The 56,883-nt window shown below is 60.6% G+C and carries 57 protein-coding genes (2 of these 57 only partly in view); 40 read left to right on the forward strand and 17 right to left on the reverse strand.

The genetic code is table 11. The annotated features are described in order from the left end of the window. The 5 genes from WA367_RS15670 to glyS form a co-directional block, all read left to right on the forward strand. Positions 1-163: the final stretch of a polyprenyl synthetase family protein gene (locus WA367_RS15670; RefSeq protein ID WP_336057709.1), read on the forward strand. The gene continues 854 nt to the left of window position 1, outside the view; the window shows 163 of its 1,017 coding nt (coding positions 855-1,017); its start codon lies off the left edge, out of view; its stop codon occupies positions 161-163. A 129-nt stretch (positions 164-292) separates the two neighbouring features. Beyond that, positions 293-2,311: a tetratricopeptide repeat protein gene (locus tag WA367_RS15675; RefSeq protein WP_336057710.1), complete on the forward strand. Its 2,019-nt coding sequence runs from the start codon at positions 293-295 to the stop codon at positions 2,309-2,311. A 505-nt stretch (positions 2,312-2,816) separates the two neighbouring features. Beyond that, a complete protein-coding gene (locus WA367_RS15680; protein ID WP_036482043.1) occupies positions 2,817-3,740 on the forward strand; it encodes a glycine--tRNA ligase subunit alpha in 924 nt (307 codons plus the stop codon). Positions 3,741-3,835: 95 nt separating this feature from the next. After that, positions 3,836-4,213 carry a VOC family protein gene (locus tag WA367_RS15685; protein ID WP_336057711.1) on the forward strand — a complete coding sequence of 126 codons (378 nt, stop codon included), beginning with the start codon at positions 3,836-3,838 and terminating at the stop codon, positions 4,211-4,213. A gap of 129 nt (positions 4,214-4,342) precedes the next feature. After that, positions 4,343-6,499 (forward strand): glycine--tRNA ligase subunit beta, encoded by a 2,157-nt coding sequence (glyS, locus tag WA367_RS15690; protein ID WP_336057712.1) that lies wholly within the window; start codon positions 4,343-4,345, stop codon positions 6,497-6,499. A gap of 17 nt (positions 6,500-6,516) precedes the next feature. Here the strand turns inward: glyS and WA367_RS15695 are convergent, their stop codons facing one another. After that, entirely contained in the window at positions 6,517-6,960 is a 444-nt protein-coding gene (locus WA367_RS15695; RefSeq protein WP_336057713.1) for a hypothetical protein, read from the reverse strand. A 196-nt stretch (positions 6,961-7,156) separates the two neighbouring features. On the opposite strand from WA367_RS15695, the gene WA367_RS15700 reads away from it, so the two are divergent. The 4 genes from WA367_RS15700 to WA367_RS15715 all read left to right on the forward strand — a co-directional run bounded on the left by WA367_RS15700 (position 7,157) and on the right by WA367_RS15715 (position 11,082). Continuing rightward, positions 7,157-8,110 (forward strand): L-threonylcarbamoyladenylate synthase, encoded by a 954-nt coding sequence (locus WA367_RS15700; RefSeq protein ID WP_336057714.1) that lies wholly within the window; start codon positions 7,157-7,159, stop codon positions 8,108-8,110. Between the two features lie 20 nt (positions 8,111-8,130). After that, positions 8,131-9,561 carry an FAD-binding oxidoreductase gene (locus tag WA367_RS15705; protein ID WP_336057715.1) on the forward strand — a complete coding sequence of 477 codons (1,431 nt, stop codon included), beginning with the start codon at positions 8,131-8,133 and terminating at the stop codon, positions 9,559-9,561. A 20-nt stretch (positions 9,562-9,581) separates the two neighbouring features. Then, positions 9,582-10,316, forward strand: a complete 735-nt coding sequence (locus WA367_RS15710) for a maleate cis-trans isomerase family protein (RefSeq protein ID WP_336057716.1) — start codon at positions 9,582-9,584, stop codon at positions 10,314-10,316. Positions 10,317-10,518: 202 nt separating this feature from the next. Then, entirely contained in the window at positions 10,519-11,082 is a 564-nt protein-coding gene (locus tag WA367_RS15715) for a DUF6101 family protein (protein ID WP_336057717.1), read from the forward strand. Positions 11,083-11,338: 256 nt separating this feature from the next. On the opposite strand, the gene ubiA is transcribed toward WA367_RS15715, so the two are convergent. Continuing rightward, positions 11,339-12,322 carry a 4-hydroxybenzoate octaprenyltransferase gene (gene ubiA / locus WA367_RS15720; RefSeq protein WP_336057718.1) on the reverse strand — a complete coding sequence of 328 codons (984 nt, stop codon included), beginning with the start codon at positions 12,320-12,322 and terminating at the stop codon, positions 11,339-11,341. A 174-nt stretch (positions 12,323-12,496) separates the two neighbouring features. Between ubiA and purD the strand changes: the two genes are divergently transcribed. After that, a complete protein-coding gene (purD, locus tag WA367_RS15725; RefSeq protein ID WP_336057719.1) occupies positions 12,497-13,774 on the forward strand; it encodes a phosphoribosylamine--glycine ligase in 1,278 nt (425 codons plus the stop codon). Positions 13,775-13,776: 2 nt separating this feature from the next. Here the strand turns inward: purD and WA367_RS15730 are convergent, their stop codons facing one another. Further along, positions 13,777-14,709 (reverse strand): hypothetical protein, encoded by a 933-nt coding sequence (locus WA367_RS15730; protein WP_336057720.1) that lies wholly within the window; start codon positions 14,707-14,709, stop codon positions 13,777-13,779. 65 nt (positions 14,710-14,774) lie between these two features. Here WA367_RS15730 and WA367_RS15735 point away from each other — a divergent pair, with 65 nt between their 5' ends. The 3 genes from WA367_RS15735 to WA367_RS15745 all read left to right on the forward strand — a co-directional run bounded on the left by WA367_RS15735 (position 14,775) and on the right by WA367_RS15745 (position 18,457). Continuing rightward, positions 14,775-16,547, forward strand: coding sequence for an acyl-CoA dehydrogenase (locus WA367_RS15735; protein WP_336057721.1), 1,773 nt, complete (start codon positions 14,775-14,777; stop codon positions 16,545-16,547). Between the two features lie 16 nt (positions 16,548-16,563). Beyond that, positions 16,564-17,319 (forward strand): crotonase/enoyl-CoA hydratase family protein, encoded by a 756-nt coding sequence (locus WA367_RS15740; protein ID WP_336057722.1) that lies wholly within the window; start codon positions 16,564-16,566, stop codon positions 17,317-17,319. 103 nt (positions 17,320-17,422) lie between these two features. Beyond that, complete coding sequence (locus tag WA367_RS15745; protein ID WP_336057723.1) at positions 17,423-18,457, forward strand: PAS domain-containing protein; 1,035 nt, start codon at positions 17,423-17,425, stop codon at positions 18,455-18,457. A gap of 36 nt (positions 18,458-18,493) precedes the next feature. On the opposite strand, the gene pdxH is transcribed toward WA367_RS15745, so the two are convergent. Further along, complete coding sequence (gene pdxH, locus WA367_RS15750; RefSeq protein WP_336057724.1) at positions 18,494-19,087, reverse strand: pyridoxamine 5'-phosphate oxidase; 594 nt, start codon at positions 19,085-19,087, stop codon at positions 18,494-18,496. Between the two features lie 94 nt (positions 19,088-19,181). Here pdxH and WA367_RS15755 point away from each other — a divergent pair, with 94 nt between their 5' ends. The 4 genes from WA367_RS15755 to WA367_RS15770 all read left to right on the forward strand — a co-directional run bounded on the left by WA367_RS15755 (position 19,182) and on the right by WA367_RS15770 (position 22,209). After that, a complete protein-coding gene (locus WA367_RS15755; RefSeq protein WP_336057725.1) occupies positions 19,182-19,604 on the forward strand; it encodes an RT0821/Lpp0805 family surface protein in 423 nt (140 codons plus the stop codon). A 113-nt stretch (positions 19,605-19,717) separates the two neighbouring features. After that, on the forward strand, positions 19,718-20,653 hold the full coding sequence (locus tag WA367_RS15760; RefSeq protein ID WP_336057726.1) for a DnaJ C-terminal domain-containing protein: 936 nt from the start codon (positions 19,718-19,720) through the stop codon (positions 20,651-20,653). Between the two features lie 98 nt (positions 20,654-20,751). Beyond that, positions 20,752-21,573: an enoyl-ACP reductase FabI gene (gene fabI, locus WA367_RS15765; protein ID WP_336057727.1), complete on the forward strand. Its 822-nt coding sequence runs from the start codon at positions 20,752-20,754 to the stop codon at positions 21,571-21,573. A gap of 48 nt (positions 21,574-21,621) precedes the next feature. Continuing rightward, on the forward strand, positions 21,622-22,209 hold the full coding sequence (locus WA367_RS15770; protein ID WP_336057728.1) for a histidine phosphatase family protein: 588 nt from the start codon (positions 21,622-21,624) through the stop codon (positions 22,207-22,209). Positions 22,210-22,212: 3 nt separating this feature from the next. On the opposite strand, the gene WA367_RS15775 is transcribed toward WA367_RS15770, so the two are convergent. Then, the gene (locus tag WA367_RS15775; protein ID WP_336057729.1) at positions 22,213-22,464 is read right to left on the reverse strand and encodes a DUF1344 domain-containing protein; all 252 of its coding nucleotides are present in this window, start codon (positions 22,462-22,464) and stop codon (positions 22,213-22,215) included. A 156-nt stretch (positions 22,465-22,620) separates the two neighbouring features. Here WA367_RS15775 and aroC point away from each other — a divergent pair, with 156 nt between their 5' ends. The 7 genes from aroC to WA367_RS15810 all read left to right on the forward strand — a co-directional run bounded on the left by aroC (position 22,621) and on the right by WA367_RS15810 (position 30,062). Beyond that, a complete protein-coding gene (gene aroC / locus WA367_RS15780) occupies positions 22,621-23,718 on the forward strand; it encodes a chorismate synthase (RefSeq protein ID WP_336057730.1) in 1,098 nt (365 codons plus the stop codon). 12 nt (positions 23,719-23,730) lie between these two features. Beyond that, entirely contained in the window at positions 23,731-24,828 is a 1,098-nt protein-coding gene (ribB, locus tag WA367_RS15785; RefSeq protein ID WP_336057731.1) for a 3,4-dihydroxy-2-butanone-4-phosphate synthase, read from the forward strand. An 85-nt stretch (positions 24,829-24,913) separates the two neighbouring features. Continuing rightward, entirely contained in the window at positions 24,914-25,840 is a 927-nt protein-coding gene (locus WA367_RS15790) for a histone deacetylase family protein (RefSeq protein WP_336057732.1), read from the forward strand. Between the two features lie 5 nt (positions 25,841-25,845). After that, the gene (locus tag WA367_RS15795) at positions 25,846-26,106 is read left to right on the forward strand and encodes an exodeoxyribonuclease VII small subunit (protein WP_036481986.1); all 261 of its coding nucleotides are present in this window, start codon (positions 25,846-25,848) and stop codon (positions 26,104-26,106) included. Positions 26,107-26,143: 37 nt separating this feature from the next. Further along, the gene (gene dxs, locus WA367_RS15800) at positions 26,144-28,069 is read left to right on the forward strand and encodes a 1-deoxy-D-xylulose-5-phosphate synthase (protein ID WP_336057733.1); all 1,926 of its coding nucleotides are present in this window, start codon (positions 26,144-26,146) and stop codon (positions 28,067-28,069) included. Positions 28,070-28,089: 20 nt separating this feature from the next. Next, a complete protein-coding gene (locus WA367_RS15805) occupies positions 28,090-28,842 on the forward strand; it encodes a TlyA family RNA methyltransferase (protein WP_336057734.1) in 753 nt (250 codons plus the stop codon). Beyond that, complete coding sequence (locus WA367_RS15810; protein ID WP_336057735.1) at positions 28,839-30,062, forward strand: class I SAM-dependent RNA methyltransferase; 1,224 nt, start codon at positions 28,839-28,841, stop codon at positions 30,060-30,062. Before WA367_RS15805 ends, WA367_RS15810 begins: the two co-directional genes overlap by 4 nt. Positions 30,063-30,064: 2 nt before the next feature. On the opposite strand, the gene cobB is transcribed toward WA367_RS15810, so the two are convergent. From cobB to WA367_RS15825, 3 genes are all read right to left on the reverse strand, one after another. Then, positions 30,065-30,766 carry a Sir2 family NAD+-dependent deacetylase gene (cobB, locus tag WA367_RS15815; protein WP_336057736.1) on the reverse strand — a complete coding sequence of 234 codons (702 nt, stop codon included), beginning with the start codon at positions 30,764-30,766 and terminating at the stop codon, positions 30,065-30,067. After that, entirely contained in the window at positions 30,766-32,181 is a 1,416-nt protein-coding gene (gene tldD / locus WA367_RS15820) for a metalloprotease TldD (RefSeq protein WP_336057737.1), read from the reverse strand. Before tldD ends, cobB begins: the two co-directional genes overlap by 1 nt. Before the next feature lie 105 nt (positions 32,182-32,286). Then, positions 32,287-32,796: an invasion associated locus B family protein gene (locus WA367_RS15825; protein WP_336057738.1), complete on the reverse strand. Its 510-nt coding sequence runs from the start codon at positions 32,794-32,796 to the stop codon at positions 32,287-32,289. Between the two features lie 372 nt (positions 32,797-33,168). Here WA367_RS15825 and coxB point away from each other — a divergent pair, with 372 nt between their 5' ends. From coxB to WA367_RS15885, 12 genes are all read left to right on the forward strand, one after another. Further along, on the forward strand, positions 33,169-34,056 hold the full coding sequence (gene coxB, locus WA367_RS15830; RefSeq protein ID WP_336057900.1) for a cytochrome c oxidase subunit II: 888 nt from the start codon (positions 33,169-33,171) through the stop codon (positions 34,054-34,056). A 41-nt stretch (positions 34,057-34,097) separates the two neighbouring features. Next, positions 34,098-35,753 (forward strand): cytochrome c oxidase subunit I, encoded by a 1,656-nt coding sequence (gene ctaD, locus WA367_RS15835; RefSeq protein WP_036481966.1) that lies wholly within the window; start codon positions 34,098-34,100, stop codon positions 35,751-35,753. A 67-nt stretch (positions 35,754-35,820) separates the two neighbouring features. Beyond that, on the forward strand, positions 35,821-36,753 hold the full coding sequence (locus tag WA367_RS15840; protein WP_336057739.1) for a heme o synthase: 933 nt from the start codon (positions 35,821-35,823) through the stop codon (positions 36,751-36,753). A 4-nt stretch (positions 36,754-36,757) separates the two neighbouring features. Next, positions 36,758-36,916 (forward strand): hypothetical protein, encoded by a 159-nt coding sequence (locus WA367_RS15845; protein ID WP_336057740.1) that lies wholly within the window; start codon positions 36,758-36,760, stop codon positions 36,914-36,916. Between the two features lie 8 nt (positions 36,917-36,924). Further along, a complete protein-coding gene (locus tag WA367_RS15850) occupies positions 36,925-37,536 on the forward strand; it encodes a cytochrome c oxidase assembly protein (RefSeq protein ID WP_336057741.1) in 612 nt (203 codons plus the stop codon). 1 nt (position 37,537) lies between these two features. Further along, the gene (locus tag WA367_RS15855; RefSeq protein ID WP_336057742.1) at positions 37,538-38,422 is read left to right on the forward strand and encodes a cytochrome c oxidase subunit 3; all 885 of its coding nucleotides are present in this window, start codon (positions 37,538-37,540) and stop codon (positions 38,420-38,422) included. Between the two features lie 98 nt (positions 38,423-38,520). Next, a complete protein-coding gene (locus tag WA367_RS15860; protein WP_336057743.1) occupies positions 38,521-38,904 on the forward strand; it encodes a DUF983 domain-containing protein in 384 nt (127 codons plus the stop codon). Continuing rightward, the gene (locus tag WA367_RS15865; protein WP_336057744.1) at positions 38,905-39,639 is read left to right on the forward strand and encodes an SURF1 family protein; all 735 of its coding nucleotides are present in this window, start codon (positions 38,905-38,907) and stop codon (positions 39,637-39,639) included. Positions 39,640-39,693: 54 nt separating this feature from the next. After that, positions 39,694-40,704: a 4-hydroxy-3-methylbut-2-enyl diphosphate reductase gene (ispH, locus tag WA367_RS15870; protein ID WP_336057745.1), complete on the forward strand. Its 1,011-nt coding sequence runs from the start codon at positions 39,694-39,696 to the stop codon at positions 40,702-40,704. A 2-nt stretch (positions 40,705-40,706) separates the two neighbouring features. After that, positions 40,707-41,675: a homoserine kinase gene (locus tag WA367_RS15875; protein ID WP_336057746.1), complete on the forward strand. Its 969-nt coding sequence runs from the start codon at positions 40,707-40,709 to the stop codon at positions 41,673-41,675. Then, on the forward strand, positions 41,672-42,118 hold the full coding sequence (rnhA, locus tag WA367_RS15880; protein ID WP_336057747.1) for a ribonuclease HI: 447 nt from the start codon (positions 41,672-41,674) through the stop codon (positions 42,116-42,118). The genes WA367_RS15875 and rnhA overlap by 4 nt, the downstream gene beginning before the upstream one ends. Positions 42,119-42,201: 83 nt before the next feature. Beyond that, positions 42,202-43,374, forward strand: coding sequence for a hypothetical protein (locus tag WA367_RS15885; RefSeq protein WP_336057748.1), 1,173 nt, complete (start codon positions 42,202-42,204; stop codon positions 43,372-43,374). A 34-nt stretch (positions 43,375-43,408) separates the two neighbouring features. On the opposite strand, the gene WA367_RS15890 is transcribed toward WA367_RS15885, so the two are convergent. Then, positions 43,409-43,894 (reverse strand): peroxiredoxin, encoded by a 486-nt coding sequence (locus WA367_RS15890; protein ID WP_336057749.1) that lies wholly within the window; start codon positions 43,892-43,894, stop codon positions 43,409-43,411. Between the two features lie 59 nt (positions 43,895-43,953). Continuing rightward, the gene (locus tag WA367_RS15895; protein WP_336057750.1) at positions 43,954-44,745 is read right to left on the reverse strand and encodes a protein-disulfide reductase DsbD domain-containing protein; all 792 of its coding nucleotides are present in this window, start codon (positions 44,743-44,745) and stop codon (positions 43,954-43,956) included. Between the two features lie 149 nt (positions 44,746-44,894). Here WA367_RS15895 and WA367_RS15900 point away from each other — a divergent pair, with 149 nt between their 5' ends. After that, positions 44,895-45,503 (forward strand): YqgE/AlgH family protein, encoded by a 609-nt coding sequence (locus WA367_RS15900; RefSeq protein ID WP_336057751.1) that lies wholly within the window; start codon positions 44,895-44,897, stop codon positions 45,501-45,503. A 38-nt stretch (positions 45,504-45,541) separates the two neighbouring features. On the opposite strand, the gene WA367_RS15905 is transcribed toward WA367_RS15900, so the two are convergent. Genes WA367_RS15905 through thrC form a run of 4 tightly spaced genes read right to left on the reverse strand, consistent with a single transcriptional unit; the run spans position 45,542 to position 51,753 of the window. Further along, positions 45,542-48,373: an EAL domain-containing protein gene (locus WA367_RS15905; protein WP_336057752.1), complete on the reverse strand. Its 2,832-nt coding sequence runs from the start codon at positions 48,371-48,373 to the stop codon at positions 45,542-45,544. Between the two features lie 60 nt (positions 48,374-48,433). Beyond that, complete coding sequence (locus WA367_RS15910; protein WP_336057753.1) at positions 48,434-49,030, reverse strand: GNAT family N-acetyltransferase; 597 nt, start codon at positions 49,028-49,030, stop codon at positions 48,434-48,436. Positions 49,031-49,042: 12 nt separating this feature from the next. Beyond that, entirely contained in the window at positions 49,043-50,335 is a 1,293-nt protein-coding gene (locus tag WA367_RS15915; RefSeq protein ID WP_336057754.1) for a M16 family metallopeptidase, read from the reverse strand. A 14-nt stretch (positions 50,336-50,349) separates the two neighbouring features. Continuing rightward, positions 50,350-51,753, reverse strand: coding sequence for a threonine synthase (gene thrC / locus WA367_RS15920; RefSeq protein ID WP_336057755.1), 1,404 nt, complete (start codon positions 51,751-51,753; stop codon positions 50,350-50,352). A 138-nt stretch (positions 51,754-51,891) separates the two neighbouring features. On the opposite strand from thrC, the gene WA367_RS15925 reads away from it, so the two are divergent. Continuing rightward, positions 51,892-52,479: a hypothetical protein gene (locus WA367_RS15925; RefSeq protein WP_336057756.1), complete on the forward strand. Its 588-nt coding sequence runs from the start codon at positions 51,892-51,894 to the stop codon at positions 52,477-52,479. A gap of 54 nt (positions 52,480-52,533) precedes the next feature. On the opposite strand, the gene WA367_RS15930 is transcribed toward WA367_RS15925, so the two are convergent. After that, positions 52,534-53,223 (reverse strand): HAD family hydrolase, encoded by a 690-nt coding sequence (locus WA367_RS15930; protein ID WP_336057757.1) that lies wholly within the window; start codon positions 53,221-53,223, stop codon positions 52,534-52,536. Positions 53,224-53,480: 257 nt separating this feature from the next. Between WA367_RS15930 and WA367_RS15935 the strand changes: the two genes are divergently transcribed. Beyond that, positions 53,481-54,614 carry a site-specific DNA-methyltransferase gene (locus WA367_RS15935; RefSeq protein WP_336057758.1) on the forward strand — a complete coding sequence of 378 codons (1,134 nt, stop codon included), beginning with the start codon at positions 53,481-53,483 and terminating at the stop codon, positions 54,612-54,614. Positions 54,615-54,664: 50 nt separating this feature from the next. Here the strand turns inward: WA367_RS15935 and WA367_RS15940 are convergent, their stop codons facing one another. Then, a complete protein-coding gene (locus tag WA367_RS15940) occupies positions 54,665-55,276 on the reverse strand; it encodes an HAD family hydrolase (RefSeq protein ID WP_336057759.1) in 612 nt (203 codons plus the stop codon). Beyond that, entirely contained in the window at positions 55,273-56,388 is a 1,116-nt protein-coding gene (gene mutY, locus WA367_RS15945) for an A/G-specific adenine glycosylase (protein WP_336057760.1), read from the reverse strand. The genes WA367_RS15940 and mutY overlap by 4 nt, the downstream gene beginning before the upstream one ends. Positions 56,389-56,441: 53 nt before the next feature. On the opposite strand from mutY, the gene WA367_RS15950 reads away from it, so the two are divergent. After that, positions 56,442-56,883, forward strand: partial view of a DUF721 domain-containing protein gene (locus WA367_RS15950; protein WP_336057761.1) — the 5' portion only. 56 nt of this gene lie beyond the right edge of the window; only the first 442 of its 498 coding nucleotides appear in the window; its start codon is at positions 56,442-56,444; its stop codon lies off the right edge, out of view.

The raw sequence follows: 56,883 nt of genomic DNA on the forward strand, positions 1-56,883 counted from the left end.
GGCCATCGGCCTGATGTCGCGCCACAACGCCATTGCCGACACGATCAACCGCGCACGCCACTTCGGCGAAATCGCACGTGACGCATTGGCTCCGCTGGAAGACAGCGAGCGCAAGGAAGCGCTGTTCGAGGTCATCGACTTCTGTATCGCTCGCGTCGTCTAGCGCTGGCAGCCCTCGATCCGGCATTGATGCGCTATCGCAAAAAGGCCATCCTCTTGCCATAACAGTTGTTGCAATGACTGGACGGCTGTTCAAGCGGTTGCCCCTCGCGGGACATAGGGAAGGAACGATATGCGGCGTAGATTTGCGGGTCTGAAACTGGGTGCGGCACTTGGCGCGCTTCTTCTTGGTGCGACTTCCGGAGTGCTGGCGCAGGAGACCGCGGTGCCGGATACAAGCCAGGACGCGCCAATCACGATCCAGAGTTTTTCCGGTGCATTTCTTGCCGCACGCGCTGCCGAACTCGACGACAATCTCGACAAGGCCATTGAATTCTACAAACGCGCGCTTGCCTTCCAGCCTGATAACAAGACGCTTCAGCAAAGCCTGCTTCTGGCGCTGGTGGCCGATGGGCGGATGGAAGAAGCAATTCCCTATGCCGACCAGTTGAAGTCGGAACCGCAGGTCGAGCGCTTCTCACGCCTTCTGCTCGCGGCCGATACACTGAGCGAGGGCGACTATGTTGGCGCCGAACGCTGGTTGAAACTGGTGGTGGAAAGCGATCTTGATCGTCTCATCACCGGCACGATGACGGCATGGACCAAGCTTGGCCAGGGCGATCGTGATGCTGCGATCGAAGAACTCGAGAAGCTCGACGGACCGGATTGGTACCCGCTTTTCACCACCTATCACCGTGCCCTGATCGAAGCGCAGGCGGGCAATCACGACAAGGCCGATGCCGCATTTAATCGCGTGCTCAACGAGCTGACGCCGCGCTCCGTCGCCCCTTACACGCTGGGCCGGATTGCCGAATCCTATGCGCGCTACCTCGTCGGCCAGGGCCGCAATGACGATGCGCTGGAAGTGCTTGCCAAGGCTGAGGAAAATGGTGGCGGTGTCGCATCCGTCGGCATGCTTCGCGAAAAGATCGAGGCTGGCGATGAGATCGAAACGGCCATACCCAATGCTGCAGCCGGTGCGGCTGAAATTCTGTTGAACGTAGCGACCGAGCTTGCTGTGGGCGGTGGCGAAAGCTTCGTGCGTCTTTACCTCAACATCGCGCGGGCTGCCTTCCCCGACAACGATGCAGCCATCGTGCAGCTTGCGCAGGTTGCAGAGCGTCAGAGCCAGTCCCAGAAGGCCATCGATATCTACGAGGATATCGGCGAGGACTCGCTGTGGGCGCGCTTCGCCTCCTTCCAGATCGGCCTCAATCTCTCCGATCTTGGCAAGAAGGAAGAGGCCGTCAGCCATCTGAAGGACGTGCTGGAGCAGGACCCGTCGGATCTGCGCGCCTATCTCGCACTTGGTGGTGTCTATGCCAGTGAGAAGAATTTCGAAGCCGCGGCTAAGCTTTATGATCGCGCGGTAGAGCAGATCGATGAGCCGGAGCGCCAGCACTGGGCCATCTTCTATCAGCGCGGCATCGCCTATGAGCGCATCAAGCAGTGGGAAAAGGCCGAGCCGAATTTCCGTCAGGCGCTGGAGCTTTATCCCGATCATCCGCAGGTGTTGAATTATCTCGGCTATTCCTGGGTGGACCGCGGGGAAAATCTCACCGAAGCCATGGATCTCATCCGCCGCGCCGTGGAGCTGCGCCCGAGCGACGGCTACATCGTCGATTCGCTCGGTTGGGCGCACTACAAGCTCGGCGAGTTTGAAGAGGCGGTCGAGCATCTGGAACGCGCCGTTTCGCTTCGCCCTGACGATGCGGTTTTGAACGACCATCTGGGTGACGCCTATTGGCGCGTCGGGCGCAAGCTTGAAGCGCGCTATCAGTGGTCCCATGCACTTACCATGGAGCCTGAGCCCGAGCTGAAGGTCGAGGTCGAGCGCAAGCTGGAAGAGGGCCTGAAGGCGGACGAGCCACAAAAGGAAGCCAGTGCTGCTGGCGCCCTGGGCTCTGCGGATACGGCAACCGATGCCGCGTCAGGAAAAGTGCAATCTGCGCCCATGTCCGAAGCGCCAGAAGCAACGGTCGAGACCATCTACGTAGTTCAGCCCGGCGAAACCCTGCATTCGATCGCGACCAAGGTGCTTGGCGACGGCAAACGTTTCCGCGAGCTGCTGGAACTCAACCCCGCGCTCAAGGGCAACCCGAACCGCCTGACCGTTGGCCAGGAACTGAAACTGCCTGCCGAGGCAGAGTAACACTCACCCCAACGCAAGCCGCGCGGTTCACCCCCCTCTGTCCTGCCGGACATCTCCCCCACAAGGGGGGAGATTGACAGCGGGTATGGTAGCGCGTTGTCTAAAACGCGGGCGAGACATCACCCCAGCCAATCTCCCCACAAGGGGGGAGATGTCCGGCAGGACAGAGGGGGCGTGAAGGGGTGCTGCGTTCAAAGCTCAGTTCCTGAATTGAAAGAGTAGCGCCTACCTTCGTCAGAATCGGGATAAGCATTCCTCTCCGTTCGTCATCCTCGGGCCTGACCCGAGGATCCATGCCCGAACGGCCAGGCGACGGCGATGCTGCTTGTTTCCAGAGGATGACGAGAATGGCGAGGGCTTCTCAACCCTCCAGCATGCCCCGCTTCTTGACCTGTCGCGCGGCCCGCAATAGGACGGGCTGCCTTTTAGAATGAGGCGAGAAAGCCGCCTGCTTCACCAGCAGGCCAGCCGGAGAAGTGACGTGAACGCCAGCCCATTGCCGCACATGCATCCGACGCGCTCCTTTCAGGGGCTCATCCTGACCCTGCATGACTATTGGGCACGCCATGGCTGCGCGATCCTGCAGCCTTACGACATGGAAGTGGGCGCGGGCACGTTCCACCCGGCAACGACGCTGCGTTCGCTGGGGCCAAAACCTTGGAAGGCAGCCTATGTTCAGCCTTCGCGCCGTCCGAAGGATGGTCGCTATGGCGAAAACCCCAACCGCCTTCAGCATTACTACCAGTACCAGGTGATCCTGAAGCCCAATCCATCGAACCTGCAGGAGCTTTATCTCGGCTCGCTGGAGGCGATCGGCCTCGACATGGCCAAGCATGACGTGCGCTTCGTGGAAGACGACTGGGAAAGCCCGACGCTGGGTGCCTGGGGCCTTGGCTGGGAATGCTGGTGCGATGGCATGGAGGTTTCGCAGTTCACCTACTTCCAGCAGGTCTGCGGCATCGAATGTGCGCCGGTCTCGGGCGAACTGACCTACGGCCTGGAGCGTCTGGCGATGTATGTGCAGGGCGTAGACAATGTCTATGAGCTGAATTTCAACGGTCTGGAAGGCGAGGACAAGGTCACCTATGGCGATGTCTTCCTGCAGGCCGAGCAGGAATATTCCCGCTACAATTTCGAATATGCCGACACCGACAAGCTGTTCCAGCATTTCAAGGATGCCGAGGCCGAGTGCCGCGCGCTGCTTGAAGCCGGTTCACCGGATGCGCCGGGCGCGCTGCACAAATGTGTGCTGCCTGCCTATGACCAGGCAATCAAGGCATCGCACGTCTTCAACTTGCTTGATGCGCGCGGCGTGATCTCTGTCACCGAGCGTCAGAGCTACATCCTGCGCGTGCGCGATCTGGCAAAAGCCTGTGGCGAAGCCTTCCTGCTCACCGATGCAGGCGGGGCGAAGGCCGAAGCCGCCTGACATCTTTAGGACACGAAATCTCCATATTCTGGACATGCCTAACGGGCATCTCCAACGCGTTTTGATTTTCGCGTTTTGATAAAGGAGTATTTCCAATGCCTAAGCACGGAACTTTTGTCTGGAATGAACTGATGACCCACGACGTGAAGAAGGCGAAAGCCTTCTACGCGGACACGGTCGGCTGGTCCTTTGACTCCATGGACATGGGTGAGGGCACCTATCATGTTGCCAAGTCCGGCGACGACATGGCAGCAGGCTTCTTCGAGATGTCCGGCCCGGATTTCGAAAACGTACCTGACCATTGGATGCCTTATCTCGAGGTCGACGACATCGACGGGATGGCAAAGAAGGCAGAAGGCAAGGGTGCAACCATCATCCGCCAGCCTTTCGACATTCCCGGCGTCGGACGCATCGCCATCATCAAGGAGCCAACCGGCGCAGTGGTCGGCTGGATGACCTCCGAGAACCGCTAAGGCGCGGGTCTCCTGACAATATGCCGGCGCAAATTGCGCTGACAGCAAAGTCACGCCGGCTGAACGGGTGACAAGCACGGGCTGGCTTGCTATTGCCAGCCCACTTCTATTTTCAGCCAGAGCCTGACTATGCCCGATCTGCTTCTCGAACTTCGCTCGGAAGAAATCCCCGCTCGCATGCAGCGCAAGGCTGCGGGCGACCTCAGGAAGCTCGTCACCGACGCGCTGGTGGAGGCGGGGCTGACCTATGAGGGGGCACAGGAATATTGGACACCGCGTCGTCTGACGCTGGATCTTCGCGGCCTCACCGCCCGTTCCAAGGATGTGCGTGAAGAGCGCAAGGGCCCGCGCACCGATGCCCCCGAAAAGGCAATCGCTGGTTTCCTGCGCGGTGCAGGTCTTGAATCAGTCGATCAGGCACAGGTGCAGACCGACCCGAAAAAGGGTGATTTCTACGTCGCCGTGATCGAGAAGAAGGGCAGGGCAGCCGAGGACATCATTGCCGAGGTCATGCCCGGCATCATCCGCAATTTCCCCTGGCCCAAATCCATGCGCTGGGGCAAGGCCTCAAGCCAGCCCGGCAGCCTGCGTTGGGTGCGCCCGCTGCAGTCGATCCTGTGCACCTTCGGTCCGGAGACCGAGGTGCCGGTGGTGGTGGATTTCGAGGTCGACGGCATCCGCTCCGGCAATGTCACCTATGGTCACCGCTTCCACGCACCCGACGCCATCACCGTGCGCCGTTTCGACGATTATGTCGAAAAGCTCGAAGCCGCCAAGGTCGTGCTCGATGCCGAGCGCCGCAAGCGCATCATTCTCGATGACGCGCGCAATCTTGCTTTCGCGAACGGCCTTGAGCTGGTTGAGGATGAGGGGCTTCTGGAAGAGGTATCCGGCCTCGTGGAATGGCCGGTCGTGCTGCTCGGCACCTTCGAGGAAGAATATCTGCAGATCCCGCCGGAAGTCATCCGCCTGACCATCCGCGCCAACCAGAAATGCTTCGTCTGCCGCCCGCAGGGCGAGAGCGAGAAGCTTTCCAACACCTTCGTCATCACCTCCAATATCGAGGCGACCGACGGTGGCAAGACCATCGCCCACGGCAATGGCAAGGTCGTGCGCGCGCGTCTGTCCGATGCGCTCTATTTCTGGGAGACAGACCAGGCCGATCTGCCCGATCTTGACCGCTTGAAAGACTCTGCTGAAAAATTCGGCCTGGACCTGAACAAGCCGCTAGACCAGCGCATGGCGCGACTTGACCATCTGGGCGTCACCTTCCACGCCAAGCTCGGCACGCAAGGTCAGCGCGTGGCGCGCATCGCGGCACTGGCAAAGGAACTGGCCCCGCTGGTGGGGGCTGATCCTGAACTCGCCGTCCGCGCCGCGCATCTCGCCAAGGCCGACCTGCAGACCGAGGTCGTCGGCGAGTTCCCCGAGCTTCAGGGCGCCATCGGCCGCAAATATGCCGAGCTTCAGGGCGAGCACCCATCCGTCGCCGCGGCCATCGAGGAGCACTACAAGCCGCTCGGCCCCACCGATGTGGTGCCGACAGACCCGGTCGCGCTCGCCGTTGCACTGGCCGACAAGCTCGACATGCTCACCGGCTTCTGGGCCATCGACGAAAAGCCGACCGGCTCGAAGGATCCTTATGCACTGCGAAGAGCAGCGCTGGGCGTGATCCGGATCGTAGTGGAAAACAAGGTGGAGCTGAAGCTTTCGGAGAAAGCGGACGCAGACCTCCTCTCCTTCTTCCACGACCGCCTCAAGGTTTATCTCCGCGATCAGGGCGCGCGCCACGACCTCATCGACGCGGTGCTGGCGAGTGGCCAATCAAGCTCCCCCCTTGAGGGGGAGACTACGCCTTCCTCAAACGACGACCTCCTGCTCGTCGTGCGCCGCGTGGAGGCTCTGGGTGAGCTGCTTGAGACGGAAGAGGGCAAGAACCTCCTGGCGGGCACCAAGCGGGCCGCGAATATTCTGGCTGCGGAAGAGAAGAAGGGCACGCGCGTCGCCGACGAGATCGACACCGGCCTCCTGAGTGATGCCTCCGAACAGGCGCTTTATGCTGCGGTCACGCAGGCTGAGAAGGAAGCGGCCGAAGCGATTCAAAAACAGGACTATTCAGCCGCCATGCGCGCACTTGCGGCACTGCGTGAGCCGATTGATTCATTTTTCGAGAATGTTCTCGTAAATGACGAGAATGATTCGGTTCGCGCCAATCGCCTGGCCCTGCTCGACCGCATTCGCGTGGCAACCGGCAAGGTCGCCGATTTCTCGAAAATCGCAGGGTAGAATCGTTGCGGGCCGGTCTAGTCCGGCTCGCCCAATATCGGCCCCTCTGGCGGCGGACCGGGGTCCTGCTTTTCGTTGGAGCCCGCGTCCCCGTCCTTCTTTTGCGCCATGAGTGGCGTAGAAGATGCGGGATTGTCTGCTTCCGGGCGCATGGCAGCGAGGCCACCGGATATTCCGCCGCGGATCACCATCGTGTTCTTCGCCATGCGGCGCTTGTTCGCCTTCTTTTTTACCGGCACTTCCGCCACATCTTCAGCGGCGACGGGATCGCCAACCGCGACGATGGACGTGCTGATGCGCTTCGGACCGTTTTGGTCGCCAGGAGCAGCAATCGAGGCAGCAGCCTTTCCGGTAGCGTCAGCCGTGGCCGAGAAGGATGGCAGCCCCTCAGCCGTGCTTTCAAGGACAGTGATAGAGCCCGCCCCGGCACCAACGGTGCCAAGAAAGAGGGAGATGGTCATGATACCTGCAACTCGCATGGCGATCTCGCGCGTCTCGTTCCTGTCTGGAAGCCTCAATGAGGCAGTTCACACGCGCATTGGTAGCAGCATCGGATTAACAAAATGGTCACGCCTGTGGCGTGATCGCGAGTTCCGTCTGACCCTTGCCGGAACATGTTCTGCGCGCTAGGCAACAGGCGCGCATACGGAGTGAGAATTGGCCCGCATCATCGAGGAAGACGAAGCGCTTGACGAAGCCCTGCGCCTGGCGCGTGAGGGGCTGCCAATCGCAATCCCCACGGAGACCGTCTACGGCCTTGCAGCCGATGCCTGCAATGGCGAGGCGGTCGCGCGCATCTACGAGGTCAAGGGTAGGCCTCGCTTCAATCCGCTGATCGCCCATGTGGCGGATATGGAGATGGCCGAGCGCTTTGCTCAGTTTTCGCCCGCCGCCCGCTTGCTGGCCGACCATTTCTGGCCGGGGCCATTGACGCTCGTACTGCCCGCCCGCGCCGATGCGGGCCTGTCGCCACTCGTGATGGCTGGCCTGGACACCGTTGCTCTGCGCTGTCCCAAAGGCTTTGGCGCGCGCCTCATCAAGGCGCTCGGGCGTCCGCTTGCAGCCCCCAGTGCCAACAGCTCCGGCAAGGTCAGCGGAACCAGTGCGCAAGCCGTGGAGCGTGATCTGGGCGAGCGCATCGAACTCATAGTCGATGGTGGCGCCACACCTGTTGGCGTGGAATCCACCATTGTGAAGGTCGAGGACGACAACCTCGTCCTGCTGCGTCCCGGCGGAATTGCTGCCGAAGACATCGAGGCGGTCGCTGGCAGGCCACTTCAGCGCGGCGCAAAAGGCATACAGGCCCCCGGCATGATGGCCTCACACTATGCGCCCGATGCATCTGTCCGCCTGAATGTCAGCCATGTGGAGGCGGATGAGGCTCTGCTCGCCTTCGGGCCGGAGCGCGTCGAAGGGGCGGAGGGTGCGCGAGCCACGCTCAATCTCTCGCCATCGGGCGACCTACGCGAGGCAGCAAGCAATCTCTTTGCCCATCTTCTGGCGCTCGATGCGGCAGGTGGACGCGCAATCGCAGTGGAGCCGGTGCCGACGGAAGGCCTTGGCGAAGCCATCAATGACCGGCTGGCCCGCGCCGCCGCACCGAGACAATAATAAAAAGGGGGAGGGCGACAATGAATGGTAGCCCAAACAGGCTCCATGCGGAGCTTGAAAAGCGGTTCGTGGAAATCGTCGGCGAGAAATACGCGCTGCGCCTGAGCGAGGAGATTGAACCTTTCGTGACCGAGCCGCGCGGCCTCTTTGGCGGTGTGACATCACTCGTGCTTCGACCAGGTTCTGTGGAAGAAGTCAGCCGCATCCTTTCTCTTGCGACGGAAACCGGTACCCCGATCGTGCCCCAGGGCGGCAATACCGGCCTCGTGGGCGGTCAGATGCCCGACCAGTCGGGCGGCGAAGTCATACTGTCCCTATCCCGGCTGAACAGGATCCGTGAGATCGACCTGGAATCGAACACCGCCACGGTCGAAGCCGGTGTCATTCTGGAAGTGCTGCAAAAGGCCGCCGACGATCAGGATCGGCTTTTTCCGCTTGCACTTGCCTCGCAAGGCTCCTGCCAGATCGGCGGAAATCTGTCTTCAAACGCAGGCGGAATAGGCGCCCTGGCCTATGGCACTGCGCGCGATCTGTGTCTTGGCGTGGAAGTGGTTCTGCCAACCGGGGAAGTGCTGGATGATCTGCGCAAGCTGAAGAAGGACAATACTGGCTACGACCTGAAAAACCTGTTCGTCGGCGGAGAAGGCACGCTGGGTGTCATCACCGCGGCGGTCGTCAAGCTCTACCCGAAGCCACGCGGGCGCGTCATGGCCTGGGCCGGGCTTGCCTCGCCTGAAGACGCGCTGAAGCTCTTCCACCAGGCAGGCAGCGCTGCAGGTTCGGAGCTCACCGCCTTTGAACTGATGCACCGCCGCCCGCTCGACTTCGTGGTAGCGCATGTGCCGGGGGCCAAACCACCGCTTGAAGGCGAACACGAATGGCATGTGCTGATGGAGATCTCCTCTGGCCGCTCGGAAGAGGATGCTTCCGCAACCATGGAAACCGTGCTGGGCGCGGCCTTCGAGGCCGAACTTGTTGCCGATGCGATCATCGCGCAGAACGAAGGTCAGGCCGCCGAGCTACGCCACTTGCGCGAATCCATGTCGGAAGCACAAAAGCCTGAAGGCGGTTCGATCAAGCACGACATTTCCGTGCCGGTTGCGGCCATCCCGACCTTTATCGCCGAGGCCGAAGCGGCCATTCAGGAGGTGGTTCCCGGGTGCCGCCCCGTTTGTTTCGGACATATGGGAGACGGCAATCTGCACTATAATGTCACCCAGCCGGAAGGCATGGAAAAGGGCGCATATCTGGAGCATTATCGACCCATGAACGCCAAGGTACACGCCATCGTCCGGCGTCTGGGCGGCTCGTTCTCTGCCGAACATGGCATTGGTCGCTTGAAGCGCGACGAGCTTGTCGCCACCCAGCCACCGGTTGCGACCGAACTCATGCGCCGCATCAAGCGCGCTTTTGATCCAGCCGGCATCATGAATCCCGGCAAGGTCATCTGATTGCCCGAGAAAGGCCCCCAATGAACGCCCCAGCAAAGCCGGTAATCGGCACCATCCTTCTGGCGACCGACCTCGTCACTGAAAACGATATCCGCGCCATAGTGCCGCCCCATGTCACGGTCTGCGCCACCCGCGTGCCTTTCGAAAATCCCACATCACCCGAACAGCTGCGCCGCACGCTTCCCCATCTGGGCGAGGCCGCACGCTGGCTAGTGCCCGGCGTGGAACTGGGCGCGCTCTATTTCTCCTGCACGTCAGCAACCGTTGTGCTTGGCGAGGACAATGTGGCACGAGCAATCGGTGAAACGCGTCCGGAGGTGAAGCCGGTCACGCCGATCATGGCCGCCAAGCGTGCTTTCCGTGCGCTCGGTGCGAAGAAAATCGCGGTCATGACGCCCTATATCGCCTCCACCGCCAAAGCCATTGTGGATCATCTCGAAGAGCACGGCTTCGAGGTGCTCAACGCCCATGGCCTGAACATGGAAGACGACCGCGACATGGCACGCCTGCCGCCAGAACCCATCATCGAGGCCGCCGAAACCGCAATGGTGGAAGGTGCTGAAGCACTTTTCATCTCCTGCACTGCGCTTCCCGCAGCAACGCTAGTGCCGGAGATCGAAAGGCGGCTTGGCATGCCCGTGGTCACGTCAAATCTCGCGGGCCTCTGGATGTCCATGCGCCGCGCCGGTGTGACGGATCGGCTCGGCGAGAAGGGCAAACTGCTCGATCTCGACCTGCCGGAAGATGCTGTTTAACCAACGGATTACACCTCCTTCGCAACCGTTAAGGTGTATTACGCTTCGCTAACCAACTGTAACGTCAGCAAAATTTAACCGAAGTTCTTAAGGCGGAGGGTAAGAACCACCCGCTACAGTCCTTCCCATAACGAGGCCGCAAAAGTGGCCCGGAGAGATCGGCAAAGCCGGCTCTCAGGAGTAACAGGGAAGGCAATAGAATATGTCGACTGGTCTCAAGCCCGTCTGGGCCGGCCGCACCATGCGGCTCGACCCTTTCAGACTGCCCCAGGCAGTCTCTTACGCATCGCAGGACGATTTCGGGGAGGTGGCTTTCACTGTCGACCAGCGGGGCGTGCGCATGCGCCGCGTTCTGGACAAGAGCCAGCTGCCCGTTACCTTTGCCCTGCCGGCCCGCGCATTCCGCGGTGTGGCAGCGCGTGCCATCGAGCATGAGGACGGCGAAGTCACCGTCACGCTCGAACTCTACCATAACGACCCGATGCTCTGCGTGCCGCTTCTGGTGGCCGGAGATTTCGACGATGTAGCCGCCGACTGGCGCGCCTGGGCCGAAGCCTATGGCCTGCCCATGATGATGGTGGAAGCCGACGGTGTCGCCCGCACCTTGGAAGAATCGCTCGGTCACGTGAAAGCCCAGCGCCCGCAAGAGCGCCGCCAGGGCCGCCCCGTCCGCCACCGCCGCCCCCGCTTCCTCGCCCGCCGCAAACAGGGCACCCTGGGCCTGCGCCTGGTCGTCAACGGCAGCGAGCTGATCGCACGCGATTGATGGGGGCTGTGTGCCGGCGGGAATGATGCTGCCCGTCACACCCCCCTCTGTCCTGCCGGACATCTCCCCCTCAAGGGGGGAGATTGGCTGTCATTCCGCGCAATGAATTCTCAAATATACCGCGGCCATTGCCGCGATTGATCTCCCCCCTTGAGGGGGAGATGCCTGGCAAGGCAAAGGGGGGGGCTTGGCGCCAACCTCCATGAATATGACGACAGCCCTATTCCCTATTCCCTATTCACTACCAACCAATCTCTCAAAACTGCGGACTGATAACCGCCCAGACACCGCCGCCCAGTAATCCGAGGAAGATCAACAGCCCCACCATCGTGTTGGAGCGGAACAGGATGAGGCATTGGTCGGGATTGTCGATATCGAGCGTGCGGATCTGGCGGGCCATGTGGGCGCCGGCGGCGACGAGGCCTGCGAGTGCGGGCATGGGAACTGCGGCGAGCGCGAAGGCGACGGCCATGAAGAGCAGCGCGCCGCCATAAAGGCCGATCAGCCAGCGCTTGGTGTTCTCGCCGAAAAGCCGCGCGGTGGAGCGTACGCCGACAATGGCATCGTCTTCCTTGTCCTGATGCGCGTAGATCGTGTCATAGCCGATCACCCACAGGATCGAGCCGAAATAGAGAAGCAGCGGCGCGAGCGAGAGAGTGCCGAACGTCACCGCCCAGCCCATCAATGCGCCCCAGGAAAAGGCGAGGCCCAGGAAAAGCTGCGGCCAGTCCGTGAAGCGCTTGGCGAAGGGATAGATGGCGACGACACCGAGCGAGGCAATACCAAGCAGGATCGCGAAAGCATTGAACTGCAGAAGCACGATCAGTCCAACAAGCGCCTGCGCGAACAGAAAGGCCCAGGCCTGCTTGCGACTGACCTGACCGGAGGGCAGGGGGCGGGAGCGGGTGCGCTCCACCGCGTCATCGATATTCTGATCGACAAGATCGTTATAGGTGCAGCCCGCCCCACGCATGGCAATCGCGCCGATGACGAAAAGCGCGAGATGATAGGGTGAGGGCAGAACGTCGCCCAAAGCCGCACCGGCCTGGGCTCCGGCACTGGCCGCCATGGCCAGCGACCACAGGCAGGGCCATAGGAGTAGCTGCCAGCCGATCGGCCGGTCCCAGCGCGCAAGCTGCGCATAAGGCCACGCGCCGCGCGGCAGGAGCCGATAGACCCAATGACCCGAAGGTGCATCGGCCACGCGCCCGCGTGTCTCCCGGCTCTGGATCTTCTCCATGAATGACAACTCCCTGCAACAATCTGGCTGATGGAGTGGCAAGGCTGAGGCCCTGCGTCAAGCGCGATGGCCGTCAGCTGCGGCTAAACACTGGATGGCGACCCTCCTGCGCTTGACCTTTGGGCCAATCACCCATAGCCGTTCAGCCATGTGGACAAGCTATGGGGCCAGGCGATGATTGTGCTTTTGATCGGTTCGGGTGGGCGCGAACATGCGCTGGCATGGAAAATGGCGCAGTCCCCGCTGGTCGAGAAGCTTTTCGCAGCACCCGGCAATCCCGGCATCGCCGCCCATGGCGAATGCGTGCAGCTTGATCTGGCCGATCATCAGGCGGTCGTGAATTTCTGTCGTCTGCAGGGCGTGACTTTCGTGGTCGTCGGCCCGGAAGCGCCGCTGGTCGATGGTCTGGCAGGCAGTCTGCAGGATGCGGGGCTGGCCGTTTTCGGCCCCACCGCCGCTGCTGCCCGGCTTGAAGGCTCCAAGGGCTTCACCAAGGACCTCTGCGCGAAATATTCCATTCCCACCGCCGGCTATGGCCGCTTCACCGATGCCGCTTCCGCACGCGCCTATGTGGAGAAGATGGGCGCACCCATCGTGGTGAAGGCCGACGGTCTGGCGGCAGGCAAGGGAGTCACCATCGCCATGAGCAAGGATGAAGCCTATGCCGCCATCGACGACTGTTTCGCCGGTGCGTTCGGCGGTGCAGGCGCGGAAGTGGTGGTCGAGGAATTTCTGGAAGGCGAGGAAGCCAGCTTCTTCTGCCTGTGCGACGGCAAGACGGCCATCCCCTTCGGCACCGCGCAGGACCACAAGCGCGTGGGCGAGGGCGATACCGGACCCAATACGGGCGGCATGGGCGCCTATTCACCGGCTCCAGTCATGGATGAAGCCATGGTCGAGCGCACCATGCGCGAGATCATCGAACCCACCATGCGCGGCATGGCCGAAATGGGCGCGCCTTTCACCGGCGTCCTTTATGCGGGCCTCATGATCACGCGCGATGGCCCGAGCCTGATCGAGTACAATGTCCGCTTCGGTGATCCCGAATGCCAGGTGCTGATGCTGCGCCTGAAGGACGACATCGTGCCGATCCTGAAAGCCGCAGCCGACGGCGCGCTCGAAGGCATTACACCAAGCTGGCGGGACGACGCCGCCATGACCGTCGTCATGGCTGCACCCGGCTATCCGGCCTCGGCCGAAAAAGGCAGCGTGATCCGCGGTCTGGACGAGGCGTCAGAGCCGGCGGAAGTCGAAATCTTCCACGCAGGCACGGCCATGAAAGGCGGCGAACTCACCGCCAGTGGCGGCCGCGTCCTCAACGTCACCGCCCGCGGCAAGACCGTCACGGAAGCTGCCGCAAAAGCCTATGAAGCCGTGGACAAGGTCAACTGGCCCGAAGGCTTCTGCCGCCGCGATATTGGTTGGAGAGCGATTGAGCGCGAGCGGGGGTGAGGTTAATTTTTGGTCTTGAGATGGGTGTCCACTTTGAGCTGAAGATGATTACGGTCACTGAATCTTTTCGCAATAGTATTGTTCATCAGTTTGATAAGGGACTTCGCCTCCTTTAAGTCGTTGCTCGCGTAGCTATGCATGCTCACAAGGAGGTTGTTTAGGTTGTGAGAGCGATAGCGATACTCGTTGCGGGCGGCGGTCGGTATCGCTGTAGTGACGTGACCGTGATTAAATGTGCTAAATGGCAGCAAAAAACGTTCCATTTCATCCCGTAACTCGTTGTATCTTATAAATGATTTCTCTAGGGAGCCACACCTCTCCGAAAGTAGGAAGCACCTATTGATCACTTCGGCTGTTCCTGCATTTACGAACGCGGTGAAATCTTTCGCGTCGTAGGCTACGTTCGTCTCATTTTCTCCAGTATGGGTTTTTACGATCTGCCAAGGTTCAAAACCTCCGGGCGGATTAGAAACATCCTTTAGGGCGAGGGTAATAGTGTATATACGATTGGCAATTTGCATTGTGCTGACAAGGCAGGTGACAGCGCGGGCGTGCTCTTCTTCTTGACGCTCTACGTCATCGCGCTTGAAAACTTCATTAGATGTTTTTCGGGCGGTAGCGTACGAAATGACACCTCCAAGTGATGCTCCACCGAGACCAGCGAGTAGGGTCGCTACATTGGAGGTTGAGAAGAAACTCCCAATTGCTCCTTCCCACCGGTCCATAGCGCCTCCTGAGTAAATCGCTAATATGACGAATATTGTAAGCAGGTATACAAGACGTTCGACACGCCAATCTGCGAACATGGTTTCACCTCGAAACTGATACAAACAATCTGTAGTAGAATCTGTTCCGTGAAGGCAAGGTTTAGCGGTGAAGAAGACTACAGATAGTTTGACGTTTACGTAAAAAGAAATTATCCAGATTTCCACCATTCCCCGCTGGCCTCGGCAACTGTCTGCCGCTAGCGTTCGGGCGCTTGTTTCGGAGGAGATCTCGCATGTATCGCGCACCTGTCGATGAAATCGCTTTTACCCTCAATCACGTCACCGGCATGAAGCAGGCGCTGGAGGCCGGGCGCTATGGGGATCTGTCGGCCGATCTGGTCGATGCGATCCTGGCCGAAGCCGGGCGTTTTGCCGCCGAGGAGATCGTGCCGCTTGCGAAGATCGGCGACGAGCAGGGTGCGGTCTGGAAGGATGGTGAAGTCACCATGCCGAAGGGCTGGGGCGATCTCTACAAGGCCTGGTGCGAGGGCGGATGGAACGGGCTTGCAGCGCCCGAGGAACATGGCGGGCAGGGCCTGCCCATGACGCTGTTGGTCGCCACGCAGGAAATGTGGAATTCCGCCAGCATGGCCTTCGCGCTCTGCCCGACGCTGACGCAGGGTGCCATCGAGGCGGTTGAGGCTCATGCTTCCGAGGAGCTGAAGCGGATATATCTGGAAAAGCTCGTTTCCGGCGAGTGGAACGGCACCATGAACCTGACCGAGCCGCAGGCCGGTTCCGATCTCAATGCGCTGACCGCGCGGGCCGAGCGCCGCGAGGATGGCAGCTACCGCATTTTCGGCCAGAAGATCTTCATCACCTTCGGCGAGCACGACATGACGGACAATATCGTCCATCTGGTGCTGGCACGCCTGCCCGATGCGCCAAAGGGCACCAAGGGCATCTCGCTCTTCCTCGTGCCGAAATATCTGGTCAATGATGACGGCTCCATCGGCGCGCGCAACGATGTCTTCTGCGCTTCCATCGAGCACAAGCTTGGCATTCACGCGTCCCCCACCTGCACCATGATTTATGGTGACGGTCGTTTTGGCGAGGAAAAGGGGGCCATCGGCTGGCTGGTCGGTGAGGAAAATCGCGGTCTGGCCTGCATGTTCACCATGATGAACAATGCGCGTCTTGCCGTTGGCATGCAGGGCGTTGCAATTGCCGAAGCCGCCTATCAGCGCGCGCTGGCCTATGCGCAGGAGCGCCGTCAGGGACGCGCGCCGGGCGCTTCGAGCGACGGCATGAGCCCGATCGTCGAACATCCAGACGTCGCACGCATGCTTTTGACCATGAAGGCCATGACGCAGGCCTCGCGCGCAATCACCTATTCCTGCGCCCATGCCATCGACATGGCACGTCTGAGCGAAGGTGATGAGGCACGCCATTGGCAGGAACGCGCCAATCTGCTTACCCCGCTCGCAAAGGCCTTCCCCACCGATATCGGCGTTGAGGCCGCTTCGCTTGGCGTGCAGGTGCATGGCGGCATGGGCTTCATCGAGGAGACCGGTGCCGCTGTTCTTTACCGCGATGCGCGCATTGCGCCGATCTATGAAGGCACCAACGGCATTCAGGCCATCGACCTCGTCATGCGCAAGCTGCCTCAATCCGGCGGTGACCATGTGCGCGGCTTCATCAAGGAATTGCGCGAGACCGCAGAGCGCGTGCGTGGCGCGAACATGGCCGAGCTTGGCGATACCGGGAACCTGCTGATCGAAAGCCTCGACCATCTGCAGGAAACCACCGATTTCCTGATGAGCCAGACCGGCGAGGGTGCAATGGAGAAAGCGCTATCAGGCGCGACCCCATATCTGCGCCTCTTCGCGCTGGCCGCAGGTTCCACGATGCTTGCAGGCGGCGCGGTTTCTGCTTCGGATGCGAAGATGGCAAGCCTTACGCGTTATCTGGCCGAAAACCATCTGCGCGAGACCGCCGGTCTTCGACAGGCGGTGATCGATGGCGGCGAAAGCCTCAAGGCTGCCGCCAGCCTCTTTGCAGCTTGAAGTCGGGGAGAGCGTCTTGAGCGAATTCATCCAGATCGAGCGTCGCGGCGCGGTGCAGGTCATCCGCCTCAACCGTCCGGAAAAGAAGAACGCCATCACCCGCGACATGTATGCCGCCATGGCAGGCGCGCTGATTGAGGGCGATGGCGATGACACCGTGCGCTGCCACGTCATGCTCGGCGTGCCGGGCATCTTCTCCGCCGGCAACGACATGGGCGACTTCATGGCGGTCGCCACCGGTCAGGAAGGCGGCAACGAGGTCTTCGACTTCCTGTTGGCACTGGCACAGGCGAAGAAACCCATCGTCTCCGGGGCGGACGGCATTGCGGTGGGCATCGGTACGACGATCCATCTGCATTGCGACCTGACCTTCGCAACACCGCAGACGCAGTTCCACACGCCCTTCGTTGATCTGGGGCTTGTTCCCGAGGCTGGTTCGAGCCTCATCGCGCCTCAAAGCCTCGGCGCACAGCGCGCGTTCGCGCTGCTGGCGATGGGCGAGAAACTGCCGGCCGAAGAAGCGCAAGCCGCAGGCCTGATCTACAAGGTGGTGGACGCCGGCGCTCTCGAGAATGCGGTGTTCGAGGCGGCTGAACGTCTGGCGGCCAAGCCGCCGCAGGCACTGTCCATCGCCCGCGATCTGATCCGTGGCCCGCGGGATGCCGTTGTTGAGCGCATTAAGCAGGAAGGCGAGCATTTCAAGGCGCGGCTGAAGTCCGATGAAGCGCGACAGGCCTTCATGGCGTTCCTCAGCCGGTCACAGAAAAAATAACTTCTTGCCCTTGCGGCCTTGCCCGTTCGACAATAGGCACCACTTATAACACTTCTGCCGCCGTCCTTCAGGCGGCAGCGACTGCGCGCTTTGCGGGGACTAGGTGAACGAAATCGTCGAACGCTGGGTCACGGACGAGTCCATAGACCGTTATTCACTGGAACAGCTTCCGGTGTCGATCACCGTTGCCGATCCGCGGCAGCCGGACATGCCGCTCGTCTTCGTCAACGCCGCCTTCGAGCAGACCACCGGCTACAGCTCCGACGAGGTCATCGGTCGCAACTGCCGCTTTCTCCAGGGCGAGCGGAGCGACAAGACGTCCGTCGCGGCAATCCGCGCGGCCATCGAGGAAGGGCGTTCGATCGAAATCACGCTCCTCAACTATCGCAAGGACGGCACGACCTTCTGGAACGATCTCCATCTCGCACCTTTGCGTAATGCCAAGCAGGAGATCGTCTATTTTGTCGGCATACAGAAGCCGGTTGGTGATCCGAACGAAACCGCCAATTCGCTTGTCGCGGCCGACCTGAAGCTCCAGGAAATACAGCACCGGGTGAAAAACCACCTCGCCATGGTGGTCAGCCTTATCCGGATGCATGCGCACAACGCCCCACCGGAACTTGGCGGGCGGTTCGACAGTCTGTCGCAGCGGGTGGAAAGCCTGCAGCTTCTCTACGAGCAACTGACGGAGAAATCCTCCCGCAGGCATGTCTCCGACAACCGCATCCAACTCGACAGCTACCTGTCGAGCATTGTCGAGGCGACGGTGGAGCTTGATCCCGATCGTCGGATCAAGACCGATATCCATGTCGAGAAGGTCTATGTCTCGGTGGATCTGGCGACCCATCTGGGCATGCTGGTCTCAGAAATCGTCACCAACGCGCTGCAGCATGCCTTCGAGGGCCGCGAAAACGGTGTGATCGGTCTGCGCATTGGCAAGACGCCGGACGGTGCAGTGCGCATTGCAGTGTCTGATGATGGCGTGGGCCTGCCCGAAAATGTGCAATGGCCTTCGACCAAGAGCTTGGGCGGGCGCATCATCAAGTCGATGAGTGCCGCCCTTGGTGCCAGGACAGAAATCGTTCGCGATAACGGCACCACCTTCAAGATCATGGTGCCGCTGTCAGATGCGGACTAGGCGCCACGGCGCGGCCGATGGCAGCGTGTGATCGACTTACGGATAAAGCCGCGTCGTCTTCCAACTGTCACCTTCGCGTTCGAACAGCAGCCGGTCGTGCAGGCGGAATGGCTTGTCCATCCAGAATTCGATCTGCACCGGCTTGATGCGGAAGCCGGACCAGTGGTCGGGGCGTGGAATGTCGCCGATAGGGTAGCGCGCGGTGTATTCCGCGACGGCTTTCTCCAAGGCAAATCGACTTTCCAGCGGGCGCGACTGTTTGGAAGCCCAAGCGCCAATGCGGCTGCCGCGCGGACGCGTCGCATAATAGGCGTCGGCCTCCGCGTCGGTGACCTGCTCGACCAGGCCGCGCACGCGCACCTGACGGCGCAGGCTTTTCCAGTGAAAGCAGATCGCTGCCTTCGGGGTGGCAAGCAGTTCGCGCCCCTTGGCGCTTTCGAGATTCGTGTAGAAAACGAAGCCCTGCGTATCGAAGCCCTTCAGGAGCACCATGCGCACATCGGGCAGGCCGTCAGGATCAACGGTTGCAAGCGACATCGCATTCGGGTCGTTCGGCTCCGTCTCCTTTGCTTCGTCCAACCACTCGCCAAACAGCGCAAAAGGCTCAGTGCGCTCGGTGAAATCACCCATCGTTAACCAATTCCTTACCCTGTGGGTCCCTACTGGGATGAAGGCTTAAGAGCATGCCTATGGGGACATTTCAATCAAGGGGCTACTGAAGCTGATGATTGTGGCAGTGGCGAAGATGGGCATGCTGGCGGGGCTCGCTCTCCTGCTCGCCGCCTGCGTCGGCCCGGGCCGCGGTCTTGAAACCACGGCACGCTCCATCGATCGCGAACTGACGACTGGCACCATCGCACCGCAAAAGCCTGCCTTTCCGCATAACATGGCGGAAGACATTCCCTTCATGCTCTCTGCCCTTACAAATGTTGCAGAAGGTGGTTCGAGCGCGCAAAGCTTGAAATGGGAAAACGTGGAGACCGGTGCAAGAGGGGTTCTGACTGCATCCATCGCGACCAGCGAAACACCCTCCTGCCGCGCTGTCTCCACCACCCGCGAAAGCTTCGAAGGCATCAGCCTCTACCAGGGCGAAGCCTGCCGATTGCCGTCCGGAAGCTGGTTTCTGAAGCATCTGGAAAAGCTTTGAAACCTGTTGCTGCACTGGAATTTGCGCCGAAGAATGCGCATATAAGTGCGCGAAACCAAATGTAATTCCTGAAGAGGCGCAATATTCAGCGCCCGCGCTAGGCAAGACGAGGCATGAGAAACCCTTATGACGTGCTGGGCGTGTCCAAAGGCGCGTCCGAAAAAGAGATCAAGTCCGCGTTCCGCAAGCTCGCCAAGCAGTATCATCCCGACCAGCGTCCGGATGATCCCAAGGCGAAGGAGCGTTTCGCCGAGATTAGCCAGGCCTACGACATCATAGGCAACGAAAAGTCGCGCAAGGCTTTCGACAATGGTGAGATCGACGAAACCGGCAAGCCACGCTTCCACGGCTTCGAAGGTGGCGCGCATGGTGACCCGTTTGCCGGGTTCCGGCGCGGCGGCGGCCGTGGCCACAGCTCACATTTCGAGTTCCATGCGGGCGGTTCCGACGGCGCGGGCTTCGGTGGCGAAGATATTTTCAGCGAGATATTCGGCCAGGCATTTGGTGGCGGCGGGCGCACGCGCTCGACGCGCGGCAAGCAGCAACGGCCCGAAGGGATGGGCGACACGCATGTCGCGCTAGGTGTGACCATCGAGGAGATCGCGACGGCAGCCAAGGTCACCGCCCAGTTTCCCGATGGCCGCAAGCTGGCGGTGAAGCTTCCCCGCTATGTGGAAGACGGCCAGACCATCCGCCTCAAGGGGCAGGGCAGCGAAACGCCCTTCGGCCAGCGGGGGGATGCGCTTGTAAAGCTGCGCTTCAAGCCGCATCCGCGCTACCGCATTGAAGGTCGCGATCTTCATGTCGATCTGCCGGTCTCTCTCAAGGATGCGGTGCTCGGCGCAAAGGTTGCCGTCGAAACGCCGACGGGGAAGCTGGCCGTGCGCGTCCCCGAATGGTCGAGCTCCGACAAGACCTTACGCCTGAAGGGCAGGGGACTGCCGCTCAAGACGGGCGGTGAGGGCGACCTCTACGTGCATGTTCGCATCATGCTGCCCGAGGGTGGTGATCCCGAGCTCGAAGCGCTGTTCCGCCGCCAGGAGGCATGAAAAGAGCCTGTTGCGGCCTTCCGCGTGCCGTAGAAGCTTGATGCTTTTCCGGCTCTGTGCGATACGGCAGCGCCGTAACCGAGTTCGGAGAAGAGTCAATGGCAGGTGGCAATGGCCTGATGGCCGGCAAGCGGGGTCTCATCCTCGGCGTCGCAAACAATCGGTCGATCGCTTGGGGTATCGCCAAGGCATGCGCCAATGAAGGCGCGGAATTGGCGCTGACCTATCAGGGAGAGCCGCTGAAGAAGCGCGTAGAGCCTCTGGCAGACGAGCTTGGTGCGATCACGGTCGGGCATCTGGATGTTACCGATCAGGATTCCATGGATGCGGTGTTCGCCGAGATCGAGAAGCGCTGGGGCAAGCTCGATTTCCTCGTCCATGCCATCGCATTCTCTGACAAGAGCGAGTTGGACGGCCGCTATATCGAGACGTCGCGGGAGAACTTCCTGCGCTCGATGGATATCTCGGTCTATTCCTTCACTGAAATCGCCCGTCGTGCCGAACCGCTCATGAGTGATGGCGGCTCCATGCTGACGCTGACCTATTATGGTGCGGAAAAGGTCATGCCGCACTACAATGTCATGGGCGTTGCCAAGGCGGCGCTCGAAGCAAGCGTGCGATATCTCGCTGTTGATCTGGGCGGCAAGAATATTCGCGTCAATGCGATTTCGGCAGGTCCGATCAAGACGCTGGCTGCTTCCGGCATTGGCGACTTCCGCTACATTCTGCGCTGGAACGAGTACAACTCGCCGCTCAAGCGCGTTGTCACCACGGACGAAGTGGGCGATTCCGGCCTTTATTTCCTCTCGCATCTCTCGCGCGGTGTGACCGGCGAAGTGCTTCATGTCGACTCCGGCTACCATGTCGTCGGCATGAAAGCCGTCGATGCACCCGACATTTCCGTCGTCAAGGACGACTGATCCAAACTCGAACAGGCCGGGCCTGTGCCCGGCCATGGGGCGCAGGATTTGTTTCCGCTTACCTATATAGTCCGCCACGGTCAGACGGACTGGAATGTTGAAGGCCGGCTGCAGGGACAGGCCGACACGGATATCAACACGCTTGGCCGCCAGCAGGCAGATCGCAACGGCGCAAAGCTGCGCGAGCTGATCCAGCGGCCCGATGAGTTCGATTTCGTTGCAAGCCCGCTCAGGCGCACCTGTGAAACCATGGAACGCATTCGTTCCGGCATGGGACTGCCCGCCCGGGGTTACCGTACCGACCCGCTTTTGAAGGAAGTGCATTTCGGCGACTGGCAGGGTTTCACCCACGCCGAGCTGGAAGCAGCCAATCCCGGCTGCACCGAGGGGCGATCTTCAAACAAGTGGCGGTTCATGCCGCCAGGTCGCGATGCGGAGAGCTACGAGAAAATGTCCCTTCGAATGAAGACATTCCTCGACAAGCTCAACGGCCCAACTGTCTGCGTCACCCATGGCGGCATCATCCGCGCCGTCTTCCACCTGATCGGAGGATTGGACGGTGATGAAGCTGCTGCCATGGACGTGCCACAGGATCGGATCCTGCGGCTCTCGGATGGCAAGCTTGAATGGCTTTGAGCCTTATTCCGGTACGAAAAGATCGGTGATCTGCTTCGTGCCCTCGACCTCGGTGAAGGCGATCACGACCATGCTGCCGGCCTCGATGCTGGAAGCATCCATTTCTGCGGGTAGCTTGTAGGTCTGGCCGTCTTCAAGCGTGACGGTCATCTTCTCCGTGTCCACGCTCTGGACGATGCCGTCAGTGTCGGCAGCACTTGCCGGAAGGGCAAGGAAAGTGGCTAGAGCAAGAGCGAAAGCAAAAGCGCTACGCATTGTTCATCCTCTGTTGTCAAAGCCCGGCTTGTGCCGGTCGGTATCCAGTGTCACTAATCCCGCGCGATTGTGTCAAAAGTAGTTCCCTTCCAAGGTTTGACCATGGAAGGGAAGGCAAATACAAGCACGCGCAAGGCGGGCGCGGAGGAAGGGTTCATGTCGCACAACACGTTTGGTCATCTGTTTCGGGTCACCACCTGGGGCGAGAGCCATGGGCCGGCCATCGGCTGCGTCATCGACGGGTGCCCGCCCGGTATTGAATTCACTCAGGAAGAGATCCAGCAGGACCTTGATCGACGTCGCCCCGGTCAGTCGCGTTTCGTCACCCAGCGCCGTGAGCCCGATCAGGTGAAAATCCTGTCTGGCGTACTGCCGCAGGAAGACGGCACGCTTGTTACCACCGGCACGCCGATTTCGATGATGATCGAAAATGTCGATCAGCGCTCGAAAGACTATGGCGAGATCGCCAAGCGCTTTCGCCCCGGCCATGCTGACTACACCTATGATGTGAAATACGGCCTGCGCGATTATCGCGGCGGCGGGCGTTCCTCCGCGCGAGAAACGGCAACGCGTGTTGCCGCTGGTGCATTGGCGCGCAAGATCGTGCCCGGCATGAAGGTTCGCGCAGCACTTGTTGGCATGGGTGAAAAGGAAATCGACCGCGCCAACTGGGACTGGGATTTCATCGGCAGTGCCGAAAATCCCTTCTTCACGCCCGACCCCGCCTCCGTACCTGTCTTCACCGATTATCTTGACACGATCCGCAAGAACGGATCTTCCGTCGGTGCGGTGATCGAAGTCGTGGCCGAAGGCGTGCCGGCAGGTCTCGGTGCGCCGATCTATGCCAAGCTCGACCAGGAAATCACTGCCAATCTCATGTCCATCAACGCCGTGAAGGGTGTTGAGATCGGCAACGGCTTTGAGGCAGCCCGCATCACCGGCGAGGAGAATGCCGACGAAATGCGCATGGGCGACGACGGCAAGCCGGTTTTCCTGTCCAACAATGCAGGTGGTGTGCTGGGTGGCATCTCCACCGGCGAACCCATTGTCGCGCGCTTTGCCGTGAAGCCGACCTCGTCCATCCTGACCCCGCGCAAGTCCATCGACAAGGATGGCGCTGAGGTGGATGTGATGACCAAGGGGCGTCACGACCCCTGCGTGGGTATTCGCGCAGTACCGATCGCCGAAGCCATGGTCGCGTGCGCGATCGCCGACCATTATCTGCGCCATCGCGGCCAGACCGGCCGTATCTGAGGAATATTTCACATGGCATATGACCAGAAGAAGGTAGTCGAAGCGCTGCGCGCCTTTGAGCGTGGCGAGATCGTCGTCGTCATGGATGATGACGGGCGTGAAAACGAGGGCGACCTGATTGTAGCGGCCGTACATTGCACGCCTGAAAAGATGGCCTTCATCGTGCGCCACACTTCCGGCATTGTGTGCACGCCCATGCCGCGTGCGGAAGCACGCCGCCTGCAGCTGACGCCGATGGTTGCGGAAAATGATGCACCCCATCAGACCGCTTTCACCGTCAGTGTCGATTTCAAGCACGGCACCACAACCGGCATTTCCGCAGACGACCGTACGCTGACCGTGCGTAATCTTGCCAATCCCAATGTCGGCGTGGACGACTTCGTGCGCCCCGGCCACATTTTCCCGCTGGTTGCGCGTGAGGGCGGCGTTCTCATGCGCTCCGGCCACACGGAAGCTGCCGTTGACCTGTGCAAACTGGCAGGTCTTCCGCCCGTCGGTGTGATCTGCGAACTCGTCAATGACGACGGCACGGTCATGCGCGGCCCCGACGTGCAGGCGTTTGCGGAGAAGCATGAGCTGAAGCAGGTCACCGTTGCCGATCTCATCGCCTATCGCCAGCGCCAGGAAACGCTGGTGGAGCGCACCGACAGCTTCACGGTGGATACGCCGGCAGGTCAGGCCACCGGCCATGCCTACACGCTGCCCTGGGAAGCCATGCAGCATGTCGCCATAGTGTTTGGTGATATCCGCGACGGAGAGGATATTCCGGTGCGCCTGCATACGGAGAATGTCGTGGAAGATGTTTTCGGTCGCGAAGCGCGGCTGCAGAAGACCATGGAGCACATGGCCACCGAGGGCAGGGGCGTTCTCGTCTATCTGCGCGAGGGTTCTCTTGGTGTGGCTCACCAGCAGCGCCGGCCAATGGGCGGTGAGGCCGAAGCCCATCAGGAAGCCCTCCAGCGAGAGAGTGAATGGCGTGAAATTGGCCTTGGCGCGCAGATCCTCCGCGATCTCGGCATCAGCTCGATCAAGCTGATCGCATCGCGCGAGCGCCATTATGTGGGGCTGGAAGGTTTCGGCATCAGGATTTCCTCAACCGAGATCGTCTGACACGCCATCGCGCTGAACGATTACCAGCGGTGACTTTATGAGGAGGGGCGTGGTCAAACGCCCCTTCAGCGCATATATCGGTTGAATGGTCACACGCATCTTCACCCATTCCGACTGTCTGGAACACGACACCCCCCTCGGTCATCCCGAGCGGGCCGATCGCCTGCGGGCAATAGAGAAGGTGCTGTCTCACGACATCTTCGACCCGCTGGAACGCTTCGAGGCTCCACTCGCCGATGAGGATGCGATCCTGCTTGCCCATCCGCAGGAGTATCGCCAGCGCGTGAAGCAAGCGATTCCTGCCGAGGGGAGAGCGAAGATCGACGAGGATACGAGCGTCAGCCCGAGAAGCATGGACGCCGCACTCCGCGCGATAGGTGGCGCCACGGCGGCCGTTGACGCTGTTTTCAACAGGGAATGCGACAACGCCTTCGTGGCCACGCGACCGCCCGGTCATCACGCCGAAAAGAACCGGGCCATGGGCTTCTGCCTCTTCAACAATGCCGCCATCGCCGCGCGTCATGCGCAACAGCAGCATGGAGCAGAGCGCGTCGCCATCATCGATTGGGACGTGCATCACGGCAACGGCACCCAGGATATCTTCTGGGACGACCCGAGCGTGCTCTACTGCTCCACCCACGAAATGCCGCTTTATCCGGGCACCGGCGCGGAAAGCGAGACGGGTGCTGGCAATATCTGCAATGTGCCGCTCAGGCGCGGCGACGGCGGAGTGGCCTTCCGCGACGCGATGGATTCGGTGATCCTGCCGCGCCTGGTGCAGTTCTCGCCCGACCTCATCATCATTTCGGCGGGTTTTGATGCCCACTACCGGGACCCGCTCGCCGAACTTACATTTACCGAGGATGACTTCTCCTGGGCGACGGCAGAACTCATGGACAAGGCAGCACGCTTTTGCTCCAACCGGATTGTCAGCGTGCTGGAAGGCGGTTACGACCTTGAAGGACTGGCCCTGTCTGTCGCGGCCCATGTTGGCCGCCTGATGAAAGGATGAAGTGAATGGAAGCCGAAGCCGAAAACGCCAATGGCGACATCAAGGCGATGAGCTTTGAACAGGCGCTCGACGCGTTGGAAAGCATCGTCAACGATCTGGAACGCGGCGACGTGCCGCTGGAGCAGTCGATCCGCATCTATGAGCGCGGTGAAGCGTTGAAGGCCCATTGCGACCGCCTGCTGAAGGCTGCCGAAGACAAGGTGGAAAAGATCCGCCTGTCACGCGAGGGTCAGCCTGCCGGTGTGGAGCCGCTGGACCCGCAGTAAAGATTGTACGCCGCTCGCTAGAATGCGGGCGGCAGGAATGAAGGTTGAAAACGTGACCAAGCCAGAAACCCCGCTCCTCGACAAGGTGCGGCTGCCAGGTGATCTCAAGGGACTGAGCGAAGACGAGCTGGTGCAGCTTGCCAACGAGCTGCGCCTGGAGATGATCGACGCCGTCTCGCAGACAGGTGGTCACCTGGGGGCTGGTCTGGGTGTCGTGGAGCTGACCGTCGCACTCCATCACGTTTTCGATACGCCGGCCGATCGCATCATCTGGGATGTCGGCCATCAGGCCTATCCGCACAAGATCCTGACTGGCCGTCGCGACCGGATTCGCACGCTGCGCCAGGAAGGCGGTCTTTCCGGCTTCACCAAGCGCTCCGAGAGCGAATATGACCCGTTCGGTGCCGCGCATTCCTCCACCTCCATCTCCGCCGGTCTCGGCATGGCCGTGGCGCGCGATCTCCAGGGCGGCCGCAACAATGTCATCGCGGTCATCGGCGATGGCGCAATGTCCGCCGGCATGGCCTATGAGGCCATGAACAATGCGGGCGCACTGGATGCGCGGCTGATCGTCATTCTCAACGACAACGACATGTCGATCGCCCCGCCGCAAGGTGCGATGAGCGCCTATCTGGCGCGTCTGGCTTCCGGCCGCACCTATCAGGGCTTCCGCGACTTCGGAAAGAAGCTTTCCTCCTATCTCGGCAAGAATGTCGACCGCGCAATCACCCGCGCGGTGGAGCATGCGCGTGGCTATGTCACCGGGGGCACACTGTTTGAGGAAATGGGCTTCTTCCACATCGGTCCCATCGACGGACATAATATGGAGCACCTCGTTCCGGTGCTGAAAAATGTCCGTGACCACGGGCAGGGCCCGGTGCTGATCCATGTCGTGACCCAGAAAGGCAAGGGCTATCCGCCCGCAGAGGCTGCTGCCGACAAGTATCACGGCGTCTCGAAATTCGACGTCATCACGGGCGCGCAGGCCAAGGCACCTTCCAACGCCCCGGCTTATACTAAGGTCTTCGCGCAGGCACTGATGGAAGAAGCGCGCGAGGACGACAAAATTGTCGCCGTAACCGCTGCCATGCCTTCGGGCACGGGTCTGGACCTCTTCGGCAAGGAATTCCCTGAGCGCACATTTGATGTCGGCATAGCCGAGCAGCATGGCGTGACCTTTGCGGCAGGCATGGCGACCGAAGGCTACAAGCCGTTCTGCGCGATCTATTCCACATTCCTGCAACGCGCTTACGATCAGGTCGTGCATGATGTCGCGATACAGAACTTGCCTGTTCGCTTCGCCATCGACCGTGCGGGCTATGTGGGCGCGGATGGTGCGACCCATTGCGGCGCTTTCGACATTGCCTATCTTGCAAGCCTGCCGAACATGGTGGTCATGGCCCCGTCTGACGAGGCGGAGTTGAAGCATATGGTCGCGACTGCTGTCGCCCATGATACTGGCCCTATCGCCTTCCGCTATCCGCGTGGCAACGGCGTGGGCGTGGAAATGCCGGAGCGCGGCCAGAAGCTTGAGATCGGCAAGGGCCGCATCGTGAAGGAAGGCAACAAGATCGCCATCCTCTCATTGGGCACCCGCTTGGCCGACAGCCTCAAGGCTGCTGACGAGCTGGATGCGGCGGGTCTCTCCACCACGGTTGCCGATGCGCGTTTTGCAAAGCCGCTTGACGAGGCGCTTCTGCGCCAGCTTGCTGCCGATCATGAAGTTCTGGTCACCATTGAGGAAGGCTCGGTCGGCGGTTTCGGATCGCAGGTTCTGCATTTCCTGAGCAATGCAGGTCTGCTCGACCATGGCTTGAAAGTGCGTTCCATGGTTATGCCGGACGTGTTCATGGATCACGCCAAGCCGGAAAAGATGGTGGCGGACGCCGGACTGGATGCCAATGGTATCGTCAAAACCGTTTTTGCAGCGCTTGGGCGTCAGCAAACCGTAGCGCGCGCCTGACAGGCGGCGGGGGCGAAGTCATGAACGAGCCCGCACGACTGCGGCTTGACCAGTTGCTGGTCGAGCGGGGCTTCTTTGCAAGCCGCGCCCGCGCCCGCGATGCGGTGCTTCGCGGCACGGTTTTGGTTGAAGGCGAGGCAGCCGTGAAAGCAGGCCAATTGGTGGCTGCAACGGCCTCAGTATCGGTGGCTGACCCCGCCCAAGGCTATGTCTCGCGCGCTGCTCTCAAACTGCTTCACGGGCTCGACGCTTTCGAAATCGATCCCGCCGGCTGCATGGCCCTTGATGTAGGCGCATCCACCGGCGGCTTTACGCAGGTCCTGCTTGAGCGCGGTGCCCGCCATGTTTTGGCCATCGATGTAGGGCGCGATCAGCTTGCCGAAACACTGCGCGAGGATCGGCGCGTGACCTCCATCGAAGGGCTTAATGCGCGCGAACTTGAGCGGTCTCACCTGGGCAATCTGAAGATTGACCTCATCGTTTCCGATGTCAGCTTCATCTCGCTGAAACTGGCGCTACCGCCTGCCTTGGCGCTGGCCGAGCGCGGCGCGAAGGCCCTGCTGCTCGTCAAACCGCAATTCGAAGTGGGACGCGAAAAGATCGGTAAGGGCGGCATCCTGCGTGACCGCGAAGACGGGGTCCGTGTCGCCGACGATTTGAGGCTATGGCTCGATCAACAGCCGGGCTGGCGCGCAACCGGCCTTGTTCCGTCACCCATCGAGGGCGGTGATGGCAACCGCGAATTTTTGCTGAGTGGGTGCAAGGACCAATGACAAGACTGACCATTGAAAGCCTCGGCGCCCAGGGCGACGGTATCGCCAATACCCCATCCGGACCGGTCTTCGTGCCGCAGGCATTGCCCGGCGAAGAGGTGGAAGCCGAGATCGTGAAGGGCAGGGCACGCGCCGTGTCGGTCGTAACGCAAGCGCCCCAACGCGTGACACCTCCCTGCAAGCATTTTCATGACTGCGGTGGCTGCGTGATCCAGCATCTGGAGCGCTCCCCTTACGAGGAATGGAAGCGCCAGAAAGTCGTGCAGGCGCTGGGCAGCCGCGGTTTGCAGGCGCAGGTGGAGCCGCTCGTTTCCTGCCCAGCCCATGCCCGCCGCCGCGTGGCGCTGACCGCTCGCAAGATCGGCAACCGCACGCTGCTTGGTTACAACGCCCGCCAGTCGCACCATGTCGTTGATGTGGAAGAGTGTCCCATCGCGCGACCGGAAATTGTCTCGGCTCTGCCGCAACTGCGCGAGCTTGCCGCCATCCTGGCGGCCACGCCCAAACCCTTTCGCGTCGCGGTCACGGTTACCCAGACCGGGCTGGACATTGCCGTGGATGGTGCAGGCAAGGTCGCCGAGAGGGCTCGCCAGAAGGCGCTGACATTCAGTGTCGAGCAACGCTTTGCCCGTCTCGTGCTGGATGGCGAGGCGCTTGTCGAACGTCAGAAGCCTGTGCTTGCGGTGGGCAAGGCCGCTGTAATCGTTCCGCCTGCTGGCTTCACCCAGGCCGTTGCCGAGATCGAGCAGGTGATGGCTGAACTCGTCTGCGGGCATCTGGAAAGGTCCAAACATGCCGCAGATCTCTTCTCCGGCCTCGGCACTTTTGCGTTGCGGCTTGCCGAAAATCGACGCGTGCACGCGGTTGAAGGCGACGCTGCCTCGCTTGCCGCACTCGATGCTGCTGCACGGCAGACGCCGAGCTTGAAGCCGGTCACCGTCGAGAAGCGGGACCTTTTCCACCGCCCGCTTCTGGCAAAGGAACTCGACCAGTTCGACGGCGTCGTCTTCGATCCGCCGCGCGCCGGAGCGGAAGATCAGTGCCGACAGCTTGCGCGGGCGAAGGTGAAACGCATCGCAGCGGTCTCCTGCAACCCCGGCACGCTTGCCCGTGATCTGGCGGTGCTTGTGGAAGGCGGCTATCGCATCACGCGGGTGGTGCCGCTCGACCAGTTCCTGTGGTCGCCCCATGTAGAGGTTGTGGCGCTGCTGGAGCGATAGCCCTAGCGCCTCAGTAGTCCATCCACATAGCGCGGCACGACCTTTGTCGCTGGTCCATGGATCAGCTCGCCGAATTGGCGCATGCTTTGCGACGGCTCAAGATTGAGCTCCACCGTATGAGCGCCAGCACGTGCTGCTTCCTGCACGAATTGCGCGGCCGGATAGACATTGCCGCTGGTGCCGATGGAGAGAAAAAGGTCGCAGTCGCGCAAGGCGTCGTAGATGCGCTCCATGTGATAGGGCATCTCGCCGAACCAGACGACATCCGGGCGCATCGAGCCTTTCAGATGGCAACTGGGGCAGGGCGTGGCGGTTGACATGTCGCCCTCCCAGTCATGACGTTGGCCGCAATGGCTGCAAAGGGCGCGCTTCAGCTCGCCATGCATGTGGATGACATTCCGGCTGCCGCCGCGCTCGTGCAGATCGTCGATATTCTGCGTGACCAGCACAAGCCGTTCGCCATAGGCTTCTTCAAGGCGGGCGAGCGCCTTATGCGCGGCGTTCGGCTTCACCTTGGCCAGACCGGCGCGCCGCGCATTGTAGAAATCGTGCACAAGCTCGGGGTCGGCGTCGAAACCTTCAGGCGTGGCGACATCGCGATAGTCGTATTTCGACCAGATGCCATCCTTGTCGCGGAAGGTGTCGACGCCCGATTCGGCCGAGATGCCGGCACCGGTCAGTATGACGATCCGTTCGGGGCGCATCAGGCCTGCGTGCCACCAACTGTCATGCGGTCCATGCGCAGATGCGGCTGTCCGACGCCCACCGGCACGCCCTGTCCAGCCTTGCCGCACATGCCGATACCGGTGTCGAGCTTGGGATCATTGCCGACCATGGAGACGCGGTGCATGGCATCCGGTCCATTGCCGATCAGCATTGCGCCCTTGATGGGGTAGGACACCTTGCCGTCTTCGATCATGTAGGCTTCCGTGCAGCCAAAGACGAACTTGCCGGAGGTGATGTCCACCTGACCGCCACCGAAGGAAACGGCATAAATACCGTTCTTCACCGAAGCGATGATCTCTTCAGGGGTCTTGTCGCCGCCCGTCATATAGGTGTTGGTCATGCGCGGCATGGGTTCATGGGCGTAGGACTCGCGCCGGCCATTGCCGGTCGGCTTCATGCCCATCAGGCGCGCATTCTGCCGGTCCTGCATGTAGCCGACCAGCTTCCCGTCCTCGATCAGCACATTATAGGCAGACGGCGTGCCCTCGTCATCGATGGTCAGCGAGCCGCGGCGCTCGGCAATCGTGCCGTCATCGACGACCGTCACGCCCTTTGCTGCCACCTGCTGTCCCATAAGGCCCGCAAAGGCGGAAGTCTTCTTGCGGTTGAAGTCGCCTTCAAGCCCGTGGCCAACAGCCTCGTGAAGCATGACACCCGGCCAGCCATTGGCCAGAACGATGTCGAAAGTGCCTGCAGGCGCGGGTTTCGCGTCCAGATTGACCAGCGCCTGACGCAACGCCTCGCTGGCAGCAAACTGCCAATTGTCCTGCGCGATGAACTCGCCAAAGCTCGTGCGCCCACCCGCACCGTAGGACCCGGTTTCCTGCCGGTCGCCATCGCCGACAACCACGGAAACGTTGAAGCGCACGAGAGGACGAATGTCCTGCACCATCTCGCCATCGGCACGCATGATCTCCACATGCTGCCAGGAGGCGGCAAGCGAAGCCGTGACCTGGCGCACGCGCGGATCCCTGGCGCGCACCCACGCATCTATTTCTTCAAGAAGCCGCGCCTTCTGCTCGAAGCCCGGTGCCTCGATGGGATTCGCATCGCCATAAAGCTTGGTGTTGGTGCGTTGGGGCGCATCGGCCAGCGTGCCGGAATAGCCGCGCTTGACGGCTGAAACCGCCTCGGAAGCGCGCATGAGCGCCGCTTCGGACATGTCGCTCGAATGGGCATAGCCCGAAGTCTCGCCGGCAACCGCGCGCAGGCCAAAACCCTGATCCGTGTTGAAGCTCGCCGTCTTCAGCCGGCCATTGTCGAACATCAGCGCCTCGCCCTCGCGATATTCGAGGAAGAGTTCGCCATCATCCGCGCCTGAAATCGTGTTGGACACGATGCTTTTCAGCTTCTCGGGCGAACAGTCGAAGGCTTCGATCAATCTGCGGGGCATGAAATCTCCGGCGCTGCTTGGTTCACTTCGACCACATTTAAGGTGGAAGTCCGCCCGCTTCCAGAGGAAAGCGGACGCAGCACCGTCGCACAAGGAGGAGAGGCTCTAGTCGAGCGCGTCGAAGCCTTCGCCAAAGCCCTTGAGGTCAACGGGAATGCCGATGCCTTCCTCGGGCGTCTGGAAAACGATGAAGGTGGCCGCGGTGCCGTTGCGCAGCGTTTCGATCAGCGGCTCTTCCAGAATCACTTCCGCGTAACAGCCGTCCTGGAAACAGCGTACGAAATAGGCTCGGCCCATATCCTCGCCATCCACATGCAGCCCAAGCCCGTTGGGAAGCAGGACGCCGAGCGGCGCCAGAACGCGAAGGATTTCGGCCTTGTCGTCGGCAGTGCGCAGCACCACCACCGAAAGTCCAACCTCGGGCCGGTCTTCGGCGACCACATTCTGCATCATCGCGCATTGCTCGCTAGATGCGCCGGCTGGCGTGTCGCAAATGATGGACCATGCTCCATGGGTCGAGCGTACGGTCCCATTGCCCGCATTCTGTGCCGTCGCAGCTGGAATGCCCAGCGCCAGCGTGGCGATAACCGCAGCGGCTCGTGCAGCAAGTTTCATGAAGCTTGACCTCTTCCCTCGGCGAATCAGGGTAATTTATAATGCGGCCCGCAATGCTGAAAGGGGCCGTGTCAGTTGTAACAGAACCCCGGCACAATCATGGTCGAATGCGACTTTATTGCGAAGGAGGGTTATCGCGCGTGATTGTTCGGGAAATGTGTTGCTGACAGGGCGCGAAAATGGCGGATTTTGTGAAATAGGGCAAAAATGCCGCATGCCAGCGTGCACGCCTTCCTTGCGGTTCAAATGAGAGTATGATTTGAACGCGCCTATCATAATGCCAGAAGTCTCGATGTGGCTTCTGCTGCCATTCCGGCATGGCCGGAGAAGGCGGCCAAGAGCCGGCGCATCGATCAGGAGATGACGAGGGTGATGAGGAAATTTGTTGCAAGCCTTTGGCTTTCCGCGCTGACATTGGGCGCGACGGGAACCGCTCTGGCTGCCCAGCCGGAAGACTGGCAGTACCGCTTCCAGCCGGCCGCGACTGCGATCATGGAACAGATCCAGTGGTTTGAGGCCTATACGCTTTGGTTCATTGTTCCGATCACCATTCTGGTCATGGCTCTCCTGGCCTGGGTGATCGTGCGCTATCGCGCGAGCGCCAATCCTGAGCCTTCGCGCACCAGCCATAACACGCTGATCGAGGTCATCTGGACCCTTGGTCCGGTTCTGGTTCTTCTGTTCCTGGCCATCCCGTCCTTCCAGCTTCTCACCGCGCAGTATACGCCTGAAGAAGAGCCGGAGATCACCATCAAGGCCACGGGCGTCCAGTGGTACTGGGATTACGAGTATCAGGCAGAGGAGGAAGACGCTTCGGTTTCCTTCACTTCGCTGATGCTGCAGGAGGATGACCGCGAAGCAACCGGCAAGGAAGACACTGCGTCCTATCCGCGTCTTCTTGCGGTCGACAACGAAGTCGTGGTGCCGGTTGATACCACTGTGCGTCTTCTTATTACCGCCAGCGACGTGATCCACGCATTTGCCATGCCCGCCTTCGGTCTGAAGGTCGACGCTGTTCCCGGTCGCATCAACGAGACCTGGTTCAAGGCCGAGCGTGAAGGCCTCTATTACGGCCAGTGCTCCGAGCTTTGCGGCAAGGACCATGCCTATATGCCGATCGCTATCCGCGTGGTGTCCCGCGATCAGTACAGCCAGTGGCTTGATGCCGCGGCTGACGATCTTGAAGGCGCCAACCGCGCGCTGATGGCAGCGATCGAGAATGACAAGGACGAGGAGAAGGTCGCTTCCGCCGCTGAATAAGCAGGCGGTTGCGGACCTTTCAGAATTGGAGCGATAAGGAAATGGCAGGCGCTGCGACAACGCACGACACCCACCACGACCACAAGCCGAAAGGCTGGGTGCGCTGGGTCTATTCCACCAATCACAAGGATATCGGCACGCTTTATCTCATCTTCGCCATCATGGCGGGTGTGATCGGTGGTGCTCTTTCCGTATTCATGCGCTGGGAACTGGCCGAGCCGGGCATCCAGATCTTCCACGGTCTGGCTTCCATGGTTTACGGCTATGAAGGCGCTTCTGCCGTCGATGCCGGCAAGCACATGTATAATGTGTTCACCACCGCGCACGCGCTCATCATGATCTTCTTCATGGTCATGCCTGCGCTGATCGGTGGATTTGCCAACTGGATGATCCCGATCATGATCGGTGCGCCTGACATGGCGTTCCCGCGCATGAACAACATCTCCTTCTGGCTCCTGCCGCCGGCATTCATCCTCGTGATGATGTCCATGTTCGTTCCCGGTCCTTCGGGAGGCTTCGGCGCAGGTGGTGGCTGGACGATCTATCCTCCGCTCTCGACCTCCGGTCAGCCTGGTCCAGCGATGGATTTCGTGATTCTCGGCCTTCACATCGCCGGTGCATCCTCGATTCTCGGTGCCATCAACTTCATCACCACGATCTTCAACATGCGCGCCCCGGGCATGACGCTGCACAAGATGCCGCTCTTCGCCTGGTCGGTGCTGATCACGGCCTTCCTGCTGCTCCTGTCGCTGCCGGTTCTGGCTGGTGCCATCACCATGCTCCTGACGGACCGCAATTTCGGCACGGCCTTCTTCGCACCGGAAGCCGGTGGTGACCCGATCCTGTTCCAGCACCTGTTCTGGTTCTTCGGCCACCCGGAAGTTTACATTCTGATCCTGCCGGGCTTCGGCATCATCAGCCACATCGTGTCGACCTTCTCGCGCAAGCCGATCTTCGGTTACCTCGGCATGGCCTATGCCATGGTCGCCATCGGTGCCGTCGGCTTCGTCGTGTGGGCGCACCACATGTACACCACGGGTCTTTCGCTCGACACGCAGCGCTACTTCGTCTTCGCGACGATGGTGATTGCAGTGCCGACCGGCGTGAAGATCTTTTCCTGGATCGCCACCATGTGGGGCGGCTCCATCACCTTCCGTGTTCCGATGCTTTGGGCAATCGCCTTCATCTTCCTCTTCACGGTCGGTGGCGTGACGGGTGTTCAGCTCGCAAATGCCGGTCTCGACCGTGCGATGCATGACACCTACTACGTTGTGGCGCACTTCCACTACGTGCTGTCCATGGGTGCGGTCTTCGCCATCTTCGCGGCCTGGTACTACTGGTTCCCGAAGATGTCCGGCTACATGTACAACTCGTTCCTCGCCCGGGTGCATTTCTGGATCACCTTTATCGGCGTGAACATCATCTTCTTCCCGCAGCACTTCCTGGGTCTGGCCGGCATGCCGCGCCGCTATATCGACTACCCGGATGCCTTTGCTGGCTGGAACAAGATTTCGTCATACGGCTCCTATATCGCCGCCATCGGTGTGCTGGTCTTCCTCTACAGCGTCTTCGAGGCCTTCTCGAAGAAGCGTGTGGCGGGCGACAATCCGTGGGGTGAGGGCGCTACAACGCTCGAGTGGCAGCTTTCGTCGCCGCCGCCGTTCCACCAGTGGGAACAGCTGCCGAAGGTCAAGTAAGCAGCAATAAGTTTCGCACCGCCCGGCTTTGAAAGCCGGGCGGTGCTGAATATCGCAAGAGGATCACATGGCTTTGGTTGAACATGAGCTGATGGAGGATACGTCCAGCCGCCTTTCAGAGGCGATGCCGGGCGATTTCCTCGAGCTTTTGAAGCCGCGCGTCATGTCGCTCGTGGTCTTCACTGCATTTGTCGGCATGGCTGTCGCTCCGGTCACGCCGCATCCTCTTCTGGCCGTTATTGCGGTTCTGGCCATCGCAGTCGGTGCCGGCGCCTCCGGTGCGCTGAACATGTGGTATGACGCGGATATCGACGCAGTGATGTCGCGCACCGCCAAGCGCCCCGTTCCATCGGGCCGCGTTACCCCGCGTGAGGCGCTCGCTTTCGGTCTCGTTCTTTCCGTTCTGTCCGTGCTGACGCTGGCGCTTCTAGCAAATCTGCTGTCTGCCGCTCTCCTCGCATTCACCATCTTCTTTTACGCTGTCATCTACACGATGTGGCTCAAGCGCTCGACGCCGCAAAACATCGTGATCGGTGGTGCGGCAGGTGCGCTGCCGCCCGTCGTCGGCTGGGCGGCTGTGACCAACACCGTCACGATCGAACCGATCGTCCTGTTCGCAATCATCTTCCTCTGGACGCCCCCGCATTTCTGGGCGCTGGCACTCTTCAAGCGCGGCGACTACGAGCGCGCAGGCGTGCCCATGCTGCCGAATGTGGCCGGTGACGCCAATACACGTCTGCAGATCTTTATCTATTCACTGCTCGTCGCAGTAAGTGGTGTGCTGCCGACGATCCTGGGCTTTGCCAGCCTGTTCTACGGCGCGGTCTCCGCGGCCCTTGGCATCTGCTTCATCTGGTATGCATGGAAGGTCTGGCAAAACGCGGGTCGCGACAAGAAGCTGACGGCTGAGAAGCAGCTCTTTGGCTTCTCGCTGCTCTATCTTTTTGCCGTCTTCGCCGTCCTCCTCGTCGACAGTTTCGTCCTGAAGATCTGGGGCTGAGAGAATGGCTGAGGAAGACCGCGTAACACCGACCGAAAAGCAGTTGCGGGCACGCCGCCGCCGCAGTATCGCAATTGCGCTGGCATTGGCTGCATTTGTTCTGCTCGTATATCTCGGCAGTCTGGCCAAGCTTGGCCCGGCCCTTTTCGAAAGGCCCTTGTGAGGTTCGCGATGAGCGCTGATAAGACAAAAGCAGACCAGGAACGCTTCCGCCGCAACCGCAATGTTGCTGTGGCCTGTGCGGGTGTGTTTGTCGGCATGGTGGGTCTGTCCTATGCGGCCGTGCCCCTCTACCAGCTCTTCTGCCAGGTCACCGGATATGGCGGCACCACGCAGCGCGCCGAACAATATTCTGACACCATCCTCGACAGGACAGTTACGGTGCGGTTCGACGCCAACACCAATGGTGGTCTGCCATGGGACTTCAAGCCCATGCAGCGCTCGGTGGAGATGAAGATCGGTGAGACCCTGCAGGTTGCCTATATGGCGAAGAACCTTGCGGGTACGGAAACCGCCGGTACGGCGACGTTCAACGTGTCACCTGCACTGGCAGGAGCGTATTTCAACAAGGTGGAGTGCTTCTGCTTCACCGAACAGACCTTGCAGCCCGGCCAATCCTACGAGATGCCGGTGCTGTTCTTTGTAGACCCGGAAATCGTGAATGTCCCGGAACTGAAAGATCTGAAGACGATCACGCTTTCCTATACCTTTTATCCGCTGAATCAGAGCACGGCCCAGGCGCCGCTGTCTGAAAAAGCAACGAACCAGAAGATCGGGGGATAATATGGCTGGCGCCGAAGCTAAACACCACGACTATCACATCATTGATCCGAGCCCTTGGCCGTTCCTCGCTTCCATGGGCGCATTGGTAATGGCCTTTGGCGGTATCGCCTGGATGCGTTCCGCTGCAGGGCAGACCTTCGAGCTCTTCGGCGTGGATTTTGCCGCGACCAATTTCTGGATCTTTGCAGCCGGTTTGCTGATCGTGCTCTACACCATGTTTGCCTGGTGGGCCGACACGGTGAAGGAAGCCCATGAGGGGCATCATACCCGCGTTGTGTCGCTGCATCTGCGCTACGGCATGATCATGTTCATCGCTTCCGAGCTGATGTTCTTCGTGGCCTGGTTCTGGGCCTTCTTCGATGCAAGTCTCTTCCCCGGAGAGGCTGCCCAGGTCGCGCGCACGCAGTTCACCGGCGGTGAATGGCCGCCCGCAGGCATCGAGGTTATCGACCCGTTCCACCTGCCGCTCTACAACACGATCATCCTGCTTCTTTCGGGCACGACGGTCACCTGGGCGCATCACGCGCTCCTGGAAAATGACCGCAAGGGACTGAAGGCCGGTCTGGCCATTACCGTGGCACTCGGCGTTCTGTTCTCCTATGTGCAGTTCTACGAGTATGTCCACGCTCCGTTTGCCTTCAAGGATTCCATCTACGGCGCGACCTTCTTCATGGCGACGGGCTTCCATGGCTTCCACGTCATTGTCGGAACGGTCTTCCTGTTCGTCTGCCTGCTGCGTGCCATGGCCGGTCACTTCACGCCGCAGCAGCATTTCGGCTTCGAGGCTGCCGCCTGGTACTGGCACTTCGTCGACGTGGTGTGGCTCTTCCTCTTCGCCTTTGTCTATGTGTGGACATCGGCAGGTGCGACCATCGCCGCTCACTAAGAGGCGACACAGTCCACAAGGATCGGGGCGGCTTTGCAAAAAGCCGCCCCAATTTTGTTTCACCACCGACACTGCGACAGGTTGAAGGGGCTTCTCAGGTGACAGACAGGACCGATGCATCGCGCATTTCGCCGGCAGCCGCCGGTTTGAGAGGCAAATGCCCGCGCTGCGGCGATGGACAACTGTTCACTGGTTTTCTGACACTGCGCTCGAACTGCGACCATTGCGGCCTGAACTACGACTTTGCCGATTCCGGCGACGGACCGGCGGCATTCGTCATTCTCATCACCGGTTTCATCGTGGTGGGCCTTGCTCTGTGGATGGAGGTCACCACCAATGCGCCGCTCTGGCTGCATCTGGTATTGTGGGTGCCGCTGACCATCATCCTAGCCCTCGCCGCGCTGCGGCTCATCAAGGGGCTGCTGATCACCTACCAATATGCCAACAAGGCCGCCGAAGGGCGGCTGGAGAACCGCGAATAAATGAGTGCCTCCAGACGTGCCAATGTGATCCTGCTGTCGCTGGCTCTGCCAGCGCTTATTGTCCTGCTGATGCTGGGCAGCTGGCAGGTCAAGCGCCTTCAGTGGAAGGAGGCGCTGATCGCCCGCATCGAAGCGCGCATCAATGCCGAACCGCAGCCGCTGGAAGCCATCGACGATCTCTACCGCAATGGCGGTGACATTGATTACCGTCCGGTCAAATTTTCCGGCCGCTACGACCATTCGCGCGAGCGGCATTACCTTGCGACATGGAAAGGCGAATCGGGTTTCCAGGTCCATACGCCGATGGCGCTGGACGCCGGTGACTATATCTTCGTCAATCGCGGCTTCGTGCCCTATGACCGCAAGGAACCCGCCACGCGCGAGGCCGGCCAACCTGCCGACAAGGTGATGGTGGAGGGGCTTGCACGCACTGCATCCGAGGAAAAACCTTCCTTCATCGTGCCCGACAATGACCCGCAGAAGAACATCTTCTACTGGAAGGACATCGATGCCATGGCCAGCTCCGCCGGTCTTTCGGCCGAGCAGGTGCGCGAATATTATGTGGATGCCGGTCCGCAGGAGAACGAGGGTGGGCTGCCGGTCGGTGGCGTGACGCGCATCGACCTGCCCAACAGCCATCTCCAATACGCCATCACCTGGTATGGCCTGGCACTGGCCCTTGTCGGCGTGCTTCTTGTGTGGTTCTTGAGGCGCGACGAGGAAACTGGCGAATGAGCCGACACCGGCTTACATGCCACCGGACTTGAAGATTTTGCAGGAGCGGCACTGTTGGCCGAATTCGAGAAGAAACCTCTGACCATCCGGCTATGCGGCCCGCGCGGCTTTTGCGCCGGTGTCGATCGCGCCATTCAGATCGTCGTTTTGGCGCTGAAGAAATACGGCGCGCCTGTCTATGTCCGCCATGAGATCGTGCACAATCGCTATGTGGTCGAAGGCCTGCAGGAGCGTGGTGCAGTCTTTATCGAAGAGCTTCACGAGATCCCCGAAGATCACAAGGATGCGCCAGTCGTTTTCTCAGCCCACGGCGTGCCGAAATCGGTGCCTGCGGACGCGCGCGAGCGAAACCTGTTCTATCTCGACGCCACCTGTCCGCTGGTTTCCAAGGTTCACAAGCAGGCCATGCGCCATCAGCGCCTGGGCCGTCATGTGCTGCTGATCGGCCATGCGGGCCACCCGGAAGTCATCGGCACGATGGGGCAGCTTGCAGAAGGTGATGTCAGCCTGGTTGAAACGGTGGAAGAGGCGCAGCGCTTCACGCCTCCCACCGATGTCGAACTTGGCTATGTGACGCAGACGACCTTGTCCGTGGAAGACACGGCAGGCATCATCCGTGCGCTTGAAGACCGCTTTGGAGAGAAGCTTCACGCACCGGCAGCCGAATCCATCTGCTACGCCACCACCAACCGGCAGGATGCGGTAAAGGCCGCGGCTCCCGGTTCGGACCTGTTCCTCGTTGTTGGCGCACCCAACTCCTCCAATTCCCGCCGCCTGGTGGAAGTGGCAGAGCGGGCAGGGGCCGCGCGTGCGCTTCTGGTCCAGCGGGCCAGCGAGATTCCGTGGGAGGATGTCGGCGATATTTCGGTGCTTGGCCTGTCGGCAGGCGCATCCGCGCCGGAAATCATCGTTGACGAGATCATTGCCTCCTTCAAGGAGCGCTTCGACGTGAAGGTCGAACTGGCGATCACGGCGGAAGAGACCGAAAACTTCCCCGTCATGCGCGCGATCCGCGATGTCGAACTCACCCGCGCCGACATGGCCTTCGTCAATGGCAGTCGCTGATCATGGCCGTCTATACCGACATTGCGGAAGAAGAACTGGCCGAGTTCATCGCCGGTTATGATGTGGGGGAGCTTCTCTCCTACAAGGGCATCGCGGAAGGCACGGAGAACACCAATTATCTTCTGCACACCTCCAAAGCCTCCTTCATTCTGACGCTTTATGAGCGTCGTGTGGAAGAGAGCGATCTGCCTTTTTTCCTGGGATTGATGCAGCATCTGGCGGAGAAGGGCGTGACCTGCCCATTGCCCGTCCAGCGCCGCGATGGCTCCATGATCGGTCGCGTTGCAGGGCGTCCGGCAGCGCTCATCACCTTTCTGGAAGGCATGTGGTTGCGCCGCCCGTCCCCGCGCCATTGCCGCGCCGTGGGTGAAGCGCTCGCCAGGCTGCATCTGGCCGCGCTCGACTTCCCTCAAAGCCGCGCCAATGCGTTGGCACCCGCAGATTGGCGACCGCTCTGGGAAAAGGCCAAGCCGCAGGCCGATACGGTCGAACCGGGCCTTGCAGCCGAAGTGGAGCAGGATCTTCAAGAGCTTCTGGAAAACTGGCCGCGCGACTTGCCCGAAGGCATAGTCCACGCCGATCTCTTCCCCGACAATGTCTTCTTCCTTGGAGACGAGGTCTCGGGCCTGATCGACTTCTATTTCGCCTGCCATGATCAACTGGCCTACGACATTGCGACCTGCCTCAATGCCTGGTGCTTCGAGAAGGACCTGTCCTACAACCTGACCAAGGGCACGGCTTTCCTGGCGGGCTACCAGTCGGTGCGTCCGCTGGAGCGTGCCGAGATTGAAGCGCTGCCCGTTCTGGCACGTGGCTCTGCCATGCGCTTCATGCTCACCCGCCTGCATGACTGGCTGGTGCTGCCGGACGGGCCGCTCATCAAGAAGCGCGATCCGATGGAATATATCCGCCGCCTGCGCTTCCACCGCCAGATTGCCTCACCCAGTGAATACGGACTCGAGACCGCGTGAAGAAGATTGAAGTGTTCACCGACGGCGCCTGTTCGGGCAATCCCGGCCCCGGCGGCTGGGGGGCTCTCCTGCGTTACAAGGGCAAAGAGAAGGAGCTTTCCGGCGGAGAGGCTGAGACCACCAACAACCGCATGGAGCTCACCGCAGCCCTTGAAGCGCTCAATGCACTGAAAGAGCCATGCGAGGTCGATTTCTACACCGACAGCGTCTATGTGCGCGACGGTATTTCCGGCTGGATCGAGGGCTGGAAGCGCAATGGTTGGAAGACCGCTGCCAAAAAGCCGGTAAAGAATGCCGAGCTGTGGCAGGCGCTGGATGAGGCACGCCGCCGCCACAAGGTGCATTGGCACTGGGTGAAAGGTCATGCCGGCCATCCCGAAAACGAACGTGCCGACGAGTTGGCACGGGCCGGAATGGCACCTTTCAAGAACGGGCAGATCTGATTTAACCACAATTTTGGTTGTTGTTTTCCTTTTGCCGGAATTCTCTATTCTCCCACTCATCCGAGTGGGGGAGGGTTAGGTGAATGCGTGGGCTGTGGCGCACTTCAATCCAATCGACCGAAGATCTGCTGTCGTCTTACGGCGCCCTTGCCGGCGCATTGCTGCTTGGCTTTTTCACGCTGGCAGCGACGGCTGTCGCGTGGTTTGTACCAATCGCCAACTGGGACATGTTTGCCTATGTCGCGACCGCGCTGGAGGGGCGGTTCTCCGACATCCAGATGCTGCATCAGGCCGCCTATCAGGCCGTAGCCGAGCGGGTGGAAGAGGGTGATTTCCTCGTCCTGACGCAAGACCGTGACTACCGCATCCGCCAATATGCCGATCCTGCAGCCTTCGCCACGATGCTCGGCTTCTACCGTGTGAAGCTTCTCTATGTGGAACTGGCGACGCTGCTGTCGGGTCTGATGCACCCGGTCGACGCGCTGCGCCTGATCTCAACAGCCTCTGCGGCGCTGTACGGATTGCTCGTCATCTTCTGGGCGTGGCAGCGCCAGAACCTCAAACTGGCACCGCTCATTCTGGCCCTTCTGATCCTTGCAGCCATCGCACCGACCGCGCGTTTCGCCGTGCCCGACCTTATGGCTTCGGTTTTCGTCCTTGCGGCCTGTCTGGCTTTCCTGCGCCGGGCCGATCTGCTCGCCGCCCTATGCCTGCTCCTTGCGTTCTTTACCCGTCCAGACCATCTGGCATTTCTGGCGGTTCTGGCCACCATGACAGTCTTTGTGAAGCGGGAAGGCCTGTGGGTTGCGGCCGCCGCTCTTATCGCCTTTGCCAGCTATTTCCTGCTGACCGGCGCGACCGACCATCCCGGCTGGTGGGTGCAGATCTGGTTCACGCATATCGAATATGTGGAAACGCTTGAAGGCTTCTCGCCTGCCTTCTCCGTAATTGCCTATCTGCGCGTCATCATACAGGTGGTCGTGCGGTCGCTGGTGGAAGAAACCTGGGCGGCGATCCTGCTCGTTGAACTCTTCGCGCTCTGGGTACTGCGCTTGCATGGCACCCTCTTCATGGGGCGCGAGCGCTTGCTGCTGGCCGCACTGGTTGCCACCATCGCGGCGAAGTTCTTCGTGATGCCCATGCACGAAACGCGCTTTCATCTTGCCTATATCGTGCCGATCGGCCTGATCCTGATCGATGTGGCGGCGCGCAGCTTCAGGCCCGCAATTGCGCATATGCAAAAGCCGCGCTCCTGAGAACGCGGCTTCAATAAGTTGAGAGTTCAAGAACTCAGATCTGTTCGAGAATCTTCGCAGCGCCACTCTTTTCGGCCTTGCCGGGGCTGTCCTCGACATTCAGCTTCTTCACCACGCCGTCTTCGACAACCATGGAGAAGCGGCTGGAGCGCACGCCGAGACCCGCAACCGAAAGGTCGGCTTCCAGCCCGAGCTTCTTGATGTACTCGCCATTGCCATCTGCAAGAAAGGTGATGTGGTCTTCCGCGCCCGTGAAGCGCGCCCAGGCACCCATCACGTGATGGTCATTGACGGACAGGACGGCAATTTCGTCAACGCCGCGCTCGCGGATCGTGTCGTTATTCTCGACGAAGCCAGGCAGGTGGTTGCTGCTGCAGGTCGGGGTAAAGGCGCCGGGCACACCGAACAGAACCACTTTGCGACCGGCAAAGAAATCTTTCACCTGCACATCTTCAGCACCTTCCGGTGTCGCCTTTTTCAGGCTGCCTTCCGGCAGGCGCTCGCCTACTGAAATCGTCATTCATGATCTCCTGATGCGGTTGGGGTAGAATTGCTCACCACAGATGGTGCCTGCAGGCGCTACTCTTCAAGTGCCAGATGACCGCTAACGGAGCGGCCATCGCCTGAAAGCGTGTAATAGATTGAGGAGGGTGGCGGTTCCGGCAAGCGCGACAATTGTGCAGAGAAGATTGTTTCACTGTCTCTCTGCTCCTGAAGCTGGGGCAGGCTGACAGGCGCGTTTTCCACGGCCACGAAAAGCTGAGGCTCTTCGATCTCCGGAGGGACCTCCACCGCCACACGCAGCACCTTGCCCTCTAGCTGCGCGGAAATGGCCTGAAAGCCTTCGCTCGGTTCCGGTGCCAATTTGGCAAATGCGCCTTCGACACTTACACGATGCGCGAAATTGTCCGGATCGGCTCCCGGATCGAAGGTGAACTCTCCCTGGAAGGGGATGCAGACACTCTCGCAAATGCCAAGAAAGAACGTTCCCTCAAGCTTTTCTGGAGAAGGACCTGCAAATCTGATCTCCAGCGGAAGCGCCACGCTCGTCTTGTAGCCAGCCCAGCTTCCATAGTCCTCATCCACCCGGACCGGCGGCGGAAAGTGGATCTCGTGGCCCTGAACGAGGGAACCGGGAGCAAATTCGATTTGAGGCGGTATCCCGCTGCCGCCCGGCTCCTTCCAGTAGGTTTTCCATCCGGGCTCGAGGCGTATTTCAAGCGCGCCACGCAAGACGCCATCCTCATCCGGCAGACCGCTGGTGACGAGCCGAACCGCGCCACCCGTGCTTTCGATCCAGGCGCTGGATGAGGCAAGTCCAAGGGAGGGAAGGAGGGTTGCGATGGTTGCAAGCAGTAAGGTCTTCTTCATGGCCGCGACTGTGGCTGTCCGAAAGCCTTCACGCAACTGAAGCATGCTGTCGCATGTTCATTTTCATGTGATCCGGCAGGAGCATCATGGGAACAAGCCAATGCCCGGAAAGGTTTCGTTACAGTGACTTATGATGTAATCTTGGTACCATGAAACTCGATGTCGGAACTCCCACCGCCACCCTTGGCGGATCGTTGCAGAACCATTTCCTGGTCGCCATGCCGGGCATGCAGGACGAGCGCTTCGAGCGCACGGTGATCTATGTCTGCGCGCACGGCAGTGACGGAGCCATGGGCATCGTCATCAACCGCTCCAAGGACGTGGGCTTTCAGGACGTGCTTCTGGAACTCGGCATCTTGGACGACGAGGAATCCATCCGCCTGCCTGTCGCCGCGCGCAATATGGCTGTCCGCAATGGCGGCCCGGTAGACAAGGGGCGCGGTTTTGTCCTGCATAGCGGCGACTATCAGGTCGAATCATCCATGCCGGTCTCCGACAATGTGTGCCTGACGGCGACGATCGACATCCTGAAAGCCATTTCGACCGGGCATGGACCGCGCCAGGCGCTCATGGCGCTCGGCTATTCCGGCTGGGCTGGAGGTCAGCTAGAGGCAGAGATTGCGGAAAACGGCTGGCTTGCCTGCCCCGCAACCCCGGATCTGCTGTTTGATGGCGATCTGGAGAGCACCTATGACCGCGTGCTTGCATCCATCGGCGTGGACCCGTTGCGCCTCAGCCAGTCAGCCGGACACGCCTGAGCGGGTCGCGGCGCCTTCCGATTGGATGCCGATGACAATCAGGCCTGAACCGGGCTCGCCTGGTCCTGCAGCTTCTTATATGCGGCTTCCCCATCCACCGGAGCGCCGAAATGGAAGCTCTGCGCATAGTCGCAACCGGCTTCTTGCAAGGCCTCGATGTCCCGCTCCTGGCTGACACCTTCAGCGACGACCTTCAGGCCAAGACCCTGCGCCATGGTCACCATGGAGCGCATCAGCACCTCGCGCTTGTCGGATGGATCGTCCAGAAAGCTTTTGTCGATCTTGATCGTGTCGAAAGGAAAGCGCGTCAGGTAGGAAAGCGACGAATAGCCCGTGCCGAAATCGTCAAGCGAAAGCCCGATGCCGATCTCCCTCAGCTTGTCGAGAACATGCGTCGACTGCTCCGGATTGTCCATCACCAGCGATTCGGTAAGCTCCAGTCGAAAGCTTTCCGGCTTGATGCCCGATCGTGCGATCACCGAACGTACATCGCCCACAAGATCGCGACGGATGAGCTGGCGCGATGACAGATTGACCGACATGAACAGCGGCATTCCGTTCAGCTCTTTTTGCCAGGCCACAAGGTCCTCCGCCGCCTTCTGCATGGCAAACAGGCCCAATTGAACAATCAGCCCCGAGCTTTCCGCAATCGGGATGAAATCCGACGGCGGAATGGAGCCGCGACGCGGATGCTCCCAACGCAGAAGTGCCTCGAAACCTGCAATCGTCTGGTCTTCCAGCCGCACAATGGGCTGATAGGCCAGCGTCAATTCCTTGCGCTCAATGGCGCGGCGCAGATCCGATTCGATCTGCAGACGGTCGGTACCGATCGTGCGGAAGGCCGGGCGGAATGGCTCGATGCGATCGCCCCCGTAGCGCTTGGCCTGATACATGGCCAGCTCCGCATCCTTCAGCATCTCTTCGGCGGCATTCTGCGTGGACGTCCACGAGACGAGGCCGATGGAAGGCGTCAGAACAATCTCACGCTTGGCAAAGGTAACCGGAGCACGGATGGCCTGACGCATTGCATCGGCCACGGATGCCACCCGCGCAGGATCCTGCTCGGAAAGCAACATCAGCGCGAACTGGTCGCCGGCAATGCGCGAAAGGGAATCACCGGGTTTGAGGATGCGGTGCAGGCGGCGCGCGATGGTCAGCAGAATCGTGTCACCGGCGGAGATGCCCAACTCGTCATTGACCTGCTTGAAGCGGTCGATATCGATGACGAAAACCGTTGGCCGGATGCTGCGCTCGGCTGTCGCCATGGCAATGGTCGCATCGAGGCGGTTAAGGAAAAGCTCGCGATTGGGCAGGCCGGTCAGGTTGTCATGCACCGCATCATGAAGCAGGCGCTCCTCGGCCTTCTTCTGTTCCGTCACATCCACCATCGTGCCGACGCAGCGGATGACCTCACCATCCGACCCGATGACAGGGCGCGCACGCAATGCGAACCAGTGATAATGACCATCGGCGCCCCGCAGGCGGAAGTTCTGGGCGATGCGTCCGCGGCGATGTTCAAGCACAACGTCAAGCGTGGTGCGGAAGGTGTCGCGATCATCTGCGTGAAGCATGGGGAGCCAGCTGCGGGCAGGGCCATGCAGACTGTTCGGAGCAAGGCCGAGCTGCTTTGCCACATCGGGCTTCGTGACCACCTTCTCGCGCATCACGTCCCAGTCCCAGACAGTGTCGCCCGAGCCGGTGACGGCCAGTGCCTGCCGTTCCATGTCTGAAAACAGGCCTTGGAACAGCGCACTGCCGGAGAAGGCATGCTGAATGACGGTGAAGCCGATAAGCAGGATGATCAGGATCAGCCCGCCACCAATGGCCGGCTGCACGATATCATTGTCCAGAATGCCACTGACGGCCATCCAGGCGCCTGCAAGCCACACCAGTAGCATCAGCCAGCTTGGTACCAGCATGATGGCCCGGTCATAGCCCTGGAAGCCGAGATAAAGGATCAGACCAAGACCGACCACCGCCGTGGCGGCAAAGGAAAGGCGTGCAATGCCGGCTGCAATTGACGGATCGATCATCGCCACGCCGCCGAGCAGGCCAAGGCCCAGAATCCAGGCGAGCATCCCGTAACTGAAATGATCATGCCAGCGGTTGAGATTGAGATAGGCAAACAGGAAGACGACAAGCGTTGCGGCAAGAGAGATTTCAGTGCCTGCCCGCCAGAGCTGCTCGGTGCCCGGCGAAATGTCCATGATCCGGTTGAGGAAGCCGAAATCGATGGAGATATAGGCAAGGATGGCCCAGGCGAGTGCTGCCGTTGCCGGGAACATCGAGGTTCCCTTGACCACGAAGAGAATGGTCAGAAACAGGGCCAGAAGACCCGCAATGCCGATCACGATACCGCGAAAAAGCGTGTAGGAGTTCACCATTTCCTTGTAAGCCGCCGGGTCCCACAGATAGACCTGCGGGAGATTGGGCGAGGCGAGCTCCACCACGAAAGTGACAACGCTGCCGGGATTGAGCGTCACGAGAAACTCGTCGGCATCGGCGCTGTCCTGCCTGTCGAGCGCAAATCCTTCCGAGGGTGTGATCGAGACGATACGCCGAGAGCCAAGATCCGGCCAAACGAGCCCCGAACCGACGAGGCGGAAATGCGGGGCCACGATCAGCCGATCGATCTGCTGGTCGGTCGTGTTGGCGAGCGCGAAGAGGGCCCAGTCACCTGAAGAACTCTTGTCCTGCGCCTCAACCTCGATACGACGCACGATGCCGTCCGCGCCGGGCGCGGTGGACACCTGAAAGCTTTGGCCCTGGTTGCGATAGATCTCAACGGCTTCAGACAGGTCCAGCGCGACATCGTCCTGCGATATCTTGATCGGCTCAATGGCCAGCGAATTGCCGAGGCCGAGGCCCACGAACAAGGCTGCCAGAAACAGTAATGCGCAATATCTGACTGGAGAAATTCGCAACAAGAATCAGCCTCGTCCTGGTTCCATCTGGTGCTCCCCAGCAATCAGCGCATAGAGAACGTGGTCCTGCCATGCTCCGTTGATCTTCAGGTAGGAGCGTGCAAGCCCTTCGCGTCTGAATCCGGCTTTTTCAAGTAAGCGGACGGAACGCTGGTTCTCGGGAATACAGGCGGCCTCCAGACGGTGCAAGCTCAGCTGACCGAATGCGAAGGGGATAACGAGTTTCAGGGCGTCGAGCATCAGCCCCTTGCCCGCGTGAGGCGCCCCCATCCAATAGCCAACCGTGGCCGCCTGCGCGACGCCACGGCGGATATTGGAAAGAGAAAGACCACCGACCAGGATTTCGCTTTCGCGCAGGAAAATAAAGAAGGTCAGCCCGCTGCCCCGGTCATATTCCTCGCGGTAGCGGCGAAGCCGTTGGCGGTAGGCATGGCGGGACAGTTCGTCCGTCGACCATGCCGGCTCCCACGGCACGAGAAAGTCGCGGCTTTCCTCACGCAAAAAGGCCCACTGCCGAAAATCGGAATGGGCCGGCATGCGCAAGATTACTCTTTCCCCTTTCAGCGTCGGCAGGTCGCGACGAAGAAAGGGCGGCTGGAACATTGGCGCCTGAACTCAGACGGCCAGCTTGCGCGGCGTGTTGCCAGCACTCGCCAACTGGCTGCGGATCGTCTCGAAAGGTGCAAGCTCGCCCACGGGACCGACAGCGGCAACTGTCGGCTTGGATGTGAACATTCGCTGCGAGAGATCGGCAAGACGCTCGACCGTCAGCCCGGAGAGGCGATCCATCAGCTCATCCGTCTCGATCGGGCGACCGTAAAGCAGAAGCTGGCGCGCGATCTGCGATGCACGGCTTGCCGGGCTTTCGCGCGACATCATCAGGCCTGCCCGATACTGCGCGCGTGCGCGTTCCAGCTCCGCCTGATCGATACGTTCGCCGGCCCGCTGAAGCTCCTTCATGATGACCGGAATGAGTTCCTGGATATCGGACTGGCCCGTGGCAGCATGGACGCCGAATATGCCGGTATCGGAGAAGCCCCAGTGAAACGCGTAGACCGAATAGCAAAGGCCGCGACGCTCACGCACTTCCTGAAAGAGGCGTGATGACATGCCGCCGCCCAGGATCATGGACAGAACCTGCGACAGGTAGAAGTCGCGCACATGATAGGCGCGTCCTTCAAAGCCCAGAATGATCTGCGCATCCATAAGGTCGCGATGTTCGCGGTAGTCGCCACCCACATAATGGGCGTAACGCTGGGGCTCGACAGCGGCCTTTGCGCGGAAGGTGCCGAGGCGCTGCTCGACTTCCCGCACGAAGTCCTCATGCTTCACGCCACCGGCAGCAACAACCACCATCCGGTCTGCACCATATTGGCGTTCGAGAAACTTGTGGAGCTGCTCGGAGGTAAAGCCTTCAACGGTCTCTGGCGTACCGAGAATGGAGCGGCCAAGCGCCTGGTGGCGGAAAGCGGTCTCGGTGAAACGGTCGAACACCACGTCATCCGGCGTGTCATGCGCCGCGCCGATCTCCTGCAGGATCACATGCTGTTCACGCTCAAGCTCCGCCGGATCGAATTTCGAATCCTGCAGGATGTCGGCAAGAATATCGATGGCGAGCGGCAGGTCGTCGTTCAACACGCGCGCGAAGAAGGCGGTGGTCTCGACGCTGGTGGCCGCATTGATTTCGCCGCCCACATCCTCGATGTCAGTTGCGATCTGCAGCGCGCTGCGCTTGGAGGTGCCCTTGAAGGCCATGTGCTCAAGCAGGTGAGCCATGCCGTGCTCATCCTCGCGCTCGTCACGGGAACCGGATTTCACCCAGATACCCAGCGCGACCGACTCCAGATGCGGCATGGTCTCGGTCGCGACGGTCAAGCCGTTTGAAAGACGGCTTACTTCTACACCCATATGGTACTAACTCCTCAGCCGGTCGCTCGTGAATGGCGATCGATATGATCTTCCATCATTTTCAGGTCTGATGGAAGGATTGTATAGGCTTCCTCTTTCTCCATCAGGCCGTCAAGCCATGCGGGAAGGGAAGGCGCCACGCCGCAGGCCTGTTCCACGGCGTCGGGAAATTTCGCCGGATGCGCGGTGGAAAGCACCACCATCATCTCATCCGGTTCTGCCAGTTCGCGCGCCACGTGAATAGCATTGGCCGTGTGCGGATCGGCAAGATAGTCCGCCGATTTAAGCACTTCGGCAATGGTTTTGGCAGTCTCGTCGATGCTTGCGCGCCCCGCGGCAAATTCCATGCGAATTGCATCAAGCGTCTTTTGCGCAATAGTGAAGGAGCCTGACTGCTTCAGGCTTTCCATCGCATTGCGCACTTCGCCCGCATCCCGCCCGGAAGCTTCGAACAACAGACGCTCGAAATTTGACGAAACTTGGATATCCATGCTGGGCGAGGTGGTCGCCACGACACCTTGCGTGGAATATTCGCCCGTCGCCAGCGCGCGCGCCAGAATGTCGTTCTCGTTGGTAGCGATAACGAGGCGGCCGATGGGCAGGCCCATTTTCTTGGCTGCATAGGCCGCAAAGATGTCGCCGAAATTGCCCGTCGGCACGGTGAAGGAGATTTTCCGCTCCGGCGCGCCAAGTGCTACGGCTGATGTGAAATAATAAACGATCTGGGCCATGATGCGCGCCCAGTTGATCGAGTTTACCCCCGACAGACCCACGCGGTCGCGGAAGGCGTGGTCGTTGAACATGCCCTTCACGAGGCCTTGGCAGTCGTCGAAATTGCCTTCGATGGCGATGGCTTGAACATTTTCCGCGCCGGAGGTGGTCATCTGGCGCTGCTGCACCGGCGACACCTTTCCATGGGGGAAGAGGATGAAGAGATCGGCCCGGCTCGTGCCGGCAAAGGCGTGGATGGCCGCACCGCCGGTGTCGCCCGAGGTTGCCCCGGCAATGGTAACGCGCTCACCGCGCTCGGCCAGCACATGATCCATCAGGCGCGCCAGAAGCTGCATGGCCACATCCTTGAAGGCAAGCGTCGGCCCGTGGAACAGCTCCAGTATGAACTCGCTCGGCCCGCTCTGCACCAGCGGGCAGCGCGCGGGATGGCGGAAGGTGGCATAGGCGTCAGCGATGATCTGGCGCAGCTTGTCGTCGGCTATGGCATCGCCGATGAATGGCTTGAGGACCTTGAACGCGGTTTCCTCGTAGGAGAGGCCGCGCATGGCGCGTATATCTTCGCTGGAGAAGGTCGGCCATTCACGCGGAAGGTAAAGCCCGCCATCGCGCGCCAGCCCCTGCAGCATGACATCTGCAAATCCAAGTGCGGGTGCTTCGCCGCGCGTACTGATGAAGTCTGTTGCCATTGGTCCGGTCGGTGGTCCTTGCACATGCGCCGTTTTGACGGCAGAGAAGAAGATGACAGAAGCGGTCGAAGTTTTGCCGCGCGGCTGGTATAGACCACCAAACCGGTTTTGGGAAAGTAGAGTTGAAGGGGGCAGTCATTGTCTAATTGGTCCAGGAAGGGCGCAATCGCGTCGGCTCTTCTCCTTTCCGCATTCGCATTGTCGGCCTGCCAGCAGGGTGGCGGCGCGGGCGGCGTCAATCTGGGGCTTGGCGGCAACACGTCTGCGCAGACCGCTGCAGCACCCGAAGGTGCCGTCCTGGAAAGCGAACTGCGCGCATTTTGCCCGCCGGTGACCCTGCGCGAAGGCACAGCGTATTTCCGCACCTATGCGAAGGGTGCTGAGGGCGATGACGACAGCGTCATCTATCAGGCCTCGATTGCCGACGTGACGCGCAGTTGCCGCTATGAAGGCGACAACATCATCATGACGGTTGCTGTCGCCGGCAAGATCGTGCCCGGGCCAAAAGGCCGTGCCGGCACCATCAACATGCCCATCCGCGTCGCTTCGCTTCAGGGCCAGTCGGTTCTCGATTCCAACCTTTACCGCCACCAGGTCGCGATCAGCGACACGGCAGGCGCAACCCAGTTCGTCTTCACCGACAGCAATGTCGTCGTCCCCAAAAGCGCCGGCCGGGCTGCGCGCGTGCTGGTTGGCTATGACGAGGGCCCCTACGACACGCCTTGATCAGGGGTGATTGAGAACAGGAAAAGGCGGGGTGATGCACCCGCCTTTTACCGCTCAAATATCCGCCGCAAAGCTGCTTAGTGCTTCGATGGTTTTGTTGAGGTCCGCCATCCGGCTGATCGTGGTCTCCGCGCCTGCTTCCATCAGCATGTCGGCATGGAGCGGGTGGGTGTGCGATGCGCCGGTGAAGCCGATGACACGCATGCCGGCGGCACGTGCGCCGGTTATGCCGTGAACCGAATCCTCGATGACGAAGCTGTTTGCAGGATCGGCACCCTTTTCCTTCGCAGCGTGCAGGAAGACGTCAGGTGCAGGTTTCGGCAGCTTTGTTGGTGTCTCGAGCGAGGAATAGATCACGCCCTCGAATAGCGGCAGGAGACGCGTGCGCGTCAGCATCGCCTCGATGCGCTGCGTGGACGAATTCGAGCAGATGCAGTGCGGAATGCCTAGACCTTGAACCGCTTCCGCCGTGCCGGGAATGGCCTTCACTTCGGCGCGCAGGCGCTTGTCCACCAGCGCCTCGCATTCCTCGATGATCGTCGCCTTGAAGAGGATCTGCGCTTCCTTCTCGATCTTCATAAGAATATCGCGGAAGGTGAGGCCAGCATAATGCTGCGCCAGTTCCTCCGGCGTGATCTCATGGCCGGCCTCGCGCAGAAGTTCCGCCTCGACACGTGCAGCGACGATTTCCGAATCGACGAGCACGCCGTCGCAGTCGAAGATGATGAGATCAGGCTTGGGCATGAAAACTCTCTTTGTCGAAATCTTTTGCGTGAGGCTGCGGCCTGGATGTGCCGCAGGAAAAACCGGCGTGCGGCACTTCAGCGCCTCCTGCCGGGCACGAATGACAGGACTGCCATGTAGAACGTCAGGCGCTGGTTATCAATGTGGCTCCGGCTTCAAGCCTGTCGCGCTACACAATTCTCACCCCGCCCTTACGCTTTCTTTACCATCCTCGGTAACCATAACAGCACGTTAACAGTATGAGTTGAGGTGTGCGTATGTCAGCGGTTCGCCGTCTAGAGGATCTGTCCTCACGTCCCCATCGCGCCGAATGGCTGGACACGATCTTGAAAGGCGACTGCATCGCGGTCCTTGACCGTCTTCCGGAAAAATCGGTCGACGTCATCTTCGCAGATCCACCCTACAATCTGCAGCTTGGGGGCGACCTGCATCGCCCCGACCAGTCCAAGGTGGATGCGGTCGATGATGCCTGGGACCAGTTCGAAAGCTTCCAGGCCTATGACGCTTTCACGCGTGCCTGGCTGCTTGCGGCGAAGCGGGTGCTCAAGCCCAATGGCACGATCTGGGTAATCGGCTCCTATCACAACATTTTCCGAGTTGGCGCGACCATGCAGGATCTGGGCTACTGGCTCCTGAACGATGTCGTCTGGCGCAAGACCAATCCGATGCCCAATTTCCGCGGCCGCCGGTTCCAGAACGCGCATGAGACCATGATCTGGGCCTCGCGCGACAAGGATGCGAAGAACTACACCTTCAACTATGAATCCATGAAGGCTGCCAATGAGGATGTGCAGATGCGCTCCGATTGGCTTTTCCCGATCTGCACGGGTGCTGAACGCCTCAAGGACGAGAACGGCAAGAAGGTTCACCCAACACAGAAGCCCGAGGCGCTTCTGGCCCGCGTAATGCTGGCCTCCACCAAGCCCGGCGACGTGGTGCTTGATCCCTTCTTTGGCTCCGGCACAACCGGTGCTGTTGCCAAGCGCCTGGGACGTCATTTCGTCGGTGTCGAGCGTGACCAGACCTATATCGATGCCGCCCATGAGCGCATCGCGGGCATCGAGCCGCTGGAACAGGCAGCCCTCAAGCTGATGACCGCTAAGCGGGCCGAACCGCGCGTCGCCTTTGTCAGCCTGATCGAATCCGGCTTAATCGCGCCGGGCACGCGCCTGACGGATTCAAAGAAGCGCTGGACGGCGAGCGTGCGAGCCGACGGCACGATCACGATCGGCCAGGAGGCTGGTTCCATCCATCGCATGGGCGCCCGCGTTCAGGGCCTTGATGCCTGCAACGGCTGGACCTTCTGGCATTACGAGGATGAGGGCGCGCTGAAGCCGATTGACGAATTGCGCAAGACGGCACGTCAGGCAATCGCGGCAGCAGGCGCCTGAATGCGCCTGCCTCGATAGGAATACCTCCGAGGGGGAGGGGGCTGCCGGAGTCAGACTTCGATACCGGCGGCCCGCAAATCCTGGCGCAGCTTTTCCGCGCCGGTGAACTGTACCGCCTGCCAGCCTGCAGCCCGTGCGCCTTCCACATTGGCGGCGCTATCGTCGATGAAGAGCGTGGATGCGGGATCAAGGCCGAAGCTTTTCGCGTGATGATCATAGATCGCCGTGTCCGGCTTGATCAGCTTGATCTCGCCCGAAACCGTCACGCCCCGTGACTTGGTGAGGAACGGATACATCTCCTGCGCCCGGCTGAACGTGTCGGCCGCGAAATTGGTGAGCATGGTCACGTCGTAACCCTTGGCGATCAGCGCCTCCAAGATGGCAACACTGTCGTCATAGGAATGGCTGACCATCTCGTGCCAGTGCTTGCGGAAATTGCGGATGTTTTCCTCATGCTCGGGATGCTCTGCGATCAGCAGTGCCTCGGCCTCCGTCCAGTCGCGCCCGCGATCCTGCTCCAGGTTCCATTCATGGGTACACACATTCTCGAAAAACCACCGCCGCTCCTCCTCGTTGGGGATGAGACGCGAATAGGGAATGTTCGGATCGTAGTGGATCAGAACCTTGCCGATATCGAAAACGATGTGGCGGATTTCGCTCATGATGTGGCTTTCCCTCTTGCCTTGGTTGCGCCGGGTATAGCCTTTTCAACGACCTTTTTCATGACAGAGGGAAGCGCTTCCCCAGCAATCTGTTCGCGCGGCGACCACCAATGTTCGTCGGGGGCTGGATGGGCATCGATATCGGCCCGGTAGACGGTGAGCGTCAGCGCGAAATGTGTGAAGACATGGCGTATCTCGCCGCAGCGTTTCCAATCAGCGGCGAATGGGGCTGCTCCCACTTCCGTTTGCCCGTCCTGCCGAGCCGTCCAGGCCGTCCCCGGCACCTCGCTCATGCCGCCCAGAAGCCCGCTTTCAATGCGCTTGCGCAGGAGGACCGCGCCATCATCGCGCACCGCGACAAAGGCTGCGCCAACCCTCTCCGGCTTCTCCGCCTTGGGCGCTTTGAGGGGGAACCGCGTCTGTGTGCCTTCCATGCGCGCCTGACAGCCTTCCGACAGAGGGCACAATATGCAGGCGGGTGATTTCGGCGTGCAGACCGTGGCGCCCAGATCCATCATTGCCTGCGCGAAGTCACCCGGACGATCCTTTGGCAGGACGGTAGAGAGGAAATCACGGATTTCCGCCTTGGCCTGCGGCAATGGTGTTTCGCAGGCAAGATAGCGTGTGACGACACGCTCGATATTGCCGTCCACGACCACAGCCGGTCGGTCGAATGCGATGGCCGCGATGGCTGCTGCGGTATAGTCGCCGATGCCCGGCAGGGCTTTCAATCCTGCTTCATCCTCCGGAAAGCGCCCATCTTGTTCGAAGGCAACGATTTCCGCGCATTTCTTGAGGTTGCGGGCGCGTGAATAGTAGCCGAGCCCCGCCCAGGCCTTCATCACGTCGTCGGTTTCGGCCTTGGCAAGCGCTACGACATCCGGCCAGAGCCGCACGAACTTCTCGAAATAGGCTTTAACCGCGGCAACGGTTGTCTGCTGCAGCATGATTTCCGAGAGCCAGATACGGTAGGGATCAGGCACAACACCATGCTGCCGATCATCCGGGTTCACGCGCCATGGCAGGCTGCGATGGTGGCGGTCATACCAGCCCAGGAGGGCGGGTGCGAAATCTCTCGAAGTGTCGAAAACCTGTTCGTGGACGCGTGTCATGCGCCGTGAGATAGGATACTGTGGCGCCAATCAAAAGCAGGAACTTGAAACCGATGGCTGGGAAATGGAACGGCGGCAATCCCGTGCCGGTGAGCGATCTGGCAACGGATCTGCTGGACCCGGTGTTGCGCAAACGCGCCGGCCTCTCGATAGATCTGGTGCAGAGCTGGGCTGAAATCGTGGGCGATCGTCTGGCGGGCCAGACGCGCCCGGAAAAGATTGCCTGGCCGCGTCGTGCCCATGAGGATGATCCCTTCGAGCCTGCAACGCTGGTGATTGCCTGTGACGGAATGGCCGCTATCCGGGTTCAGCATGAAGCACAGGAGATCATTGCACGCGCGAATGCCTTTCTGGGATTCAACGCCATCGGCCGAGTGAAGCTGGTGCAAAAGCACATGACCGGGCCAGCAAGCCGCAAGCCCAAGGCTCCGCGTCCGCTTCGCGAGGCCGAACGCAGTCGTCTCGATGCGGTCACCTCAGGCATCGAGGATGACG

It is taken from the genome of Nitratireductor sp. CH_MIT9313-5, assembly GCF_037029545.1.
GTDB lineage: Bacteria > Pseudomonadota > Alphaproteobacteria > Rhizobiales > Rhizobiaceae > Chelativorans.

Coding starts and splice junctions, on each gene's coding strand:
- glyS (WP_336057712.1), top strand. CDS start 4,343: ATGCCCGATCTGCTTCTCGAACTTCGCTCGGAAGAAATCCCCGCTCGC.
- WA367_RS15685 (WP_336057711.1), top strand. CDS start 3,836: ATGCCTAAGCACGGAACTTTTGTCTGGAATGAACTGATGACCCACGAC.
- ubiA (WP_336057718.1), bottom strand. CDS start 12,322: ATGGAGAAGATCCAGAGCCGGGAGACACGCGGGCGCGTGGCCGATGCA.
- thrC (WP_336057755.1), bottom strand. CDS start 51,753: ATGGCAACAGACTTCATCAGTACGCGCGGCGAAGCACCCGCACTTGGA.
- WA367_RS15840 (WP_336057739.1), top strand. CDS start 35,821: ATGGCTTTGGTTGAACATGAGCTGATGGAGGATACGTCCAGCCGCCTT.
- WA367_RS15675 (WP_336057710.1), top strand. CDS start 293: ATGCGGCGTAGATTTGCGGGTCTGAAACTGGGTGCGGCACTTGGCGCG.
- WA367_RS15695 (WP_336057713.1), bottom strand. CDS start 6,960: ATGACCATCTCCCTCTTTCTTGGCACCGTTGGTGCCGGGGCGGGCTCT.
- WA367_RS15680 (WP_036482043.1), top strand. CDS start 2,817: ATGCATCCGACGCGCTCCTTTCAGGGGCTCATCCTGACCCTGCATGAC.
- fabI (WP_336057727.1), top strand. CDS start 20,752: ATGGCAGGTGGCAATGGCCTGATGGCCGGCAAGCGGGGTCTCATCCTC.
- WA367_RS15915 (WP_336057754.1), bottom strand. CDS start 50,335: ATGGGTGTAGAAGTAAGCCGTCTTTCAAACGGCTTGACCGTCGCGACC.
- WA367_RS15910 (WP_336057753.1), bottom strand. CDS start 49,030: ATGTTCCAGCCGCCCTTTCTTCGTCGCGACCTGCCGACGCTGAAAGGG.
- WA367_RS15760 (WP_336057726.1), top strand. CDS start 19,718: ATGAGAAACCCTTATGACGTGCTGGGCGTGTCCAAAGGCGCGTCCGAA.
- WA367_RS15795 (WP_036481986.1), top strand. CDS start 25,846: ATGGAAGCCGAAGCCGAAAACGCCAATGGCGACATCAAGGCGATGAGC.
- WA367_RS15930 (WP_336057757.1), bottom strand. CDS start 53,223: ATGCCCAAGCCTGATCTCATCATCTTCGACTGCGACGGCGTGCTCGTC.
- WA367_RS15735 (WP_336057721.1), top strand. CDS start 14,775: ATGTATCGCGCACCTGTCGATGAAATCGCTTTTACCCTCAATCACGTC.
- mutY (WP_336057760.1), bottom strand. CDS start 56,388: ATGACACGCGTCCACGAACAGGTTTTCGACACTTCGAGAGATTTCGCA.
- WA367_RS15730 (WP_336057720.1), bottom strand. CDS start 14,709: ATGGTGGAAATCTGGATAATTTCTTTTTACGTAAACGTCAAACTATCT.
- ctaD (WP_036481966.1), top strand. CDS start 34,098: ATGGCAGGCGCTGCGACAACGCACGACACCCACCACGACCACAAGCCG.
- tldD (WP_336057737.1), bottom strand. CDS start 32,181: ATGCCCCGCAGATTGATCGAAGCCTTCGACTGTTCGCCCGAGAAGCTG.
- WA367_RS15855 (WP_336057742.1), top strand. CDS start 37,538: ATGGCTGGCGCCGAAGCTAAACACCACGACTATCACATCATTGATCCG.
- WA367_RS15885 (WP_336057748.1), top strand. CDS start 42,202: ATGCGTGGGCTGTGGCGCACTTCAATCCAATCGACCGAAGATCTGCTG.
- WA367_RS15790 (WP_336057732.1), top strand. CDS start 24,914: ATGGTCACACGCATCTTCACCCATTCCGACTGTCTGGAACACGACACC.
- purD (WP_336057719.1), top strand. CDS start 12,497: ATGATTGTGCTTTTGATCGGTTCGGGTGGGCGCGAACATGCGCTGGCA.
- WA367_RS15810 (WP_336057735.1), top strand. CDS start 28,839: ATGACAAGACTGACCATTGAAAGCCTCGGCGCCCAGGGCGACGGTATC.
- aroC (WP_336057730.1), top strand. CDS start 22,621: ATGTCGCACAACACGTTTGGTCATCTGTTTCGGGTCACCACCTGGGGC.
- WA367_RS15825 (WP_336057738.1), bottom strand. CDS start 32,796: ATGAAACTTGCTGCACGAGCCGCTGCGGTTATCGCCACGCTGGCGCTG.
- WA367_RS15900 (WP_336057751.1), top strand. CDS start 44,895: ATGAAACTCGATGTCGGAACTCCCACCGCCACCCTTGGCGGATCGTTG.
- WA367_RS15890 (WP_336057749.1), bottom strand. CDS start 43,894: ATGACGATTTCAGTAGGCGAGCGCCTGCCGGAAGGCAGCCTGAAAAAG.
- WA367_RS15865 (WP_336057744.1), top strand. CDS start 38,905: ATGAGTGCCTCCAGACGTGCCAATGTGATCCTGCTGTCGCTGGCTCTG.
- coxB (WP_336057900.1), top strand. CDS start 33,169: ATGAGGAAATTTGTTGCAAGCCTTTGGCTTTCCGCGCTGACATTGGGC.
- WA367_RS15710 (WP_336057716.1), top strand. CDS start 9,582: ATGAACGCCCCAGCAAAGCCGGTAATCGGCACCATCCTTCTGGCGACC.
- WA367_RS15850 (WP_336057741.1), top strand. CDS start 36,925: ATGAGCGCTGATAAGACAAAAGCAGACCAGGAACGCTTCCGCCGCAAC.
- WA367_RS15935 (WP_336057758.1), top strand. CDS start 53,481: ATGTCAGCGGTTCGCCGTCTAGAGGATCTGTCCTCACGTCCCCATCGC.
- WA367_RS15805 (WP_336057734.1), top strand. CDS start 28,090: ATGAACGAGCCCGCACGACTGCGGCTTGACCAGTTGCTGGTCGAGCGG.
- WA367_RS15775 (WP_336057729.1), bottom strand. CDS start 22,464: ATGCGTAGCGCTTTTGCTTTCGCTCTTGCTCTAGCCACTTTCCTTGCC.
- WA367_RS15940 (WP_336057759.1), bottom strand. CDS start 55,276: ATGAGCGAAATCCGCCACATCGTTTTCGATATCGGCAAGGTTCTGATC.
- WA367_RS15715 (WP_336057717.1), top strand. CDS start 10,519: ATGTCGACTGGTCTCAAGCCCGTCTGGGCCGGCCGCACCATGCGGCTC.
- ribB (WP_336057731.1), top strand. CDS start 23,731: ATGGCATATGACCAGAAGAAGGTAGTCGAAGCGCTGCGCGCCTTTGAG.
- WA367_RS15875 (WP_336057746.1), top strand. CDS start 40,707: ATGGCCGTCTATACCGACATTGCGGAAGAAGAACTGGCCGAGTTCATC.
- dxs (WP_336057733.1), top strand. CDS start 26,144: ATGAAGGTTGAAAACGTGACCAAGCCAGAAACCCCGCTCCTCGACAAG.
- WA367_RS15895 (WP_336057750.1), bottom strand. CDS start 44,745: ATGAAGAAGACCTTACTGCTTGCAACCATCGCAACCCTCCTTCCCTCC.
- cobB (WP_336057736.1), bottom strand. CDS start 30,766: ATGCGCCCCGAACGGATCGTCATACTGACCGGTGCCGGCATCTCGGCC.
- WA367_RS15845 (WP_336057740.1), top strand. CDS start 36,758: ATGGCTGAGGAAGACCGCGTAACACCGACCGAAAAGCAGTTGCGGGCA.
- WA367_RS15755 (WP_336057725.1), top strand. CDS start 19,182: ATGATTGTGGCAGTGGCGAAGATGGGCATGCTGGCGGGGCTCGCTCTC.
- pdxH (WP_336057724.1), bottom strand. CDS start 19,087: ATGGGTGATTTCACCGAGCGCACTGAGCCTTTTGCGCTGTTTGGCGAG.
- WA367_RS15705 (WP_336057715.1), top strand. CDS start 8,131: ATGAATGGTAGCCCAAACAGGCTCCATGCGGAGCTTGAAAAGCGGTTC.